Below are 57,671 nucleotides of genomic sequence, written 5' to 3' on the forward strand. Positions count from 1 at the left end.
ACGGGCTGTTTTTATCAAAGAGCGAAGTAATGAAAGCATATAGAGCTGACGTATCCAAGGAGTGGAAATGCCTCTAAAAGCGAAACTGATTCTTTTGAGTCTATTACCCTTGTTGTTGGTAATGGCTCTCACCAGTTGGATCTCTGTTTTCCAAGCTAAGACTTTGGGTGAAAAAGAGGTGGAGCTATTCCATGCAAGCCTGATTAAATCCAAAGAGTCTGCGTTGAAAGATCTGGTTGATCTGGCGTTTGATGCTATCTCTCACATCTACAACGATCCCGATATGAACCAAGACGAAGCTCAGCAAACCGTTAAGGCGATCATCAGCAAATTGAGTTATGGTTCAGATGGTTACTTCTTTGTTTATGACGAGTTTGGCACCAATCTGGTTCATCCTGTAATGCCTGAATTACAGGGAGAAAACCTTCTTCATCTTCAAGACGAAAACGGCAATTATCTGATTGAGTCGTTGCTGGCTCAGGCGAGAAGTGGCGGTGGCTTTCACCATTATCTGTGGCAGAAGCCGTCGACTAATGAGATTGTTCCTAAACTGAGCTACGCGTCATGGCTAAGTAAATGGAATTGGATGATAGGAACCGGGCTATATATTGAAGATGTCTCTCAAGAAGTGACCAATATGCAGTCTGCGGTCAATAACAATATCGAAACCACTTTCTTCACCATGGTGGTTATTGTAACCGTGACGGTGGCCGTGATTGTGGTGCTGACACTTGCGGTTAACCTGCATGAACATCGTATTGCAGACAAGAGCCTGAAAGAGCTTGCCCATAAGACAGTGATGTTCCAAGAAGACGAGAAAAAGCATTTGGCTCGTGAGCTGCATGACGGGATCAATCAATTACTTGTATCGAGTAAATGTCACCTAGAGCTGTTAGGGACTAAACTGGATGATGACACCCAGAAACGACATTTGGAGAAGTGCCAGAACTCATTAATGACGGCAATTAATGAAGTTAGGCATATTTCTCACAATCTGCGCCCAAGTGCTTTGGATGATTTAGGGCTTGAAGCGGCGCTGAATTCACTGTTGATTGATTTCAAATCACACTCTGAGATAGAGACAGAAGCGGTAATCAGTTTAAACGGTTTAAAGTTGAAATCAGAAGTGACAACAACACTTTATCGTGTTGCTCAGGAGTCACTAACGAATATAGAGAAACACGCAAGTGCTAATAGTGTGAGTGTTGCACTTCAGCCTTTGGGAAGCATGTTGCAGCTGATTATACGCGATGACGGTGTCGGTTTTGATGTCAGTGCAACACTACGCAAGTCGGGCATTGGACTGCGCAATATGCGTGAACGTGTTGAGTTTATCGGCGGTGAATTTGAATTGGAAAGTGAGCCGGGTTTCGGCACTGAAATCACCGTATTATTAAAATTAGATGGATTAGTTTATGGATAAACCAATTAAAGTGGTGATCGTCGATGATCATCAAGTGGTATTAGATGGATTTATCGCGCGCTTGCACTTGGAGCCTAAGATCGAAGTCATTGGGTCAGCTAGCAATGGTTTGGAAGCGGTTGAAGTGGTGAAAGACCTACAACCTGATGTGGTGCTTATGGACGTCAGCATGCCGATCATGAATGGAATTGATGCCACTCGCTTGATCAAAGAAGAGACGCCGGATATCAAAGTGCTGATGCTAACCATGCACGACAACCGCGAATACATCATGAAGGTGATGCAGTCTGGGGCGGTGGGCTACATGCTCAAAGAGATCTCAGCAGAGAAAATGGTGCAAGCGATTAAGACGGTTAATCAAGGCTCGACCTACTTCTGTGAGAAGGTCACTCAGACGCTGTTTACACAGCCGATAACGCCCACTCAAACGGCAAAGAATCCGTTGAGTCGGCGGGAAGAGGCGGTACTGAAACTCGTTGCGAAAGGGGAGAGCAGTAAAGCCATCGCCAAGACATTGGATATTAGCTACCGAACGGTAGAAACGCACAGGCAAAATATAAAGCACAAGTTGGATATTCACTCGACTGCTGAGCTGGCGAAATTCGCGGTCAATTCAGGCCTTGTTGAATGAACCTTCTCTTGTTTTTGCGCGTAAAAACTGCGTTTGAAAATATAAATGCTTCGACCTAAAAGTATTTTGGTTAAATTAGAAGGATGCAATTGGCTTATTTTTATTCATTTGATGGGATGGTTTATTATTATTTGAATAAAAAATCATCGAACCGCCTCCGGTTTACTGAAAACAATATTTTAACCTGCTAAACTTCAGACATCCAAGTATTTGAATTGCTGTGACAACGAACTTGCTCTACTTGGATTGAATGTTCTGGTTTGTTTTATTTAGTCACAATATGGTTAGGGATATTAGTAGTATTCCGTAGAGAGGGATAATGACTAAAGGTATAGATAAATATAGTATCGATAGTACCGACTACACGGTAGGTCAAGATAATGTACAAAAATGGGGTTTTGATGTTCACAACCCTGTTTTTGGTATTAGTGCGGGTCTTATTGCGCTGTTTTTAATTGCGATCTTGGTTACAGATACCGCGTCGGCTAAGGCGGCACTGGATGGTGTCAAATGGCAAATCATCAACTCGTTTGATTGGCTATTCATCTGGTCTGGTAACATTTTCGTGGTGTTCTGCCTAGCTTTGATCGTCTCACCTTTTGGTAAGATTCGTTTGGGTGGTAATGACGCAACGGCTGATTACTCGTTCATGTCGTGGTTGGCAATGTTGTTCGCCGCAGGCATGGGTATTGGCCTAATGTTTTGGAGTGTGGCAGAGCCAGCAGCTTATTTCACCGGCTGGTATGAGACACCTCTTGGCGTTGAACCTAACACTCCAGAAGCGGCGCGTTTGGCAATGGGTGCAACCATGTACCACTGGGGTCTACACCCTTGGGCTATCTACGGTGTGGTTGCATTGTCTTTGGCGTTCTTTACTTACAACAAAGGTCTTCCGCTATCAATTCGCTCTATTTTCTATCCGATTTTAGGCGACCGCGCGTGGGGCTGGGCAGGTCACCTAGTTGATATCTTAGCGGTACTGGCAACGCTGTTTGGTCTTGCGACATCTCTTGGTTTAGGTGCACAGCAAGCCGCTTCAGGTATCCAGCATGTATTTGGTATTGAAGCAGGGTTGTCACTGCAAGTCATCGTTATCAGCGTTGTAACTTTGCTTGCTGTGGTATCAGTACTGCGTGGTATTGATGGTGGTGTAAAAGTCATCAGTAACATCAACATGTTGGTGGCATTCTTACTACTGATCTTGGTTGGTTTGATTGGCTACGCTGTTACTTTGGGATCTATTCCAACTACCTTGATGGCGTATATTGAGAACATTATTCCATTGAGTAATCCGCATGGTCGTGAAGATGAAGCTTGGCTGCACGGTTGGACGGTATTCTATTGGGCTTGGTGGATCTCTTGGTCACCATTTGTAGGTATGTTCATTGCGCGCGTTTCTAAGGGACGTACTGTTCGTGAATTTATCACAGCCGTACTGATTGTTCCGACGACAGTAACCATCATTTGGATGTCAGTGTTCGGTGGTTTGGCGATTGACCAAATTATGAATGGCGTTGGCGAACTGGGTACTGAAGGGCTCACTGATATCTCTTTAGCGATGTTCCAAATGTTTGATGTGCTGCCGTTTGGTACGCTGCTGTCAATTGTCGCAGTGATTCTCGTACTGGTGTTTTTCATTACTTCGTCAGATTCAGGCTCATTAGTGATCGATAGCATCACCGCGGGTGGTAAAGTTGATACTCCAGTACCGCAGCGTGTATTCTGGGCTTTCCTTGAAGGCGCAATTGCGGTAGCACTGCTTTGGGTTGGTGGTACAGAAGCGGTACAAGCACTGCAAGCTGGTGCGATTTCGACGGCTCTACCGTTTACACTTATTTTGTTATTGATGTGTTTCAGCCTGCTAATGGGTATGCGTACAGAGAAACGTTAATAAGATTGTTAAGTCTTCAGGTAAAATAGACTTGAAGTAATCTAAATATGAGGCGAAAGAGTGATGCTCTTTCGCCTTTTTAATACACAAAATTTACAGGGTTTATAAGCGAAAAAGAGAGCAATTTGAGTGTTGTAAAATTGGCGAAGTGACAAGCTTTTGTCATTTTATAAAATTTTGAATTTAGTGACCGTTAGGTTGCATATTTATTTGTTAATAATGCTCGAATTTGGTTATTAATTTGGTTAGTATGCGCGGGTTTTCCAACCACTTGTGTACTAAGTATGAAACTAACATTAAAGCAAAAGTTGATAGGCGCAAGCTTATCAGCAGTGGTAGTTATGGCAACTGTGTTGACATGGCTCTCTGCAAACCAACTATTTGAACAAACTCGTAGCGGTATTTACACGCGAGCAGAAAGTGTCTCGGAAGCAGCTTCTGAAGGTATTAAAAATTGGATTGATATTCGTAGAGACATTGCATCTGCATTTAATGATTTTTCGCAAGAGAGCGATGTTGTTCCCTATCTAAAACAAGCTCGCATTGCGGGTGGCTTTGACGATATTTTCCTTGGTACACCAGAAGGTGGTATGTACCGCTCTCATCCAGAGCGTAACCGCGCAGGCTATGACCCACGCCAACGTCCTTGGTATCAAGAAGCAAACGCTGCAGGTAAGCAGATCATCACAACGGCGTACACGGATGCGATCACTAAAGCGCTTCTAGTAACAATCGCTGAACCTGTACGTAAGAATGGTCAATTCGTTGGTGTTGTTGGAGCCGACGTATTGATTGATCAACTGGTTAGCGATGTAATCAGCCTTGATGTAGGCGACAACGCATACGCAATGTTGATCGATGCAACAGACGGTACATTCTTAGCACACCCAAATTCAGCATTGAGCTTAAAGTCAGTGAGCGAACTGTCTAACGATATCTCGATGTCGACTATTGAGAACGCAGTTCGTACCGGTAGTATCGAGGTCATTAACGAAGGTGGTAAAGAGAAGCTGCTTTACTTCACTAAAGTGCCAGACACGAACTGGATCTTTGCGGTTCAAATGGATCGCGCAACAGAAGAAGCGAGCCACTCAACACTTCTTACTCAGTTAATCACGACTGCTGTCATCATCACTTTAGTGGTTATCGCACTAGTGTCTTGGCTAGTAGGCTTCTTGTTCCGTGACCTTAACCGCGTATCTCTTGCTCTTGAAGAAATTGCATCAGGTGAAGGCGATTTAACTCAACGTCTTGAACCTAAGAGCGATGATGAGATTGGTCAACTGGCTGAAAACTTTAACCGCTTTGTGGGCAATATGCATACTATGGTACTCAAGCTGAGTGAAGTATCGGCTTCTCTGGCGAACCAAGCTCGTCAAACCGCTTCTCAAGCGGAAGAACGTAGTGCTCGTATCCAGATGCAACAAGATGAGATCAACATGGTTGCGACTGCCGTAAATGAAATGGCTGCAGCTACTCAAGAGATCGCAGGCAACGCAGATCACACCGCACAGAACTCATCAGAAGCGGTAGGGGCATGTGAGCACGGTACGGGTCAAGTGACTCAAACTCAAAACTCGATTCAGAACCTTGCGCAAGAAGTTCAAGTAGCAACCAATGTTATTATTGAGCTAGAAGAACACGGTAACAGCATCAACGCGATTCTTTCGAACATTCAAGGTATTGCAGAGCAGACTAACCTTCTGGCATTGAACGCGGCGATTGAAGCGGCACGTGCTGGTGAACAAGGTCGTGGCTTTGCTGTCGTAGCTGATGAAGTGCGTGTTCTAAGCCAACGCACACACGGCTCTACGCAAGAAATCCAACAAACCATTGAACTGCTTCAAGGCACAACCGGTAAAGCGGTTAGTATCATGAACGATAGCCGTTCGCTCGCTGAAACCAGTGTAGATGATGCAAACTCTGCTGCCGCGAGCCTAACGCAGATTCACGCTGCGGTTGAACGTATCAGTGACATGGCGACACAAATTGCTTCTGCGGCAGAAGAGCAAGCATCGGTAACGTCTGAGATTACTCGCAATACTGAAGGTATTCGTGACGTGTCAAATGAACTGGCTGATGAAGCGCACCAAGCTGCAGAGCAAGCGGCTCAACTGTCTGAACTTTCTCATGAACTAGAGAACGAAATCAGCCGCTTCAAGCTGTAAACGAACCCAATAGAACAAAGCCCCAACCTAGATTTAGGTTGGGGCTTTTTAATATCTACTTTTGGAATCAATTTCTAAGTTGATTATTTAAACTCAAACTTACCTTTCATGATCGCCCAGTGGCCTGGGAAAGAACAGATAAACGAGTAGTCACCACCAGCTTGCATTTTCTCAGTGCTGAACGTAACAGAAGCTGATTCGCCCCCACCAATAATGCGCGTAAAGGCGTACACACGATCATCGCCCGGTTTTACGTAGTTGTTATCTAGACCAGCAGACATGCCATCAATACCGACGGCTTGAACCGATGCCGTATCAGTGATGACAACGTTGTGACCCATTGATTGTGCAGGTAAAGAACCAGTGTGGTTCAGTGTTAGCGTCACTTCTTTGCAGCTAGCAGGCACGCTTAGGGTATCTGTTGAAAACTTCATTTGATCACTGGCATCAATTGATATTTCACAATCAGAAGCCGCTTGAGCAGTAAAACTCGCACCGAGAAGAGCGACGGTGGTTGCGATTAATCGTAAAGACATACTTTGTTCTCCATTATTGTTTTTGGGGGAGGTCTTTCCTTAAGAACGATCGATACGTATTATCTTCGAAAGTTGATCATAGAAATGTGCTGCACCCAGAATTATAAGCAACTCGTTGCGTTTTGTTTGCTAGTAAATCATATTCGTAGAAAGTGAGGGGGTAGTGTTGAGCTGCCTTACGTAGTGGGCGAATTGTCGTTGCTAACTTTTTCATGTGTATGGCGGCTTCACAGTGTGAGAATAATACCAATCACAGTAAATAGGTGATCAAAAATAGCGCAGGAAAAAGGCTTGAGAACAAGGCAGCTTTTCTGCAACAGAGAGTTTCGATAAGTAGTTATTCTACAATCAAAAATTCTAACGTAGTTATCGAGCATTTTAACAAGCTAGGGTGAGCAATTATTTACTACGATTGGTATAACACTACAGAGTAGTTGAAGGTGAGACACTAAAAAGCCCGAGTACAATGTGCTCGGGCTTTGTCGTTGTATCTCGATAGTAGAGACTCTGTTTTTAGATGGCTTGTCGAAGTTGGAAGTAACGACCTTCAGCCGACAGTAGCTCACTATGAGAGCCTTGCTCGACAATCTCACCCTGCTCAATCAAGACGATAGAATCCATCTCCTCTAGTCCAATCAAACGGTGAGTAATGAAGATAACCGTCTTGCCTTCGAAGTGCTGCTCAAACAGCGCCATGATGCTTTTCTCTGTCTGCTTATCTAAGCCTTCGGTAGGCTCATCCAACAGTAGGATAGGGGCATCGTGAAGAATGGCACGTGCAATGCCGATACGACGCTTCTCGCCACCAGAAAGCTGACGACCTCCGTCTCCTAGCCATGCATCGAGTGCATTGTCTTCAAGCAGTTTCTCAAGACCAACGCTCGACAGAATGCTTTTCAGCTCTTCGTCGCTAGCTTGCGGCTTGGCAATAAGTAGGTTGTCACGCAGGCTACCATTGAGGATATCAACACGCTGGCTTACCACACTGATGGATTCACGTAGCTGGCTCTCATTCCATTGGGTGAGGTCGATACCCGCAATCGAAATCACGCCACGTTTTGGATCCCAATAGCGAGTCAGCAACTGAATCAAAGTCGACTTGCCTGAACCTGTTTGGCCGACAATCGCCACTTTGTTGTTCGCTGGAATCGATAGGTCGACCGAGTTCAATACCGTGCGCTCAGAGTCTGGATATTGGAATGACACCGCGTTGAATTGAATATCCAACGGTTGGTCAATATCAAGCTTGCTATCGTTGAATTGAACTTCTGGCTCAGACAAAATTACTTCATTCAAGCGACGCGCCGAAGTTAACGTTTGACCCAAGTGTTGGAACGCGCCTGCGATAGGCATTAGCAGTTCAAAGCTTGCCATTGTTGCGAACGCCATCAACGCGATCAGTGGGTCTGGTGCGTTGCCACCAACACCGTCTGCAGCAAGCCACAACATCAGCACTAAAGTTAAGCCGTTGAACAGCATCAATGCCGCTGACGCCATACCCGTTAGGTTGGCATTGACGAACTGATTCGCCATTAGCTTTTGTTGCGTGTTCAGAATCGCATTGCGATAGCGTTCTTCAGCGCCAAACAGGGTTAGTTCGCTATAGCCTTCAATCCAATCCAATGTGGTAACACGTAGCTCGGCTTTGTTCTGAGTTAGCTCGCCACCGTTGCGTTGACCCAGCTTGTAGAACAATACCGGCCAGATGATCAACATGATCAATAGGATAGAGCCTAAGATTAAGCCCAGAGAGCTATCAAACCACATCAAAAATGCGGTTAGGAAGAAGATGCCTAACACACCGACTGTCACCGGGCTGACCAGTCGTAGGTAAACATGGTCCATTGCATCGACATCAGCAACTAAGCGGTTAAGTAGGTCAGCATCACGCAGATTTGAAATACGACCTGGGATAAGCGGTGCCAGCTTTTTGAAGAAGAAGATACGTAGATCAGTTAACAGCTTGAAGGTCGCATTGTGGCTCACTACACGCTCACCCCAACGGCCAGCGGTACGGCTCATTGCAAGACCACGCACGCCGCCACCTGGCAACATGTAGTTAAAGGTTTCACGAGCGATCGTCAGGCCAGCAACCGCAGAAGCGGAAATGAACCAACCAGACAGGGTCAACAAACCGATAGACGCGGCTAAAGTTAAGAACGCTAGGAGCATGCCCAAAGACAGCCCAAACCAATGTTTCTTATATAGTTTCAGGTAAGGCAGTAAATCACGCATCTAAATTACCCTTATTATCTTGTTGAGCCAAATTCGCGCTTAGCATCTCTTGAAAAAGACCGCCAGACTGAGACAGCTCATTGAAACTGCCTTGCTCGACGAGCGTACCGTCGCGTAAAACTAAGATGTTATCTACCGATTGAAGTGGCGCCAGTTGGTGCGTCACGAGTAGGGCTGTGTTGTTTTGGATGCGGTTGTTGATGCCTTGCATGACCAGTTTTTCACTGCGCGTATCTAGGCTGGCAGTTGGTTCATCCAGCAACCAGAATTGACCATTTTGAATCATCGCACGAGCAAGCGCTAAACGCTGAGATTGACCGACAGACAAGCCTCCAGAGCGATCTGAGATCATGTAATCCAGTCCATGTTCTTGAACAAACTCATCCGCGAAAGATTGCTCTAGCGCTTGTTGAACAGTTTGATCACTGATGTCCTGTTTACCTAGCGTGACATTGTCACGGATGGTACCATGCAATAGTAGCGGGTTTTGACCAACCCAGCTGATCGCTTTACGCCAAGACGCAAGATCAAGCTCCCTTAACTCAACACCATTGATTTTCAAGCTTCCTTCATATGGCATGAAACCAAGAATGGCATTGATCAAACTCGTTTTACCCGCACCGCTTGGGCCTACAAGGGCCGTGGATTGCTGAGTATTAAGTGCAAAGCTGATAGGGCCAACTAACTGAACACCCTCTGGGCTCAACACTTTAAGGTCTTGAGCTTCAATGGATATTCCAGCGTCGCTGTTTAGCTGCGTATCACCTGATTTTACTTTGTTGATGTCTGTTTCTAGGAACTCAACAATGCTCTCTGCAGCACCTACCGCTTGTTGCTTGGCGTGATAGAAGGTACCCAGATCGCGCAGGGGTTGGTAAAACTCAGGCGCGAGAATCAAAATAAACAGACCAGCGAATAGAGTAACCCCAGCACCGTAGTGACCGAAGTTCAGCTCACCAATGTAAGTAAAACCGAAGTAAACCGCGGTCATTGCGATAGAAAGCGACGTGAAGAATTCTAGAACCGCAGAAGATAGGAAAGCGATCTTCAATACATCCATAGTGCGAGTGCGGAAGACTTCTGATGCACCGTGCAGCACTTCTGTTTCCGCTGATGTACGGTCAAACAGGCGAATTGTGGTCATTGATTGAAGACGGTCGTAGAAATGACCAGACAATCGCTGTAGCGCTTTAAAGTTCTTGCGGTTGGCATCGGCTGCCTTCATACCCACCAGTGCCATAAAGATAGGAACTAGCGGCGCAGTTATAAGGAAGATAAGACCCGCTGCCCAGTTCACTGGGAAAACCACCACCAAGATAACAAACGGAATCATCACCGAAAGAGACATCTGAGGCAGGTAACGCGAGAAGAAGTCTTGCATGTCTTCGACTTGCTCTAGCAATAGCGTTGCCCATGTGCCTGCAGGCTTGCCTTTGATGTAAGCAGGGCCAAGCTCTCGAAGCTTATCGAGTATCAGTTGACGGATATAAACACGAACTTGCTCACCACAACGGTAACCGGCGATCTCTCGCCCCCAAGTACAACCAGCTCGACCAACCACCGACAGAGCCAGACCTGCAAAATGGCCGACTAGCTCAGATTTATCGACATGTTCGATAATCAGTTGATGAAGAATAGAGGCGAGAAGGGCAGCTTGCGCCACCAAGAACACGCTTGAAAGTACGCCAAGGCCGATAGCAATCATGAGCCAGCGCTTTGCGAGGCCGCTTTGTTGCTTAAGCCATTTATTCAAGCTGCGTTGTTTTTTCTTATCCATTATGAAGGCTTAATGATAATTATTATTCGGTTGAGGGCGGCTAGTATACAAAAGAAAACCCCGTGGATATACCACGGGGTTCTAGGGAATTATAACAAAGTGTATTTAAACTCAGTATTTAGCGTGCCAATCGGCAAAATTGAAAACTGAGGTTTTACTTATCGGTCAGTCCGTCTAGGAAACGTTCCGCATCAAGTGCCGCCATACAGCCTGTACCCGCTGATGTGATCGCTTGACGGTAGTTGTGATCCATTACGTCGCCCGCAGCAAACACACCTTCGATACTGGTTTGAGTTGCGTTACCTTCTAAGCCAGATTGAACAACAATGTAATCGTCCTTCATTTCTAGTTGGCCTTTGAAGATGCCCGTATTTGGCTGGTGGCCAATAGCGATAAACGCGCCCATTACATCGATATCTTCTGTCTTATCAGACTGAGTATCTTTAATGCGAACGCCTGTTACGCCCATGTCGTCACCAAGAACTTCATCTAGCGTGCGGTCTGTGTGAAGTACGATGTTACCGTTCTCAACTTTGTCCATTAAACGCTTAACCAAGATCTTCTCAGCGCGGAATGTGTCACGGCGGTGGATTAGGTGAACTTCAGACGCGATGTTTGAAAGGTAAAGTGCTTCTTCAACGGCTGTGTTACCACCGCCCACGACGGCAACTTTCTGGTTACGATAGAAGAAACCATCACACGTAGCACAAGCGGACACGCCACGACCTTTGAATGCTTCTTCAGATTCAAGACCTAGGTATTTCGCTGAAGCACCCGTTGAGATGATCAATGCATCACAAGTGTACTCACCCGAATCACCTTTCAGTGTGAAAGGACGCTTCGATAGATCCACTTCGTTAATGTGGTCGAATAGGATTTCAGTTTCAAATCGCTCGGCGTGCTCTTTCATACGCTCCATAAGACCCGGCCCTGTTAGTCCTTCGGCATCACCAGGCCAGTTTTCAACTTCAGTGGTTGTTGTTAATTGACCACCTTGCTGCATACCGGTAACAAGAACTGGGTTTAGGTTAGCACGAGCTGCGTAAACAGCAGCAGTGTAGCCGGCAGGGCCAGAACCAAGAATCAATAAATTACAATGCTTTACGTCGCTCATGAGGACTCCGAGGTTGAATTCGTTTTTATTTATAATCGCTGATGATTGTATGGAAAATATGAGGGCAATTAAAGTTTTAACAAGGGCGCAAATGTAATTAATGGTTATAGGTTAGAACTTAACCGAGACAAACGTTCGCATAACAAGAAGAATTAATGTATGAGCAGCGGTGCCACTAAATCTAACCATACCACCTCAAACGCAAAACCCAACGAATGAAAAATTCCATTCGTTGGGTCTCGTTTTTAATACTTATATAGCAAGTTTAACATCTGCCTTTTTTCGCTTGTCCTGGAGGGCAAAACTTCTCATTAGAATGATCGCTTTCCTTAGTGCCCACCTTCACTTCCACATCATCTATCTCTCCTTCCACACGAGTTAATTGGCATCCACTAAGGAGAAAAACAACACATAAAATAGGAATAACGGGGTTCATCTGTTTCACCTTTTACGTCGTACACACTATCAATAATAACAAAGCTGAGAAAATTGACTCAATGACGGTATGTTAAAGTTAAGACAAGTTTGTACTGAATAAGAGCTGGAGGCTGAATTACTCTATTAAGTTCTAAGTTCTCAAGAATGCGGAAATCAGTCCAGTTAACGCGGGAGCAGTACAATACTTAAGCTTCAACAAGTGTTGAGCTTAGTTCTGCAAATGCGTCACGATGGTTCATTATGCCAATCCTCTAGAAAAGCCTTTAATTGTTTCTTTTTGATTAGAGGATGTCGTTCCAAATTAAATGCTGTATTTTTTATATAAGATAGTGAATAAAACTATCCAGTGAAGTGTGCTGAATTTTAAAGGTGCCCAACTTTTGAACTGGTTTTAATCACTGGTTTTTGAGCTTAAGTTGGATTTAAGTTTTAAATTTATCTATATGGCAGAATAAATGGTTGTTTAAAGTTGATTTAACCAGATCTTCACGTATTATTTATGTAAATAAAAAGTTAAATAATATAAGTAAAGTGGACATTCATTAAGGAGTCGATGATGTTACATGCTCACGAAAACACCCTACATATTACCCACCTCAGCAACCATGCCGTTGAAGAGTTGTCACCTTCGTTTGAAAAGCTACCAAGCACTGAACATGCAGATGGCAAGTTTCGTCTAAGAAGATACTCGGTAATTCGTTTTTGCGGTGGTAAGGTTGTGGAACAGGACAAGCACAACTTTGTTCAATCAGAAGATATTAATCACTTTCAAGGCGACGTAGTACGCGAATTTGAACCTGTTGAAGCCAACATTCTACAGAGTGAAGGCATGCAAGAGATGTGTGAGCTCTTCATCGAGACTAATGGTTTGAAAGACGGTCAAGAGATCGAAATTCATCAAATCCGCATCTCAGCAATTTACGAAGAGACGCAAGTAGCCCCTGAAGGCGTGCACCAAGATGGTTTTGACCACATCGCACTGATCGGTATGAACCGCCACAACATTGTTGGTGGTGAAATCATGCTTTACCAAGACTCCCACGAAGCGCCATTCTTTAGAAAAGTACTTGAAGATGGTGAAGTGGCGATGCTCGCAGACAGCAAGCTTTGGCACAATGCTCAACCGATTCGAACGATTGACCATGATGAAGTGGGTCATATGGATGTATTCGTACTAACAGCAAAGGATGAGCGTAATGTCCTTCACTCTTAATGAAGTTCGTCAGCAATTTAGCGCGTTAAGCCAATATCATAATGGCAAGCCTGTTACTTTTTTTGATGGGCCTGGTGGTTCGCAAGTCCCTGAAAATGTCCTAGCCTCAATGACTGAGTATCTTGGCCATTTTAATTCAAATCTAGGTGGACACTACTTTTCGAGCCAGAAAACAACAGGGTTAATGCAGCAGGCGAGAGAGTCGGTTCAAGCATTACTGAACGCAGAGTCTTCTGGCAACATCGTTTTTGGTGCCAACATGACTTCGCTGACGTTCCAATTGAGCCGAGCAATCAGTCGTGATTGGAACGAGGGCGATGAGATCATTGTTACCGCACTCGATCACTACTCTAACGTATCAAGCTGGCAGCAAGCGGCGGAAGATAAAGGCGTGGCAGTACATCAAGTGCGTGTAGACGAATCAGACTGTAGCCTAGACATGGCGCATTTTGAATCTTTACTGAGTGATAAGACTCGATTGGTTGCGGTGACTTTTGCTTCCAATACAACAGGCTCAATTGTTGACGTACAGAAAGTCGTGGAACTGGCGCACAGTAAAGGTGCGCAGGTTTATGTGGATGCCGTTCACTATGCACCTCACCACTTGATCGATGTACAGAAACTTAATTGTGATTTTCTAGCGTGTTCTGCATACAAGTTTTTCGGACCTCACGTTGGTATCGCGTATGTCGCTCCTCAGTGGTTACATACATTGAAGCCTTACAAAGTGGAACCTGCCACCAATGTTGGCCCAGGTCGTTTTGAAACAGGTACTCAGAGTTTTGAAGGGCTAGCAGGTGTGATTGCCGCGGTTGACTACCTTGCACAGTGTGGTGACCCAGCAGAGAGCCTAAGAACACGTTTGGAGCAGAGTTACAAACTGTACAATCGCCATGAGAGTCAATTAAGTGAGTATTTCTTGCAAAGGTTGAATGAACTAACTGGAGTCCGCCTCTACGGTAAAACGACTTATGATTCGAACTTGCGTACACCGACGTTCGCAATCACGTTCGATGATCACTCACCAGAGTCGATAGCTAAAGCGCTGGGCGAGCACAATATCTGTGTTTGGAATGGACACTTTTACGCACTTGGTTTAGTTAAGCAGCTAGGTATTGAAGAGACAGGCGTTGTTCGAATCGGCTGTATGCACTACAACACAATCGAAGAGATCGATTTACTGTTCAATGTGCTGGAAGGCATTCTTCGTAAAGACTAATCTGGATTCACAATCCAATGAAAAGAGCGCACTCGAAAATAGTGCGCTCTTTGTTTTTTTATCCTTTCGAATTGAGATTTTGAGCCATCGCTTTAGCCACTCGCTCAAAGGTTGCGAGCTCATCACTATTAATGCCTATCTTCATCTTCTCAAACATCTCGCTATCAACCTCAGTTAGCTGATCAACAATGGCTTTACCGTGCGCGGTGATAGCCAAATATTGACTGCGCTTGTCTTCAGGGTTGGGCTCTTTAACGATCAATTCTTGTTTAATTAAGGCACTGAGAAGGCGAGTCACTTGCGCCTTATCTCGGTCCAAAAAGTTCGCGATATCAACAGCAGTACACTGCGGCTTCTTGGTGATGATCTTTAATACACGCACGTGCATGGGTGCGATATCGAGGTCCAACGCCTCTATCTTTTCATGCACATTTCTTTTGACGGCATGCACCAATTTAAACAGGCTATCCAGTGACTTACCTTGCGACATAAAAACGCCTCAATCAACGAGTTGCTATTGAAAATGAATTATAGTTGATATTATCAACTTAATGTGGACCTAATTCAAGACTGAGGGCGAGAATAAAGGGTCAAACTGCGATCAATCAGCAGTCGCTGCAAAAACACCGAGTAAACAAAAACGCCCAGTGAAAGCTTTCACTGGGCGTTTTTATGTGGAATGTTACTAAGCTGAGACTTCTACTTCGTAAGAGCCGAATTTACGAATGTTGATCACGCCCGTATCAAGAATCAGATATTGGCCTTTAATACCTTGCAGTACGCCACTTACTTCTGGGTTTTTGTCGAAGTTGTGTGATGTGATCTTCACCGGGTGTTGTTCAACAGGGTAGCTCAGGGGTGTGATACTTTCATTCAGAACCTCAATGGCATCATCACCAAATGTAGCTTTGATTTCCTGAATTTTGTCTTCCACAAGAGGCAGCAACTCTTTCGCGCGTTCAACCAATTCGATGTTGTCGCCATCACCTTTCAAAAGTGTGCGCCAGTTGGTTTTATCTGCGATATGTTTTGCCAATTCAACTTCAATCAGTCCAGAAATCTGACGAGTCTTCACTTTCAAGATGGGTAGGCCTTGAGTAGCACCTTGGTCAATCCAACGTGTTGGGATCTGAGTATGACGAGTAATCCCTACCTTTAGACTTGAGGTATTTGATAGATACACGAAGTGATCAACCATACAGTTCTCTTCACCCCACTGCGGCTCGCGGCAGGTTCCTTGGTCGTAGTGACAAGTCTCTGGCTTCATGATGCACATGTCGCAGCTGGCTAGCTTCTTCATGCAAACAAAGCAGTGGCCTTGAGAGTAACTTTTCTTGGTTTTCTTACCGCAAGAGCAGCAGAAAATATTGCCTGTGTGGGTGAGGTTAATGGTTTTGCCGATCAGAGGGTTTAATTCTACAAACTCTTCGCCGACCGGTAGACGATACGTAACTGTACCATCAAGAGAAGCACTCATTTTTTTGAGTGTTCCTTTCGCTAATAAAGACATGACATTACTCGTGCGTTTTTGATTTTATTTCGCGATCTAGCCGTAGCCTTTGCCGCATTGATTATCCAGTCAGTATACCAAATAGAGATGCTCTAGGTACGTAATATTGATACGAGACAAGGTGTTTGAGCTTTTATTGAGCACCTTCTAAATTAGAGTATGCTCTAAATTTCTATTGCAGAAGCTCAAGCCAAAGCCGAGAAAATTCGAACTATTGTGGGGCAACACTTATGGATTCACGGAGATCCTTTGACCTGCAGTATTGGTGTTGCCCAAATGAAACAGGAGCGGATGACAGAAACTATTGCTAGGGCAGATGAGGCACTTTATCAAGCCAAGCATTCAGGCAGAAACCAAGTGGTGGTGAGTCAGTAACACTAGAGTTTTGACTGGCTATTTAGCGGGGGATGTAACGAAGGGAATCGAAAAAGAGGTGGCGCGTGAGGCCACCAAAGGGAAAGCATGCCTGCCTTATTTTCAGTCTGTGGCAGGCTATGATTATGGAACGGGTTGCTAGGGGGAATCACAACCCGTTAGTGTGGAGCAGGAGTGTGAATTACCAGAAGATCCAAGCGAACAGTGTTAGTGCCATAATACATACAATGTTAAGCACCATACCGATACGCATCATCTCTTTCTGTTTGATGTGACCAGAGCCGAACACGATTGCGTTTGGTGGTGTCGCAACAGGCAGCATGAAGGCACATGATGCGGCTACTGCGATTAGTGCAGACAAGATAACTGGTGACATACCTAGTGCTTCAGCAATCGTTGCGAATACTGGAACCAGTAGTGCTGCACTTGCTGTGTTACTTGCAAACTCCGTTAGGAATACCACAAAAGCCACAACCGCTAAGATAGTCAGAAGCACGCCAGCCTGCTCTAGGAAACCACTTAGAGAGTGAGCTAGGAAAACACTTGTGCCTGTCGCTTTAAGGATGTTACTCAGACAGATACCGCCGCCAAACAGGATCAATACGCCCCAGTCTGTTGTTTTCTCAATATCTTTCCATTCGACAGCGCGAGAGGCGCCAAGCAGCACGATAGCGCCAATAGCAACTAAGCTATCAAATTTCGAAAAGCCACCGATCATTGCGTTGATTGGTTTACCGAAAATCCACAGAGTGACAGTAAGCAAGAAGATGGATAGTGTGATTTTCTTGCTGTTGGTCCACTCCACTGGCTTATGGTCTAGCTCGAAAGTGTGGTTTAGTTTCGGCTTAGTCATCACATATAGGATCACCATTGCAGTTGGTAGAAGAATGAGAGAGATAGGAAGACCTAACGCCATCCACTCCGTAAAGCTTAATCCAACTTCTGCCGCTGCGATTGCGTTCGGTGGGCTACCTACTAGTGTTGCGATACCACCAATTGAAGCACAGTAAGCGATACCAAGTAGAACGAATACATAAGTATTGCGGTCTTCACTTTGGTCGACTTTGTTCATCACACCCAAAACTAGAGGTAACATCATTGCTGTGGTGGCGGTGTTTGAAATCCACATTGATAGGCCCGCACTTACACCGAACAGCATGAAAACTGCCACTGACATTTTACCTCTAGCAATCAGAAGTACTTTGTCCGCGATCGCTTTGTCGAGCTCTTGCTTATTCAATGCTGCAGCTAACGCAAACCCACCTAGAAAAAGAAAGATAATTGGGTTGGAGAAGTTTGCCAGTGCCGCAGGGGTATTAAAGACACCAAATAAAACCGCGAGCAATGGAACAAGCAGTGCTGTGACGCTGACGTGAATCGCCTCTGTAAGCCAAAGTATGGCAACAAAGATCAAGATACTCAGACCAGTGTTGACCTGCGATTCGAATGGCAGGGTATTAATCAAGGTCGCAAACAACAAGAAATTCCCGATTAGGATCATGCTGTTGCGGGTGAACAACCAGTGTTTCAGTGTAGTAACAAGTGCCGTCATAGGGCGCTCCTTTTGTTTCACCTCTGTTATTAGGCGCGCCTATTTTTTATGTGGCGCTTATTGTGTTCGAGGTGTTTGACTTGATGTAGGGTCAGACTTTGTTGACAGAATGTTACTCAAGTTAATAAAGGAGTGTTGATGTGTTTTGTTCTTGGTGTAGCAAAGTGTGAGGCGACAAATCGAAAATGTGTAGATTTCTACACATCGGTTTGTGGATTACTGTTTTCAGGGGTTGCGCTGGGTTGAATCGGCTCTTTAGGGCCTAAAAATTTCGGTGCGGTCCCTATGATGTAGAGGTCTAAAAATGCTTTGGTTCGTGCAAAAACTTCACGCAGTCGAATAGAGAAACCAGAGTGTTTAGTTGGCCCAGAAACAGCCAAGCACTGTGCATGAATATCGTAAGAGCTCGCGATGAATAGCGCGCGTTCACAGTGAAATTTTTGAGTGATGATCAGAAAGTTATCGGTATCAAAAATCTTTTTGGCACGGACAATCGAGTCAAGGGTACGAAAACCTGCGTAGTCGAGATTGATGCGATCTTCAGGTACTCCAGCTTTAAGCAGATCGCGCTTCATGGTCCAAGGCTCATTGTAAGAGCGGTGTGCATTGTCACCACTCAGAAGAAATTGATTGATGGTACCTTGGTTATACAGATCGATAGCGGCGTCGATTCGGTGCTTATAGTATTCGTTGAGAGTACGACCTAGGTACTTACTTGTCCCTAAAACAACCGCAACCTCTCGTTGAGGAACGTCTTCAATCTGAGTAATGATACGCCCTTTAGCTTGCCAAGAAACCCAGTAATCAATGGCAATTACTGTCGCTGCCCCAATCAACACAATGATAAACACGGAAAGTAGGGTGGTTTGGATCTTTTTGCTCGCCTTGTTTAAAAGTGCAATCAAATTTGAAGAACTGAATTTCACTCGAGGTAGGGTCCTTGCGCCTGAGCATCGTTAACGAATAGTCGATAGTACCAAAAATACCTTATAAAAATGAACGATTAAGTGATCTCTAGATAAAGAAAAAGCCCCTGCTGGGCAGAGGCTTTAGAGATGATCTTCAATCTGACTTAGAAAGCAGTACGCTTATAGCGACGGTACACTGGCTGCCAGAAGTGTTGGTCGATAGCTTGCTGTAGCGCTTCTTCTGTGATCTCTAGTGCAACACCTTGCTCGATCGCTTTCTTACCAACGGCAAAAGCAATCTTTTTCGATACCGTGTGGATCTCTTCCAATGGCGGTAGAAGAGCACCAGAACCATTGATTGCTAGTGGAGAGCAAGTCGCTAGCGCACGGCTTGATTCCATCAGCATTTCGTCTGTGATGCGAGAAGCATTAACCGCTAGAACACCAAGGCCGATACCTGGGAAGATGTAGCTGTTGTTACACTGTGCGATTGGGTAAACCGTGCCTTTGTGAGTCACTGGCTCAAACGGGCTACCTGTTGCAACAAGTGCTTGACCTTCTGTCCAGCGAATGATGTCGTTTGGCGTCGCTTCAACACGGCTTGTTGGGTTCGATAGAGGGAACACGATTGGGCGTTCACAGTGAAGGTTCATCTCTTGGATAACTTCTTTGCTGAACAGACCCGGTGCCCCAGATACACCTACAAGTACAGTAGGCTTCGCGTTACGGACAACATCTAATAGAGAGAAACCAGTACCTTCTGTTTCCCAACCTTCAGTGTTCTTTTTGGTTTGAACCAGACGTTGTTGGAAGTCGAGTAGGTTTGGCATGCCCTCTTGTAGAAGACCCCAACGGTCAACCATGTAAACTTGTGAGCGAGCTTGCGCATCGCTGATACCTTCAGACACCATCTGAGCGATAATCGCTTCTGCGATACCACAACCCGCTGAACCTGCACCAAGGAATGTCACACGTTGCTCAGATAGCTTGCTACCTGCCGCTTTACAAGCCGCCAATAGTGAGCCAACTGTTACAGCAGCAGTGCCTTGAATGTCATCGTTGAAGCAGCAGATGCGGTTTTTGTAGCGCTCAAGCAGTGGCATTGCGTTCTTCTGAGCGAAGTCCTCAAACTGAACCAAAGCATCTGGCCAACGGCGTTGAACTGCTTGAATGAACTCTTCAACGAATGCGTTGTAGTCTGCGCCTGTGATACGAGGGTGGCGCCAGCCCATGTACATTGGGTCTGCTAGACGTTGAGGGTTGTTGGTACCAACATCAAGAACGATAGGTAGCATGTAAGCTGGGCTGATGCCGCCACACGCTGTGTATAGAGAAAGCTTACCAATTGGAATACCCATACCACCGATACCTTGGTCTCCCAAACCAAGAATACGCTCACCGTCCGTTACCACGATTACTTTTACATTGTGGTTAGTCGCATTGTTCAGTAGGTCATCGATACGATCGCGGTTCGGGTAAGAGATAAACAGACCACGACCACGACGGTAAATGTTAGAGAAGTTTTCACATGCCGCACCTACAGTTGGTGTGTAGATGATTGGCATCATTTCAGAGATATGATTTTGAACTAAACGATAGAAGAGTGTTTCGTTAGTATCTTGGATGTTGCGCAGATAAATGTGCTTATCCATGTCGCTTTCGAAGTTGCAGTACTGCTTGTACGCACGACCAACTTGCTCTTGAATCGTTTCTGTATTTTCAGGCAGAAGGCCTTCTAGGTTAAAAGAAGCACGCTCTTCAGCGGTGAATGCACTGCCTTTGTTTAAAAGAGGAGTACTTAGTAGTGCAGGACCCGAATATGGGATGTATAGAGGGCGTTTGTCGTTGTTCATTGGAAGCCTAATATGGGAGAAAGAAAAACGGAAAAATGATAACGGTTTAGTTATTCAATTGTAAACTGTTTATCCCTGATATAACCAAACAAAATGATGATCTCACTGCTTTACCACACTTGTCGAATATCGCGTGAAGATTTAGGTATACTTAGCTCACGTTTTTTATCTATTAACACCTTTTATGTCTCTACTACCCATCGATTGTTATGAACATGCATTTCATCAAAGCCTTCCTTTAAGTCATCTCGTTGTAGAAGCTGAAACTGGCTCTGGTAAGTCGACGCGTTTACCTGTTTGGGCGGCAAAGCACGGTCGAGTATTGGTGATTGAACCAAGGCGTATTGCATGTACTTCACTGGCGGAGTATTTGGCGACTTCCTCCGGTAAACCATTGGGAGAAGACGTAGGATATGCGATCAAGTTAGACGCCAAATACAGCGAATCGACTCAGGTGACCTTTGTCACTCCCGGCGTCGCTCTGCGATGGTTAGTAGAAGATGGGCTAAAGACGTTTGATATCGTGGTCGTCGATGAGTTTCATGAACGTCGCTGGGACATTGACTTGCTGGTTGCGATCTTAAAAGCGCGTAGCCAACATCGATTAATTGTAACGTCTGCAACAATCGAAGGAGCCAAGCTTGCTCACTATCTTGATGCAGAGCGTATCACTTGTGAAGGTCGAAATTATCATGTCTCGATTGAACATCGCGCGCTGGACTCTCGTCACTTACCTGATAGTCGTAATATCGAACGTCGCGTTGCTGATGAAGTGAAGCAACAACTAGAAGCGTGCATGGGTGACATTCTTGTTTTTCTACCGGGCAAGAAAGAGATCCTACAAACGGCTCAAATGCTGAATGCCATCGAAGAGATTGAAGTCTGTCCGCTTTATGCGTCGGTCTCCGATAGCGAGCGCAATCGCGCATTGTCCGATATTCCGCTGGATTCACCACAGCGTAAGACCAAAGTTATTTTGGCGACCAACGTAGCTGAGACCTCGTTAACCATCCCGAATATTGCGCTGGTGGTAGACTCTGGTTTGGAGCGCCGAACGGTGCAGCGCAATGGTCGAACAACGCTGACTTTAAAAGCCATATCTCGTTCAAGCGCTAAGCAGCGAGCAGGTCGTGCAGGGCGTGTTATGGACGGCCAGTGTATACGTCTATTTGGTGAACATGCGGCTCTAGAACTTGTTACACCACCAGAGATGCAACGTGAAGAGTTGATTGAGCCGATGTTAGCGGCAGCTTGTTGTCAGGTGACGTTTGAAGATTTAGACCTATTAGATGAGTTACCAGAAAAGTCATTGTTGAAAGCGAAACAGGCTTTGCTTTTGATGGAGGCGATAGATGAAAAGGGAATGGCGACAGAGCATGGTCAACGCATGTATCCTTTGCCGATTGACGCCTTGCATGCCGACATTGTTACTCGGATAAATTCTAAAGCGCTTAAAGAGGCGATGATAGATCTTACTGCAGCGCTTTCCGTTCCCGCTCGACTTTATCAACTGCCGAACAATCCAGAACATTTGGATGCTCTGTTTAAAGAAGAGAAAGAGGGGTGCGACATTGCCTTACTAATCGGTCTCGTCCGAGGTAAACAGTTCCCTCATGTTACGGTTGATAAGCAAGCTCTGTTGGAGGCTCAAGGTTTAGCGGAACAGATGCGCGAACTGTTTGAACTTCCTCAATTGGAGGTTGCTTCTCGATTCAACAGAGTCGATTTACTCAAAGAGATTTTGCGTCTGCACCCTGAGCTGGCTTTTGTACGGCGAACAAAGCGGCGTGAGGCGTTCGCCAATGGGCAGCTCGAAGTGATGTTAGGTCGGGAAAATCGAGTGCCAGACGGCAGTGAAGCTTTGCTTGTGCTCGATACCTATAGTTTACCGGGAAGAGGGGCAAAGCAGACATTGACCTTAGCAACTACGGTTGCGCCGCTCCCGCTTTCGTTGCTTGTAGATCAAGAGCTGGGAGAGTGGAAGCAAGGTGACACGGTCGTTGAAGAGAAAGCAGACCGTTCTGGGCAGGTGTATACGGTTATGTCTCTGGTTTACGCGGGTCGTGTGATCGACACCAAGCAGATCGAGGCGCAAGGTCAACTCTCACTTAAGCCTGTCATCGATATGGTTGTAAGCGAGCAGTATTTGCGAGGATTCGCGAAGCAGAGAACTCAGGAGATCAAACATTGGCAGCTGTATGTGCGAATGGGGTTGAGTGAAAGTCACGAACACTCACAAGAAATTGAAAAGCTCAACTTTGTTGATTGGTTTGCTGCGCAGTTAGAAGAGTTGGGTGTAAGCCAAGTGGATGAATTAGAGATGTTCAACGCAGAAGATATCCCGTTTGCCGGTATTCCTTATTGGGAATATGAGGAGTTTGCAGAAAAATACCCTTTCCATTTATCATTGGCCGATCTTCATATCGATGTTGAATACCTTCCTCAAAGAAAGCTTGTGTATGTTCATTACTCGAGCGGTGGACGTAAAACACCACCTAAGCGTTGGGAGCTACCAGTTTGGTCTGGTTGGCGCATTCAATATAAGAAAGCAAGTCGTGTTGTGGATGTGAAATAAGAGGAATTACTTCAATTTGTAAAATATTAATCAAATAGGCGCATATATGAGTTTTCAGTTCGTCTTTTGTTACAAAATTGATTTTTATATGCCATTTTAACCAATCAAAAGGTCATAAAAGACCATTCTTCTATATCCTATTGCTATATAGAAAGAGTTGGTGGATATTAAAAGTATATTGTGTTGCCAATGTGTCGGGGGACATCATGGATAAACAAAAAGAGACCTGTGTAGAATTTGATTACACAAACTTTCTTGGCGCGTCATGCGATAAAAAATGGACTTTTCTAGAAGCACTCACCACATTTGCCCCTGTGTTCGGTACAGTATGGAAAGATAGTATTAAAGATCTATCGACTCCGGAAGATCGTTTATGGGAAAAGGCACTCAAATCACTCTCTACGAGGAAGAGTGACGAATCAAACATCGTAGTGTTACTTAAATTGGCAAAGTTGGAAGGTATCAACGAACTGAAAGTTGTAATGCCATATTCGTTGGAAGATGAACAGATCGAGTACATTGAATCACGGAGCCACTTGGTGATCACCGGAAATTCGGCTGAAGAGTTCACAATCAAGTTATAGATAGCAAGGCGTTATCTCAACGTGGAGTTCGATGACGAATTAAGTCTAATGCTGATAAAGGGCCGCTTATCTACTTCATTAATTCATTTATTTGATTAATAAAGTGGTAAGTGGCCCTTTGAGTAACAAACCTTATTGATAAAAATGAATGTTAGTCGATTAGGTCGTACTCAGCGCGTAGGATGTCGACGATCTCTTGTTTTGGATTCTCGCTCAGTTCAATCTTACTGCCTGTGATCTTTTCAGCAATATCAAGGTAGGTGCGAGACAGGGACATTAAGGCATCAAGCGGCAGTTCGTTATCACGTGCTAATGCTTCGCGTTCAGGCATACGCTCTTTGTTAAGTAGAATATCGGCATCTGGGAAGTGGTTTAACAAGAACTGGCGGAAGCCTTCTTTCGAGTTCTCTACGATGTTGCCTTTGTTGTACTCTTGAGTATCCCAAATACGTGATGAATCTGGCGTGCCAACTTCATCCATGTAAATAAGCTTTTCATTGCCCTGAGCATCATTGACGTAACCAAACTCAAACTTGGTATCAACGAAGGTCTGATCAACCTTGCTCAATGCTTCGCTAATCACGCTAAAGCCTTCTTTGAGTAGCTTCTCGTAGTGAGCAATATCGCTCTCTTTAGTGAAGTTAAACGCAGCGAAGTTCTGCTCGATGTTCTGACGAGTGATGTTGACATCATCTGCTTCTGGTACGCCAGGAATGCCTTTCAGAATACCCTTGGTCGATGGCGTGATCAGTAGCTCAGGAAGCTTCTTATCTTTCTCTAAACCTTCTGGCATTTCGATGCCACAGAATTCACGTTCGCCATTAGCGTATGCGCGCCACATTGAACCGGTAATGTATTGGCGACAAATCGCTTCAATCATAACAGGGCGTGCTTTTTGTACGATCCAAACGAATGGGTGAGGGATATCTAGAATGTGGCTATCAGCCAGTCCGTTGTCTTTAAACAGCTTAAACCAGTGATTAGAGATAGCGTTGAGCGCGGCACCTTTACCAGGAACACCTTTCAAGCCACCTTCGCCATGCCAAATACAGTCAAATGCAGAGATACGGTCACTAATTACCATAATGGCTAACGGCGCATCAGGCGCGACATCGTAGCCTTTCTCTTTGATTAGTCTTTGACTATCTTCTTCGGTTAACCAGTAAACTGAACGAACTTTGCCACTGTGGACAGGTTTATCAGTACGGATGGGTAGATCATCATTTACGGCTAGAACTTGATCAGCGAGGCTCATTTAGACATTCCTATCTTTTATCAAACGTCGTACAGAGAAGTGCATAACACACTCGATTAGGTGGGCATTATACCCAATCTAAATTCAGCTTCCAGAGAAAAAGCAAACGTTTGCCTTTTTCTTTGAAATCTCTTTTTTATCTGCACTTTCCTAGCACTGAATTAATTGCAAAAAAACCTGCTCAATGCTGTCAGTGGTTTCAACAGTAAAGAGCAGGGCGGACAGTGTTTGATTAGTGGACATGATGCGTTGTGTTGTGTTCAACAAAGAAGACTTCACATTGGTATTGGATCGCAAGCTCACGCAAATACTGTTGACCAAATGAATCGATTTGGTTGCTTGCGATAATGGCACTCGCGTTTCGAGAGCGAATCGCTTTCTCTACAGTCTCCATTTCGCTCATTTGGCGAGAAGGTTTCATGTGAATGATGCGCTCACAGCAAATGTTGAACTGAGAGAGTTCTTTTGCTGATGGGCGAGGGGTTTGAGCAGTAAACAGTAACCACTGTTCTTGATTGGACAGCAAAGCCATACGCGCTAGCAAGTTTGCTTGGTGGCGATATTGATTAGAGCTTTGCGGCAGGTGTGATGCTGAAGAAAATGCGCATTGAACTAGCGTGCTAGAGTGTTGTGCTTTTACGTGAGCTTGAATCATTTTGCTGTCCTTATATACATGCTGTATGTGTATACAGTAGTTTTTATGGTACATAAGATCAAGAAATTTTTTGAGGGAATATTGAGCAAAACCTCGAAATCTGACTCGATATTTATATTAAGTCATTGTTTTAGATTATGTTTTTAAATTCGACTGAAATATCAAAATTTCTCATGATTAAGAAGGTTTGAGATCCATAGCACCTTTTCTATACAGGTTTATACAGTGGTTTGATAAAAGTACTGTATGAACGTTGAAAGGTGTTGTTGAGAGAGAAGGTCTCTTAAGCAGGGAAAAGGGTTTAAGGACTAAAGCGAAAGGGAGGCAATGGTGTATCGAATAGGGATGATAGATGCGGTAAGTGAGCAGGATCAAAAAAGCGCCTTGATGGCGCTTTTTTACTTCCGTGTTGAGACTACTATCTTCTCGTTGCCTCGGAGAGTTTTGCTCTCATTTCCATTTCGCCAATATTGAACTGGCGAACGTCCATGGTTGCAATGTCATTGCACTTTTCGCATGAACTATGAGACTTACCATCAAGGTAGTCATGTTTTTTTACTAGGCTTGGCTTTTTACACCAATCACATACGCCTTCAATTGTGAACATATCCTCTCCTCACCTGTATCGTCAGGTGTATTTTCGGCGTGAATTATGACACAAGTAGTACTAATAAGTTAATTGTTTGTTACCTGTTTTTGAGAGGGAGATCGTTTGCGACACCAATAGAAATGGGTTTCCGTGCACTAAGTCATCCCTGAAAGATTTTATTTGTTACGTTTTGGTAACATTTTGTAAAATTGTTTTCAGGGCTGCATTCAACCTTTTCATCTCTTCATCACTTCCTTGGCCATCAGGGTGATAAATTTTAGAGAGTTGCTTGTAGCGAAGTTTGATCTGCTTTTGTTCAGGGATCGCCGAAACATTGTATCCGAACACAGCACAGGCAAGCTGAAGGTTGTGGTGACTCTTACTACCTTGTCGTTTCTTCAGCTCTTTGTAGAGTGTGGCGATTTGGTGCTTTTGTTGTTTAAGCTGAATATCTTTGAGCTTGATTTGCTCTCGACTGATGTCTTCAGTTTTTGTACTGTCACCTTGACGCAACTTAGCGATGAGAAAGCCTGTTAAGCCAAGCAGCAAGGTAATTACAATAGCGAAACCAATGGTCAGATTTTGAGAAGCTTGGCTTTGTTGGCTAGTCGACGACACATTTACGGGAGATGAATGAGTTGGTTGTGTCGTGGCCTGCTCACTATATTGCTCATCTAGTGCTTTAAATGATGAAACTTGTTGTGAGCGTCGCTGATTGAATTGTGCTTGGAGTACTCGTTCATAAGCTTGCTGAGCTTGAGGCAGTTGAGAGCTTGCCAGGCGATACCACAATCCGGCTTGGTCAAGTCCATCAAATGACTCGGGTTTTTGTTCATAGAGCTCGCCCAAGTTGAATGCCGCTTGATGATTGCCTTCAATAGCCAGTTGTGTATACCAGAGCGCAGCAGCGTTAATATCCTTCTGAGTTCCATGCCCGGTGAGCAGCATATCTGCAGTTTGCAGTTGAGCTTGCTGGTGACCTTGTTCTGCAGCTTGAGAAAACCAATAGAAAGCCTCTTCTTCGTTTTTGATGCTCGGCTCATTCAAGTAGATCTGTGCCAGACGAAACTCGTCTTCTGAGTTACCTTGATTAGCCTTCTCTTGAAGCTGAGTCAGTTCTTGCTTTGTTATCTCTGCAAATGATTGGGCGCTAAGAAGACAAAAAAGTAGGGGAATTAAAATGACCTTGTGCAACATAGATCCATCTTTCTTGGTGGTTCCTATAAAAAAGCCCAGCGATTGGCTGGGCTTAATCGAGATTATTTCAACGGTAGAATTTGTATTTCTACGCGACGGTTACATGCTCGACCTTGTGATGTGCCATTGTCACAGATTGGGTAGCGTTCACCGTTACCACGAGCAATAGCACGGCCTGCTGCGACATCTTGAGAGATCAAGAATGCACGCACAGATTCAGCACGACGCTCAGATAGGATTTGGTTGGTAGATTCGCTACCAGTACTATCTGTGTGACCATCGATCACTAGGCTTGTGTCAGGGTACTCAACCAGAATACGGGCCACACCGCGCAGTGTTTTGTGGATGCTTGGCTCAAGAGCGTAAGAACCCGATTCAAAACCGATGCCGTTTTCTAGGCGAAGTAGCAGTTGGTTTTCGCCAACACGCTCAACTTGAACACCAGAGTTAAGTAGCTCTTGGCGTAATGCCGCTTCTTGTTGGTCGAAGTAGTAACCAATACCCCCACCGACAGCCGCGCCACCTGCAGCACCAATGAGTGCACGTTTACGACGATCTTTAGAGTCATCCCCCGTTGCTGCGCCCGCTACGGCACCAGCGATAGCACCGATCAGAGCACCTTGTGTCGCAGAGTTTGTTTCAGATTCACCTGTCGTTGCGTTTTGACGCTGAGTCGCCTGACAGCCAGTTAGAGCGATAGTCAGCGCAAGTGCTAATGTGATTTTTTTCAACGTGTTGTCTCCATGTTGTACTTCAGTCATACAGTCGATGTGTATGACAAACATATTGTTCTGTATATCCGTCGAGGAAACTTCTATTAGCGGTTTAATTTTTAAGTATATAGCCAGTCTTAAGACTTTGTTATCCGCTTGGCCTCCTGTGCACCAGCGACAGGACGGTTTACAGATAACTTACGACCCTTCTTTAACCCTACCTCATAATCAGCAGTAAGGTTTTTCATTGCTTCTTTTAGTTGTTGCTTGAAGGTTTCGCGGTCGATGTTTTTAAATTCTTTATCAATGTAGTTATTGATTTTGTTGTTTGACTCATCATCAGGCGTGATAGTCGGCAGTTTTTCCAATGCGCCTTCAACCCAGCCAGAGACAAACGAGTTTACTCGGCGAGTCACTTCAGGTGAACTCGTGCCTGAACCCGCAAAACTATTACGGAACTGGCCTGTGTGCTCATTCATTTCACGGTAGATGATGTCAAAAGCGAAGGCTGCGAATATCGCACGGTCGGCTTCACCGATGAATTCGGCGCGCTTCAGGCCTTTGTGATTGAGAAGCACTGCTTCGACACCAAATTTGGTATTGATACCACGAATGACACGTAGAAGGGTTGAGCTAATGTTAGCGGGCAGAAGATGTGTTGATTGAGTTTTCCCCATCTTGATGAATTCAATATCGTCCTTCTCGAGGCCGTATTTGAGCATCAAGTTATGCGCCATTTTGATCGCGTTAGCGGCTTCGTTAACGTTGGCTGAGTTTCCAAGCTCTAAGCACTTGGCAATTTTTTTGAGGGCTCTTTTCTTATCCATCGATCGACTAATCATTACCACATTTTTTTAAAAGTCCGACATTTTACCCGTTTTAGTGAGCAACAGAAAGTAAAAGTCTTGTTAGCAATGTGAGTGCTTGATCTAAAAGTCATCTTAGAAATGAAAACACCATCAAATTATTGATGGTGTTTTGAGAAGGTGAAAGCGAGGTTTCGATTACTAGATGCCGAGTTCGTCAAGCAAGTCTGCTGCGGCGTCGTTGTCAGACAGTTTGTTGTCTGTCTTGCCATCATTCATTTTCTTTTGAGTTGCTTCTAATATGCTGTCTGGGCATTCATCTTCAGAAATTTCAAACTCTTCAAGTTGGATAAACTCGGTTTTGTCCATTGCCAGCTCTAGGTAGAAAATGTTGTTCTTTTCAGTAGAGAAAGTCACACGGCGCGCTTGTGGGCGGTCCAAGTTTGTATCTACTGATAGGTTAACTTGCTTGTTCAGTGCTAACATTTTTGGCTGGTTCTGGGTGATGTTAGTCTGCAGCTCTTTACGTACTTTGTTGGTAAAGTCGCCAACCAATTGGTTCATCAGCTCACCCAAAACATCACCCACTTCGTCAGAGGTGTGCAGTACAGCAAGCTCATCTTCAGGCATGCCCATGTTGCGCATGTAGTTGGTGTAGATCTCTAGTGCGGCCTTTGAAGTAAAATTAATAACAACAAGGCCAGAAAATCCGCCATCGAACAGAACAAAACAACCAAAATCTGGTTTAAGGCTGGTCTTACTGATCTTTTGAACCATCGCTGAGTATTGAACAGAGGAGGCAGTTGCAGAAGTCAGTACGCTTGATACCGATTGGCAAAGTTTTAGAAGAATGTCTTCTGTTGTGACTGTCTTATTTTTTCTCATTATATTGCGCTCATGGGTATCTTTAATAAAACACCATTCAGTATACTAGTGCTGAATGAATAGAAAAGTGACTATTATTGCATTCTTGCACTGAGATTCTTATTTGATCACCTTTTTATATGAACTTATTAGTAGTAAAGTGACGAAATTCAAAGAAAATTATTAAAATTCTAATTTAACCCATTGCTGATAGGATCAGCGAAGTAGGGGCAGGAAGCAAATGTTACCAAGACTTCAACTCAATGCTGATGTCGATCCAGTTGTTGTTCGCTTTTTAGAAGAGTTAAAAGCGGCCGGTTTTACTGGTGACATCGAATCTCATTATTCAAGCCGCTTAGCCGTCGCAACCGATAATAGTGTTTATCAACAGTTGCCACAGGCGGTGGTACTCCCTAAGACTACTCACGATGTTTCGTTGGTCGGAAAAATCAGTGCCAAATCCACGTATGAAAGAGTGACTTTTTCGCCACGTGGTGGTGGTACTGGTACGAATGGGCAATCCTTGACGAAAGGTGTGGTGGTCGACCTCTCTCGATACATGAATCAAGTCATTGAGATCAACGAGAAAGAGGGTTGGGTGCGTGTTCAAGCGGGTATCGTCAAAGATCAATTGAACGATGCGATTCGACCTTATGGCTATTTCTTTTCCCCCGATCTTTCGACCAGTAACCGCGCCACACTTGGCGGTATGATCAATACGGATGCTTCTGGTCAAGGCTCGCTGAAATACGGCAAAACGTCCGATCATGTGTTATCGTTACAAGCGGTGTTTGCTGACGGTTCTATTCTGGAGTCAGACCTTTCAAATGGGTTACCTAACGTTGGTGAGTACGCCCATAAAGCGTTAGAAGTGACGGAATCTGTTTGTCGTGAAAAACGTCAACAAATCCTAGAAAAATTCCCACCATTGAACCGCTTTCTTACGGGTTACGACCTAAAGAACGCGTTGAATGAAGAAAACGACCGTTTTGATATCACTCGCGTCTTGTGTGGTGCAGAGGGGTCATTGGCTTTTATTACTGAAGCCAAGCTAAATCTTACTCCTATTCCAAAAGCTCGAACGCTCGTCAACGTGAAGTACAACTCGTTTGACTCTGCATTGCGTAATGCGCCATTTATGGTGGAAGCGAATGCTTTGTCTGTCGAAACCGTTGACTCACGAGTATTGAATCTCGCTAAGCAAGATATTGTTTGGCATACAGTGAGTGATTTGCTGACTGATGTGCCGAATAAAGAGATGCTCGGTATCAATATGGTTGAGTTTGCTGGTCAGGATGAGGCTGAAGTTGAAGCTCAAGTGAGTGCACTGACTGAACGCTTGAACCAAATGCTAGAAGCGGAAGAAGCGGGTATTATCGGTTTTCAAGTGTGCAGTGACTTAGCGAGCATTGGTCGTATTTATAACATGCGTAAAAAAGCCGTAGGCTTGTTGGGGGCAGCAAAAGGACGAGCTAAGCCTGTTGCATTTGCTGAAGATACTTGTGTGCCGCCAGAGAACCTAGCAGACTTTATTGCTGAGTTCCGTGAACTGCTTGATGCTAAGTCTCTAAACTATGGCATGTTTGGCCACGTGGATGCGGGGGTTCTGCACGTGCGTCCAGCGCTGGATCTTTGCGATCCGAAACAAGAAGCGTTGATGCATGAAGTCTCCGATGAGGTCGTTAAGCTGGTGGCGAAATACGGCGGCTTGATGTGGGGTGAACATGGTAAGGGTTATCGCTCTGAATATGGTCCAGACTTCTTTGGTCAAGAGCTGTTCACGGAGCTTCGTCGAGTAAAAGCGGCGTTTGACCCGCACAACAAGATGAACCCAGGTAAGATCTGTACACCGCTTGATAGTGATGCAGAGCTGGTTAAAGTCACCGACACTAAACGCGGTTACTACGATCGTCAGATTGATGTACAAGTCCGTGACAGCTTCAAGCAAGCGATGGAGTGTAACGGCAACGGCCTATGTTTTAACTACGATACAAGCTCACCGATGTGCCCATCGATGAAGGTGACGGCTGATCGTCGTCATTCTCCAAAAGGCAGAGCGGGCTTAGTGCGTGAGTGGTTACGTCAATTGACCGAGCAGGGGGTTGATATCCTTGATTTGGAGCAACAAGCGCTAAACGACTCTACGCCTGTGAAAACCATGATCGAACGTGTTCGTAACTCGCTGAACAAGCGTCACGAATACGACTTCTCTCATGAAGTGCATGAAGCGATGAATGGCTGTCTTGCGTGTAAAGCGTGTGCGAGCCAGTGTCCGATTAAAGTTGATGTTCCAAGCTTCCGCTCTCGTTTCTTAAATATCTACTACTCTCGTTACCAACGTCCGGCGAAAGACTATTTGGTGGCGAACATTGAAACCATGTTGCCGCTGATGGCAAAAGCGCCAAAAGTTGTCAACGCGGCTCTGTCTCAGAAATGGGTGCAAAGCGCGACAGCAAAAACCGTAGGTTATGTTGATGCACCTTTGATGTCTGTGCCTACGCTGGATAAGCGACTATCTGAAAAGCAGCTCAAGGCGTTTGACTTACAGTACTTAGAAGGTCTGTCGAAGGAACAAAAACAACAGCACGTTCTGATCGTTCAAGACCCATTCACCAGTTACTACGACGCAGACGTGGTTGAAGACTTTGTCTCGTTACTTATCAAGCTTGGGAAAACTCCGGTTGTTCTACCATTCAAACCAAATGGTAAGGCTCAACATATAAAGGGTTTCTTGAGTAAATTTGCTAAGAACGCCAAATCGACCGCTGATTTCTTATCGCTCATTGCGGATATCGGTATACCACTTGTGGGTGTTGATCCGGCTCTGGTACTTTGTTACCGCGATGAATACTTAGAAGTTCTCGGTGATAAGCGTGGTGATTTTGATGTACTCACCGTGCATGAATGGATGCTGCCACGTCTTGAAGAGTTTGCTACTCGCGAGTCTAGCGAAGAGATGTGGTACCTGTTTGCTCACTGTACTGAAAAGACCAAAATGCCAAATGCAGAGAAAGAGTGGGGCGCAATATTCGCTCACTTTGGTGCCGGGTTAACGACGGTGCCCGTGGGTTGTTGTGGTATGGCCGGTACTTTTGGTCACGAAGTCGATAAGCTACAGATGTCGAAAGATATCTATGGATTGAGTTGGAAGCCACAAATTCAAGATCTCCCGAAAGATCGATGCCTTGCAACAGGGTATTCTTGCAGAAGTCAGGTTAAGCGCTTCGAGGGGGAGAAACTTGCTCACCCACTACAAGCACTTGAAAGATTGATATAAATGATGAAGCCCAGCAATGACTGGGCTTTTTAATATCTCAATATCGCATAGGGAAGGCTATGAAGTTCTTGGAATTAAAAGTACCACCGCTCGCGCTATTTGTTGTGTTTTTATTGTTGTCGTATTGGCTAGCCAATAGTCTGACGTCAGCCTCGTTCTCTCTTCCTTATCATCAGCTCATATTATTCGTGGGTATCTTGAGTAGCGGTGTGATTGGCCTTTCTGCTGTTTGGGAATTCAAAAAACACAAAACTACCGTCAACCCAATCAAAGTGGACAGTGCCTCATTGGTGGTTGATTCAGGTATCTTCGGATACAGCAGAAACCCAATGTATCTTGCGCTCTTCATCCTGCTCTTTTGTTTCGGATACTATCTTCAAAATCTATTTAGTCTTGTGCTTAGCTTGTTGTTCGTTATCTATATGAACCGCTTTCAAATCCTTCCTGAAGAGCAAGCATTGGAATCGCTATTTGGGGCTGAATACGTTGATTACAAACAGAAAGTTCGCCGCTGGATTTAAAAAGGTGATCTGTAAATGAGAATAAATCTCACACCTTAATGTACGTCACAAAAATACAAAACTCATGTTTCATATGTTTTATTTATAAATTAGCCTGCGCCAACTAATAGAAGTATTTAAGGCTAGGTAAAATATGAAACAGACTAAGTTGCTGTCCGCTGTTATTGGATTGGCATGTTTGTCTTCGACATCAGCGTTCGCTGACGTTTCTTCTCGAATCATTAATGGTGAGCAAGCGGCTACGGATAGCTGGCCATTTATGACGGCACTTGTTTTTAAAGATATTGATGCGTACAACGGACAATTTTGCGGTGCAAGTTATATAGGAAAGCGTTATGTCTTGACAGCTTCACACTGTGTTGACGCTATGAGTGGTAAAGATTTCGATGTAGTTATCGGGACATCGAACCTCGCTTCAACTGAGGCGGAGAGCCATCGATATTCTGTGAAAAATATCTACATGCATGCCGATTACAACCGCATTCGATTGAACAACGATATTGCTATATTGGAATTAACGGAAGAGCCTCAAGAGAAACAGGTTTCTTTAGTTGATCGCTTTACACGCACGAATCTACAAAATGGTCAAACCTTAACGGTAATGGGATGGGGAGACCAAGACGCCTCAGACCGCTACGCTTCAAATAGTAACTTGTTTCAGGTGAATGTACCTCTAGTCGACCAAGCTATATGCCAAGCTGCGGGTGATAATAACTCGAACTATGGTTTTATTGGCGATGATGCGTTCTGTGCGGGCTTTCCTGCTGGTGGGAAAGACTCTTGTCAAGGTGACAGTGGTGGCCCCATCATTTTAGAAACCAATGGGAGTTACGAACAGTTAGGTATTGTTAGTTGGGGAGATGGATGTGCCCAAGCTAATGCTTATGGTGTTTACACCAACATAAGCCATTTTGAATCATGGATCGCTGATAAAACAAAAGGCTTTAGTTATCGTGAAAATGAGTACCTTGGTATGCGTACTCCTGGAGAGCTTACTCATACCTTTGAGTTTGCAAACTACAGTGATCAGGTAATTACGGTTTCTAATGTCACTCCGTTGAAAGGTGCTGTCATCGTTAACAACGGTTGTAACAACATTGCGGTTGGTGAAACTTGTCAAATCCAAGTGACCAAAGAGATTAATTTAATCGGCAAGGACCCATTTGGTGTCCAGATAAATACCGATTTGGCAGGGTCTGAGGTGGTAACAAGTAATGTGAATGTGATAGGTGCTCGTGAGTTAAATCAAAGTGCTGCCTCTCTGATTAATATTCCAAACAGTGAAATATTGAGCACCGAAGCGTGGAGAGTGGAAGGCAGTGAGATCGTTTCACCATCACTAAGTCATGCTCAAATAGCTCGTGTTAGTATCCAGGGTATTCCAAGAGGTACAGTATCGTTAGACTTGAATGTGTCGACTGAGCAAAACTATGATTATATGCTGATTTTTGTTAATGGACAGTTAGAGTACTCTAAGTCAGGTACTGGATCAGATACTGCTCAACTTAGATTAGTCCGTGAAACTGGCAATAGCATAATGATTGCTTATGCAAAGGACGAAAATGGTATTGGTGGCCAAGATAAAATTAAGTTCAGCAACCTTAAATACACTAATGAGGTTGTGATCTCTAAATCAAGTGGTACTCAAGTCGCTAAGTCGGGCGGCGGCGGTGGTTCATTTGGCTGGCACTGGTTGTTAATGTTAGTGGGCGTTGGTTTACTAAGAAAACGCCACTAATTTCCCAGTGTTTTGATTTAAAGAGCTTCATAGTGTGAAGATCTTTTTGTTGAAACCTTACCTGTCGTCAATTAGGTTGCAGACATCAAAAAGCCCAGCTTATCACAAGCTGGGCTTTATAATTTTTGCTATTGCTTTGCGCTACAGAGAAGTTTGACTCATTAAGCGGCTGCAGCGAACTGTGCTAGAAACATATCTTTGCGCTCGTTGAAGCGGTTTACTAGGTCGTCAACTGACGCTTGGTCGTATGGCTTAAGGCCACTTGCTACCATGCGTTTAACGCCTTTACCAACCACTTCGCCATCTTCTTTAAAGTCGAAGTTAAGAGTTACAACACCGCGCTTGCCTTCAACGTCGAATGTTGCGCCAGAGAACGCAACTTCTGGGTGAGTTAGGTCTAAACGAGAAAACTCTACTTCCATGCTTTCATAGATAACCAGAGGACGTTGACAGTTGATCATCATCTGTTGCTCTTCCATAAGAGGAACCATGATGTGCGGGAAGTTCATACCCGAGAACTGAACGTAGTTAGTCACGACATGCTCGATGAAGGCTTGATCTTGGCTTGTTTCACCTTCACATGTCATGTGTAGGTACTCTTTGCCTTTCTCATCAACAACAGCACTTTCTTTATCGCATTTGTTTTCTACATCTAATGCAATGCCATCGCTTACCATGCCTGAAAAATCAAAACGCATCTTTTGGCTGATGCCTTGCTTTTGCAGTAGAACCGCAAATAGTAGGTCGCCAGGTACACAGAAGCGTTTGTTATCTTCATCGTGAATTGGGTTGAAATCACCAGCAACCTTTTTTGCGAAGTGACTAGCTTGTTCACGAGTGAATTGAAATTTGTTTTCTTCAGTAGAAACGTATGGTGTTAGAAACATAATACCGCTATTCATTATCAAAACTGGGGCGATTATAACGGACTAATTCGAATCTAATGGTCTATCCAGTTAGTGACTGTGTTCATATTCTACTGACCGACCGTGTAGGTTTTATGTGATCTTGATTGTTATATTGATGCTGCAAATGGCAGGGGTGACTAGGAAGGTAAAGGGGCAAATTATTAAAGCCTGCACTCGATACCCGGGGTAATGAAGTGCAGGCTTAGTCGGTTAAGCGGCTAATTTATTAGCTTAGAAAATTGCTACTTAGAAACTACATAGAATACCGTCAGGCATTAGATGGTTGTGTACTGAAAGCTTAAGCAGCAAGTTAGCTTGTTCAATGTCTGGCGCGAAATAGCGGTCTTTGTCGTAGAAGCTGACTTTCTCTCGTAGAATTTGTTTCGCTTCTTCCACTCTCGCTGAAGACTTGTTTGGCGCTCGGAAATCAAGCCCTTGCGCTGCTGACAAGTATTCAACGGCAAGGATGCCACGGGTATTTTCGGCCATGTCACGTAAGCGACGGCCTGCGAATGTTGCCATTGATACGTGATCTTCCTGGTTTGCAGAGGTTGGCAAACTATCAACCGAAGCAGGGTGCGCGAGTGTTTTGTTTTCACTTGCTAGTGCCGCAGAAGTTACCTGAGCGATCATAAAGCCTGAGTTCACACCACCGTTATCGACCAAGAATGGAGGTAGTTTGCTTAATGCGCTATCGATAAGCAGAGCCATGCGTCGCTCTGACAAGCTACCGATTTCTGCAATCGCGAGGGCTAAGTTATCAGCGGCCATTGCCACAGGTTCTGCGTGGAAGTTACCACCAGAAATAATGTCGCCATCGTCTGCAAACACTAATGGATTATCAGACACAGAGTTTGCTTCAATATTTAGGATATCCGCTGCATTTCTAATCTGTTGCAAACAAGCACCCATCACTTGAGGCTGACAACGTAGTGAATACGGATCTTGAACCTTTTCACAACAAGTATGAGACTCACCAATTTCACTGGTTTGATCGAGTAGGTGACGGTAAGCCAGTGCAGCGTCCATTTGACCACGGTGGCCACGTACGCGGTGGATACGAGGGTCGAAAGGTCGACGGCTTCCAAGCGCCGCTTCTACTGACATCGCACCACATACTGTTGCAGACGCAAATAGATCTTCTGCCGCAAACAGGCCTTCTAGTGCAAATGCTGTAGAAGCTTGAGTGCCGTTGAGTAGTGCTAGACCCTCTTTCGGTGCGAGGGTAATTGGCTCAAGCCCTGCAATTTGCATCGCTTCTAGGCCAGTAATGATCTTGCCGTTGTGACGCGCTTGACCTTCACCCAGTAGAACCGTACTCATATGAGCAAGGGGTGCCAAGTCGCCCGATGCACCTACAGAGCCTTTTTGTGGCACACAAGGATAGACTTGCGCGTTCACTAGGTCGATAAGTGCATTGATGACCTTAAGACGAATACCTGAATAGCCACGTGACAAGCTGTTGATCTTTAGCACCATCATTAGACGAACGGTTTCGTCAGACATGAACTTGCCGATACCAGCCGCATGCGAAAGCACGATACTTTTCTGTAGTACTTCTAAATCTTCAGGTGCGATTTTCGTGTTTGCGAGTAAGCCAAAACCAGTGTTGATGCCATACACGGTACGATCTTCGGCGATCACTTGTTCAACGACCTGAGTGCTTGCTTCGATATCCGGAATGGCTTCAGGGTCCAACGATAGGTTCACTGGGCTACGGCTGATTTTACGAAGCTCGGATAGGCCAAGTTGTCCTGGTTTCAGTAATAGGTTCAACATATCTTCTCTCACTCTTAAAGCTTACGTAGTTCAGCGTTTAACATAGGTAGGTCTAGCTTTTGGTCTTTCGCACACTGTTTAGCAATGTCGTAGCCTGCATCAGCGTGTCGCATTACACCAGTTGCTGGGTCGTTGTGCAGCACGCGAGCAATACGACGAGAAGCATCATCACTACCATCACAACAGATCACCATACCTGAGTGTTGCGAGAAGCCCATACCTACACCCCCACCGTGGTGTAGAGACACCCAAGTTGCGCCGCCCGCTGTGTTCAGTAGCGCGTTGAGTAGTGGCCAATCTGATACAGCGTCAGAGCCATCCATCATGCTTTCTGTTTCACGGTTAGGACTCGCTACTGAGCCTGAATCTAGGTGGTCACGACCAATAACGACGGGTGCTTTTAGTTCGCCATTTTTAACCATTTCGTTGAACGCCTGACCTAAACGTTCACGGTCTTTCAAACCAACCCAACAGATACGAGCAGGTAGACCTTGGAACTGAATGCGTTCACGAGCCATATCTAGCCAGTTGTGAAGATGTGGGTTGTCAGGAATCAGCTCTTTTACTTTCTGGTCAGTTTTGTAGATATCTTCTGGATCACCAGACAGTGCAGCCCAACGGAATGGACCAATACCTTCACAGAAAAGAGGACGGATATATTGAGGAACGAAACCTGGGAAATCGAATGCGTTCTCGACGCCTTCTTCCAGTGCCATTTGACGAATGTTATTACCATAGTCCACGGTTGCTGCACCGCGTTCTTGCAGATCTAGCATCGCTTGCACTTGGATTGCCATAGATTGCTTCGCAGCTTTGACTACTTTCGCTTCGTCGGCTAAGCGCTCTTCCGCTGCTTTCTCCATTGACCAACCTTGAGGTAGGTAGCCATTGAGTGGGTCGTGAGCAGAGGTTTGGTCTGTTACGGCATCTGGGGTGATGTTGCGTTCAACAAGTTCTGGGAATACGTCGGCTGCGTTACCAAGTAGACCAACAGAGACGGGTGTTTCAGATTCTGTAATGATCGCCATTGCTTCATCTAGGCTGGTGGCTTTTTTGTCTACATAGCCAGTGCGTAGACGGTAATCGATACGAGATTCGTCACACTCAACCGCGATCATAGAAAAACCTGCCATGGTTGCCGCTAGAGGTTGAGCGCCGCCCATGCCACCAAGACCGCCTGTTAGGATCCAGCGTCCTTTTGCATCACCATTGAAGTGTTGTTTAGCCATTGCAACGAAGGTTTCGTAAGTACCTTGAACGATGCCTTGTGAACCGATGTAGATCCAGCTACCTGCGGTCATTTGGCCGTACATCATCAAGCCTTGTTTATCGAGCTCGTTAAAGTGCTCCCAGTTTGCCCAGTGCGGTACTATGTTTGAGTTGGCAATTAATACACGTGGTGCGTCTTTATGAGTTGGGAAAACGCCCACTGGTTTGCCTGACTGTACCAATAGGGTTTGATCGTCTTCTAGGCGCTCTAGTACTTCAACAATAGTATCGAAGCATTTCCAGTCGCGAGCAGCGCGGCCAATACCACCATAAACAACCAGCGAGTGAGGGTGCTCAGCCACGTCTGGGTCTAGGTTATTCATTAACATGCGTAGTGGCGCTTCTGTCAGCCAAGATTTAGTACGCAGTGTCGTACCATGCGGAGCGCGAATCTCACGTGAGGTATCTAGGCGAGGGTCGCTATTGTGATGTTCCGTCATGTTGGATTTCCTTATGTTCACGTTATCTTTGTTTTTATTGAAGTTATGCGTTTGCCATAGCGTTGGCGATATCCCAACATAGGCGCGCAGCAAGTCGAGCCGTCTGTTGGTCTATGTCGTAATTTGGGTTGTACTCTGCAATGTCAGCGAGTAGCAATTTATCTGAGTGTTGAAGTACGAGTTCTAACAGCGGCGCGAGATTGTCATAGCTGACTCCGCGTGCTGCTGGTGCACTGACTCCGGGTGCAGTAGCTGCTGGGAAAACATCAAGATCGATGGTTAGGTATAAGTAGTCGCACTGTTTGATAAATTCAGACAGCTTTTCTAGGTTACCGACTAGGTTAGGGTAGGTGATCTGGTGGTCGTTCAAATACCACACATTGAGCGCGTCTGCTTTTTTAAACAGAGCTTGCGTATTGCTCGCAGCGCTCACGCCTAAACAAGCGTAATGAAACGGCCAGCCATTATTTTGGCACCATTGGTGGATCTGATTGAATGGCGTGCCAGAGCTTGGTTTTACATCGGCAATCTCGCTTTCATGTTCACGTAAATCGAAATGCGCGTCGAAGTTGACGATACCGATACGAGGTGGTTGGTCTTGTGATCTCTGATCAAGGTGGTTGGCTAACCCCTGAAATGATGACCAAGCAATCTCATGTCCACCACCCAATACGATAGTGCGTGTTTCTTTTAGGGCTTGAGTCACAACCTCCGCACACTGTGTTTGTGCGTGAGTCAGATCATCACCTTCACACGTTACATTTCCGAGATCGTAAACATTCGCTTTGTTATGCCAAGCCATATTTGCGAGTGCTTGGCGAATGAGGTTCGGTGATTGCTCAGCTCCGACGCGCCCTTTGTTTCGTGCGACGCCAGCGTCAGTTTCAAAGCCGATAAGGGCAACGCCTTGCTCAGAAGGGATATTCTGACAATCAACGATCTGCGTGATGTGGTGAACTCGTTTACCATCCACTCCATCTTCTAGGTCATCACGACCTGTCCACTTGTGATTGTGCTGGGTTAGATTAGAAGCTGTCATGACATAGCTCTCCTGCAACGATACGTTTAGATAGACGTGGTACACCTACCTGATAGCTAAGATCCGCTGGGTGCTCAATGTTCCAGATTGCGAAGTCTGCGTCGTAACCTTCTACAATTTTCCCGCGAGAACCGGCTTTGCCAATGGCTTGCGCTGCGTGGCAGGTAACGCCTCTCAAAGACTCTTCCGGAGTTAAACCAAAGAGAGTGCAGCCCATGTTCATCATCAACGTGAGATCAGCAAAGGGTGAAGTACCGGGATTTAAGTCGGTAGCAAGAGCCATTGGTACTTTGTATTCACGTAGATGTTCGATAGGTGGTAACTGGGTCTCTTTTAAAAAGTAGAAAGCGCCCGGTAGCAGGTTTGCGACGGTATTGTTTTCGTTTAGTGCTTGCACGCCAGCAAGGTCGAGATATTCAATATGATCGACAGAGGTCGCTCCATAGTTTGCGGCTAATGCACTGCCGCCCATATTAGAGAGTTGTTCAGTGTGACCTTTGATGGACAAGCCATGCTTTATGGCCGCTTGAAAGATGCGCTCGGTTTGCTCCAATGTAAAGCCAATCGACTCACAAAACACATCGACTGAATCTGCAAGCTTTTCCGCAGCGACTCGTGGGATGATAGTGTCACAGATAAGGTCGACATACTTATCGGCGTTGTCTTTAAACTCAGGTGGAACGGTATGTGCAGCCAAAAGTGTAGTTGTGATACGCACACGACGATGGTTTTCTAAAGCCTTAGCTGCTCTGAGCATCTTTAACTCGTCTTCGAGTGTCAATCCATAGCCGGACTTAACTTCAACCGTGGTAACGCCACTACTTAGCAGACCATCGAGGCGCGGTAGGGCTAGTTCAATGAGTTCTTCTTCAGTCGCGGCACGTGTTGCTCGAACTGTCGATAAGATTCCGCCACCTTGCGCTGCGATGTCAGTGTAGGCTGCACCTTTTAATCTCATCTCAAACTCATTAGCACGATTACCCGCGTAAATAAGGTGAGTGTGGCTGTCGATCAACCCTGGGGTTACCAACTTACCTGAACAGTCAACAACCTGATGATCTGACATTGATTCTTGTGTAGCAAATACCTTTAACTCTGATGGCACGATTTGAGCAATTTTGCCATCTACGATTAGCACGTCTTGAAGCGCAGATATTGCGTAGCCGCTCTCGCCAACTTCCATTGAGCAAATACTGGCATTTTTGAGAATCAAGTTTGTCACCATTTCCATCGTTAACCTTGGTTGTTTAAATGTATATACAAATAAATAGGCTAAAGCGCTTAACTAATCAAGTTGATGTTGCAAAATTGTGATCAATAAGCAGGATGATGTGCTTTAATCGAGTAGTATTTTGGAGCTTAATTTGTATTTGGAACCAGGGTGATAAAGTAGGGCAAAGCTAACTAAGCGTTCGGCACTCCAAGTACGGCGATTGAGCAGTAAGCAAGGCTCGTTAGTTGCCATTTCTAGGCTCTTCTGAACTCTAGCGTCTGGCACAATGGCTTCTACAGTGTGCTCTATGGCACTCAATGGGCAGCTGTTTGAGAGGTATTCGTTCGGAGTAGCGTGAGTGAAATCTTGGTCAAGGTAGTGAGGAACAATGTCCGAATTCACCCATCGGCATTCTAACTGGGTTGGTGTTTCGTTAGAAAAGTGGATGATTTCGCTATAAAAAATAGGTGCATTGATCATGACGCCCAGTTGCATAGCGGTCTTTTCATCCGCGTTGATTTGCAGGTGCTTCAGCACTTGGCTTCGATGATCTTGTCCACGTTCACGTATCTCTTGAGCGATGTTATTGATGTCGAGCAGAGGAGATTGCGCCTTTTCTGTCGGCTCGCAGACGAAAGTACCGAGACGAGGCTTACGCACCAACTTCCCTTCACTTACCAGATCTCTGATAGCCTTATTCACCGTCATTCGACTTACGTTAAACTGTTCGGTCAGCTCTAACTCTGTGGTAATTCTGTGACCGGGCGGCCAGTGCCCCTTAGAAATTTTGTCATCTATAAACTGCTTGATCTGCAAATATAACGGCGCGTTCGACATACTTAACCCTCAATTGAATATACAAATAGGGTACCTGATTTGCGAACGATTACAATATTTACGCCAAATGTGGGGTGTGATGACTCATGGATGGGGCAAATTACTTGCTAATATGATGCAACTGCAGCAAATTGGTCGTTTGACCCTCAAGTCATTTAAGTAAGTCATTAGTCATTCAAAAACGATAATTCTAAAAAGGGAAAGTATGTTTAAAAAACTAAAAGCCTCGTTGGGTATAGGTGCGGCTAAAGTTGACACAGTTTTGGATAATATCGAAGTGTTCCAAGGTGGGGAATTATCCGGAAACGTCCATATTCTCGGTGGTGATGTAGAGCAGCAGATCGATCTGATTAATTTGGTGCTGAATACCGAAGTCAAAGTGGAAACGGAAGACAGCACAAGTTACGAGACCTTTTCTTTAGGAAGAATTCAAGCAGTAGAGCCATTCACCATTCAACCTGGTGAAACTAAGAAAGTCCCATTTCGCTTAAAGTTGAATGATGAAACGCCAATCACAGCACTCAATGCGAAAATGAATCAGTGCCATGTATGGGTAGAAACGAACCTAGATATCGGTTTCGCAATTGATCCTAAAGATCGCGACTTTATCGTAGTTAAACCTCTGCCGACGGTTGAAAAGATCATCCAAGGTGTTGAGACTGCGGGGATGACAATGGTCAAAGCCGATGTTGAAAAGGGCTACTTAAAAGGCAACACCTTCTCGTCTGTGTCGGGTTGCTACCAAGAGATAGAATTTAGAAACGGCGGTTTCATCAACAACAAAGAGATTGAGCTTTCATTTATCGTGAATGGTAATACGGTTCACTGCCTAGCTGAAATCGATCGTTCATTGAGTTTCCGTGATGACCAGTACATCTCATTTAGCCTGCCAATCAATGCGTCTGATAGTGATATCAATTCTGCTGTTTCTCGTATCATGAGCTCATAAGTAAGTAGTTGAATACCAATCACAGTAAGTAAGTGATCAGAAATAGCGCAGGGAAAAGGCTTGAGAACAAGGCAGCATTTTTCGGTAAGTAGTTATTCTACAATCAAAAATTCTAACGCAGTTATCGAGCGTTTTAACAAGCTAGGGTGAGCAATTATTTACTATGATTGGTATCAGTAGTCACTAAGCAAGAGTAAGCCGTGTCGATGCGCGGCTTTTTGTCTCTGGTCCATTCAAGTGAATGGATTGGTACATTCTATTGAGCAACTTACTCACTGCTTCTGATTCGATGACGATAAGCTATTTGAAAGCCAACATCGGTCGAGTTATCCATATTGATGATGTTTTCAATAATCGATAGCTCAACCGCGCCAAACGGCAATTTGTAGCGGTAACCGAAGAGAACTTCGTTGGCAGACTCTGAAAACTCGGTAGGGCCATTCTCTGCACCTTCATAAAGTCGATATTCCAAATGAAGTTCATGATTGGTGAGCAGTTCCAAGCGATACCCAACCATAAATGAGAGCAGGGTACTTTTGTGCGGAAAGTCATTCTCTCGTTCGTAGTCGGATTGGTGCGTGATTGCGATAGAGGAGTAGATACTTTGATCCGTAAATGCATAGCTGTAATTTAACTGCGCACTCTGCTCAAAACTTTCCCCTTCAAAGATACCGTTATTAACGTTGTTTTTATAAAGAGCGATACCCAATGACAGGCCGTGAGATGGCGTATTGATGAATTGGTATTGGCCATATAGCGTAAAGGCGCTGGTCAGAGTGTCCCCAGAGAAGTTGGAAATGTTGACACCATGTTGCGGTGCATAAATGTCGAATTCGTGTTTGTCTTTTTGGTCGCGTCCTGCTTGGTCAATATTAAAGAAGTCGTGAAAATCGATAATCAAACTATCAAGGTGATTATTGCCGGCATATAGCCAGCGGTAATTGAGTTCAAATTGCCAATCACTGTTGACTTGCCAGCGTAGTCCGGTGTGGAGTTGGTTTTGATAATAGTCGAGATGATAGTCATAGGAGTTAGCCCAGATACTCGCTGCAGTAAAGCTGGTAAAAAGCTCAATATCACCATCACTAATAGGGAAACCTGAACGTAGGGTTGGCGTATGACGCGTTGAATGCAGAGGGGACTGGACATAACTCAATAGCGGTCCATATTCATCGCTAGCAAAGCTAGGCGCAGTATGAAAGAGAGTCACAAAGCTCAGCGTTTGAATCAAAACTCTGTTTTTCATTCCCACCCCCAAGGTTAACTAGCGATAGTAAGTTAAGCTTAGTGGTAAAAATGATATTTAACATTTTATTAACCTTCGTTTTTTGGTTTGAATTTTTGGCTTTTTGTGCTTACTGAAAGTGCATGGGAGAAAGCGATCATTGTTATTTAATATGAATTCGTTACAATGCCTGCTCGCTTTTTAAAGAGGCATCTGTATTTGTTTCTTGAAAAGTGAATTTTACTTATGCATATATCCCCAACCAACTCCGCTTGGTTGACCGACATATATTAAACATTTTCATGTGTTGCTTGGTGTGCAACACCACTGTAAAGGACAAATAATGCCAATTATTACTCTTCCTGACGGCAGTCAGCGTCAATTTGACAACCCTGTATCAACTTTAGATGTTGCCCTATCAATCGGTCCTGGTCTTGCTAAAGCAACCATTGCTGGTCGTGTAGATGGCGAGCGTGTTGATGCTTGCGACCTAATCGAGAACGATGCAAGCCTAGAAATCATCACCGCTAAAGATGAAGTTGATGGTCTTGAAATTGTACGTCACTCTTGTGCTCACCTTCTTGGTCACGCTGTTAAACAGCTATTCCCAGAAGCGAAAATGGCGATCGGTCCAACGATCGACAACGGCTTCTACTACGACATCGACCTAGAGCACTCTCTAACGCAAGAAGATCTTGAGAAGATTGAAAAGCGCATGAAAGAGCTGGCTAAGACCAAGTACCAGGTTGTTAAGAAGAAAGTTAGCTGGCAGGAAGCGCGTGATGCTTTCGAAGCTCGCGGCGAAACATACAAAATGGAAATCCTAGACGAGAACGTTTCTAAAGACGACCGTCCAGGCCTATACCACCATGAAGAATACATCGATATGTGTCGTGGTCCACACGTACCACATATGGGTTTCTGTCAGCACTTCACTCTACTTAACGTAGCGGGTGCTTACTGGCGTGGTAACAGTGACAACAAGATGCTGCAACGTATCTACGGTACTGCATTCCACGATAAAAAAGCGCTTAAAGCTCACCTAGTTCGTCTAGAAGAAGCAGCAAAGCGTGACCACCGTAAGATTGGTAAAGCATTGGATCTATTCCACATGCAGCAAGAAGCACCAGGCATGGTGTTCTGGCACCACAACGGTTGGACTATTTTCCGTGAACTAGAAGTGTTTGTACGTCAAAAACTGACTGAATACGATTACCAAGAAGTAAAAGGTCCTCTAATGATGGACCGTGTACTTTGGGAACGCTCTGGTCACTGGGACAAATACGCAGAAGCGATGTTCACAACGTCTTCAGAGAACCGTGAATACGCTATCAAACCAATGAACTGCCCAGGTCACGTACAGATCTTCAACCAAGGTCTGAAATCTTACCGTGATCTACCGCTACGTATGGCTGAGTTCGGCTCATGTCACCGTAACGAGCCATCTGGTGCGCTTCACGGCATCATGCGTGTTCGTGGCTTTACTCAAGATGATGCTCACGTATTCTGTACTGAAGACCAAGTTCAACAAGAAGTTAAAGCTTGTATTGAAATGGTTTACGACACTTACACAACTTTCGGTTTCGAAAACATTGTTGTTAAGCTGTCTACTCGTCCAGAGCAACGTGTAGGTTCTGACGAAATGTGGGACCGCGCTGAGGCTGACCTTAAGCTTGCACTAGAGTCAATGGAAATTGCATACGAGATTCAAGAAGGTGAGGGCGCGTTCTACGGTCCTAAGATTGAATTTACTTTGCATGATTGTTTGGACCGTGCATGGCAATGTGGTACAGTGCAGCTCGATTTTGCATTACCAGAGCGTCTAGGTGCAACTTACGTTGGTGAAGATAACGAGCGTCACACGCCAGTTATGATTCACCGCGCGATTTTAGGTTCTCTAGAGCGCTTCATCGGTATTCTAATTGAAGAATACGCTGGCTTCTTCCCAACGTGGTTGGCGCCAGAACAAGCAGTTGTAATGGGCATTACCGACAAACAGTCGGAATACGTACAAGAAATTACGAAAAAACTGCAAAAAAGTGGATTTAGAGTCAAAGCAGACTTGAGAAATGAGAAGATTGGCTTTAAAATTCGCGAACACACTTTGAAACGTGTACCGTTCATGCTTGTATGTGGTGACCAAGAAATGGAAGCCGGTGAAATTGCAGTACGTACACGTAAAGGTAAAGACCTAGGCAAGTTTAAAGTGGATGACTTTATTTCTTACATCCAAGCCGAGGTTTCAAGCCGTAAGCTCAATCTGGAGGAATAAGCTATTAAAGGCGGAAGACGTGGCCAACAACCGGCCAAACAAAACCAGCATCGTTTAAACGGTGAAATTCGTGGCGTTCGTGAAGTTCGTCTAACAGGCGCTGACGGTGAAGCCGTTGGTATCGTTTCTATCCAAGAAGCGCTTGATGCAGCTGTAGAAGCTGGTATGGATCTTGTAGAGATCAGCCCTAACGCCGAGCCGCCAGTTTGTCGTGTGATGGACTACGGTAAGTTCCTCTTCGAGAAGAGCAAAGCTGCGAAAGAGCAGAAGAAGAAGCAAAAGCAGATTCAGATTAAGGAAGTAAAATTCCGCCCTGGAACTGACATTGGAGACTATCAGGTAAAACTACGCAACCTGACGCGTTTCCTAGAAGACGGCAACAAAGTGAAGGTAACAATTCGCTTCCGTGGCCGCGAAATGGCTCACCAAGACATCGGTGTCGACGTTTTGAATCGTCTGAAAGAAGATACAGTAGATTTAGCTGTTGTAGAATCTTTCCCGACTCGAATCGAAGGCCGCCAAATGATCATGGTATTGGCCCCTAAAAAGAAGTAATTAACGGCTTTGCAAGTAATTGAACCCTGCAGCCTCTGGTTGCGGGGTTTTATTCGCCCTAATTACTATTGTTATTAACAACTCAACAATGCGGAGTTATTCATCATGCCTAAGATGAAAACCAACAAAGGTGCTGCTAAGCGTTTCCAGAAAACTGCTGGTGGTATTAAGTTTAAGCACGCTGGTAAACGTCACATCCTGACTAAGCGTACTACTAAGAACAAGCGTCAGCTACGTCCAAATGCAATCCTTCCTAAGTGTGAAGTGGCTGCAGTTGCTCGTATGATGCCATACGCTTAATTCTTTTTAGTTTAATAATCGTTTAGTTTAGGAGAAGCATAATGCCTCGCGTAAAACGTGGTGTACAAGCTCGTGCACGTCATAAGAAAGTTCTAAAACAAGCTAAAGGTTACTACGGTGCACGTTCTCGTGTTTACCGCGTAGCTTTCCAAGCAGTTACTAAAGCTGGTCAATACGCTTACCGTGACCGTCGCAACAAGAAACGTCAATTCCGTCAACTATGGATTGCACGTATCAACGCTGCATCTCGTCAGAATGGTCTATCTTACAGCCGTTTCATCAACGGTCTTAAGAAAGCATCTATCGAGATCGACCGTAAGATCCTTGCTGACATCGCGGTATTCGACAAAGCTGCATTCGCAGTTCTAGTTGAAAAAGCAAAAGCTGCTCTTTAATTAGAGTTTGCATTTAGGATTAAGAGAAGGAGAGCTTAGGCTCTCCTTTTTTATTGCCTGTGATTTGGCTCTTTAGGGGTTCCCAACTCCTTCCTTCGTCAGTCTTGGGAATGACGAGATAAATTTTCGCATCCAATTTTCATTCGCTTCGTTAGATATTCTGGTATATAAACAAGTATCTAAACCTTTAATTACAAGTGATTGAAATCCATGACCGCACCAACCACTATGACGTTCTTTGAGCGTTTTGAAGCTGACATCCTTTCTGGCAAAAAGACTATCACCATCCGTGACGAATCTGAGCGTGATTACCAACCGGGTAGCGTTGTAGAAGTATCAACATTGGAGCAAGGACGTGTATTCTGTAACCTTAAAATCATCAGCGTAGAACCGATTCTGTTCGATGAACTGGGTGAATTCCACGCTCAACAAGAGAACATGACATTGCAAGTACTCAAAGACGTTATTCAAGAGATCTACCCAGGTATTTCTCAACTGTACGTTGTCTCCTACGAGCTGGTTTAATCGTTAACAACATATCTTTAGTCCTTGAAACTGAAGTTCGTGTTACGTTTACACTTCGAAGCTCGCAAGGCGCGAGTACAGTTTACTCCTAAGGTCTTGCTCGGCACAGATTGTCAGCAGATCATCTATAAAGTGTTTCAAAGCACGAGCTTCAATACGGCGAATACCTTGCTGTTGTTCTGTAGTCAGGTATCCGTAGATGGTTGCAGCACCAAAGTCACCGAAGATCATCTCAGCTTGTTTATTAACCAAGGTGTTGTGTGCGTATAGGTCGCCGTGACAAACCTTGTTGTCGTGCAAGTGGTTAAATACGTCAATCATCTGAGTCACGACCTTGTCGATTTGCGAGATCGGAAGCTCGAAACCTTCTGGGAAAGTATCACGCGTACAAGTTTCGAGTGTCGGTGGCAGTCCTAGGTTGTAATAGCTTTCAGGAATGAGCTCCATCACCAATGCCAAGTCGTTGCCATCATCTACCTGTGCAATCGACTTAACAAGATTATCGTGATGGCCTGCTTGGAGACACGCCTCTAACTCATCATGCGGATAACCATCACTGGTCACTTCACCTTTAAATACTTTAACTGCTACTTCGTTTGGAAAATCAAACTTGTCATCAATCCAGTGTGCATGAGAGATAACGCCGCTCGCACCTTGTCCTAACACTTGATTCAGACGGTAGCTTGAAGTTGTTACCTGCGGCACGCTATCGAGAGATTTAGGGTGTTTACAGAATGGATTCCCCGCAAATGCTAGCCACGCCAATTTAGGAAGCTTAATCAGCAGTTCCGGAAACTCGGCCAATTGGTTAGCCGATAGACGAACCAGTTCGAGGTTGTTGAGATTTTCCATACTGTCTGGCAACGCTTTAATTTGGTTGCCTGCTAGCGCCAGCTTTTGCAGTCTTGGGCGGTGTCCTAGGCTTTCTGGCAATACCTCAATCGCGTTGTCAGTCAGAATCAGCCAACGTAACTTGATAGGCAATGCGTGTTCACTAACCGTCTTAATCTGGTTCGTTTTAAAGCCAACCATTTCTAGGTTTGGTAGTTCTCCCAACACCTCAGGAAGATGAGTGAACTTGTTGTTAGAGGCAAAGATAATGCGTAGCTTGGTCAGTTTTGCCAATTCTTGTGGAAGTTCAGATAGTGAATTGCCTGAAAGGTCGAGCACTTCGAGAGTGTCTGCAAGCTCTATGATTTCCATTGGGAACGTTTGAAGGCCTTCAGCCAATTTTAAATGTGTTGAGCCCAATAATTGTCCGGATTGTAATTGTTCTAGAGTTTGCAAACCTAAGCCTTCTGATTGTGTTTCGTTTAGGCGGGTAGTGTACGTGTCTTAACTAGTGATTGCGAGGGCTGCGCTGTATTGGATCCACCTAAATGACTTGATAAAACATTTGTCGTATCTAAAGGGTAATATGAATCTAATCAGGCTGTTTACCACCAATAGCGCGCCAACACATATCAAAACTCTGTTGAACGTAATTCTGTTGTTCTTCAATCGAAAGCTGCTTTTGGTCTAGCAGCCAGTTAACCGATATTAAGAAGTGGCTATGAATGAAGTGACGAACGAGTTCAATATCTAACGTCAATAATTCACCGGACTCTTGACCTGATCTAATATTCTCGTCCAGTGTTGTAAACAATTCAGTGACGATGCTTTGCCTTTTTTCAGTTGTCGGATGGAAGTGAATATTGGAAAAAAACTTCATGGCGTCTGGGTGAACAGAAGCCCAATCAATACCACACAACCAAAGTTGGTTCATTCTCGAATACAGTGGAGCTGAAGATGAACCTATCCCTTGAAAAATCGTATTGAACAGAGTTTGCTTTAGCTCTCTAAAAAGCTCGTCAACCAGTAGTGATTTGTTTTCAAAGTGGTGAAATAGAGTCGCCTTTGCCACACCCGCTGTTTTAGCAATTTGCGCGGTTGATGTCCCTTCAACGCCTTGTTCTGCAAAGAGTTGAAGGGCGGAGTCTAAGATTTGCTGTCTTTTTGTAGTCATCGGTTAATCACTTTAAAAATCAATTTCTTAAACGCTTTTGTATAAGGAGGGTGCAACAATTTTGTGTAGTTGATTTTGCCTCGGCTCAGAACCGTTTTGGCGTGACTAAAGGTTTTAAACCCTTCGATACCGTGATAGTGACCCATACCTGACGGACCAACTCCACCAAATGGTGCATCGTCAACGGCAACGTGAACCAGAGAGTCGTTAATACATACGCCACCAGAATGAGTTCTGTTGAGGATTGCGTTCTGCGTTTCGCTTTCGTGGCTCATGATATATAGCGCCAATGGGCGAGGGCGATCATTGATGTACTCAATTGCTTCGTCTAGAGAATCATAAGGGACAATAGGCAGAATAGGACCAAACAGCTCATCTTGCAGTGCTATCATGTCGTCATTTACATCTGTCAATAGGTGAGGTGTCATGCGGTGATTCACATCGTCTTGAGCTTGATCGCTCACCGTATGAACGGTAGCACCTTTTTGCTTGGCATCGTCAATCACGCTTTTCAGTCGAGCGTATTGACGTTGATTAATGATCGATGTCAGATCGTTACTCTCAAGCCCTGCCGGATAAAGCTTTCTAAAGTAGCCCTTGTAAGCTTCAACAAACTCATTCACTTTTGTTTTAGGGAGTAAGATGTAGTCCGGTGCGACACAAATTTGACCAGCGTTGAGGCTTTTCGAAAATAGGATTCTCTGTACTGCGTCCATCACGTCTATATCGGGGGTTATGATGGTGGGTGACTTGCCGCCGAGTTCTAGAGTAACCGGTGTGAGGTTAGCTGAAGCTGCCTTCATTACATGCTTACCTACAGCGGTGGAGCCTGTAAACATAATGTGGTCGAAAGGGAGAGCGCTGAAGTTCGCTGCGACTTCTGCTTCACCTTCAATGATCGCGATTTGATCTTCACTAAATCCTTCGCTCAGCATCTTTTTCAAAACACGGTTTGTTGCGGGTGTGAACTCTGACATTTTCATCATCGCTACGTTGCCTGCAGCCAATGCCGTTGCTAGCGGACCAATCGATAGGGTAATAGGAAAGTTCCAAGGAACAATGATGCCAACAACGCCTAGAGGTTGATAATGGACACTGACTTTCGCTGGCTGAAGCATTAACCCAGCCCCTCGACGCGAAGGTTTCATCCATTTCTTAAGATTCTTTCGATTGTAATCAATTAAGTGCAGCGAAGGTGTGATATCGGCAATGAGAGAATCGTATCTTGCTCTTTGACCATAATCTTTTGATAGTGCATCGATGATTTGATCTTGGTAACGCACCAGCAGCTCTTTTAGACGAGCTAGATTATTTTGGCGTGTTTGTAAGTCAGTATTCGAGTTAGCTCGAAAGTAATTTTTCTGCTGGGCGAATACCTTCGTCATGTCAGCGTTTGATACCGCTTCATCACTGGTCATTGGATTGTGGTTCATTATTTTTGCTCCCCATTCTACCGACTGACCGATCGGTCAGTTGTTCAAATTTATACCAGTCATGTTTGTTTTACAAGCTATCGCAAGAAAAAGTTTAAAAGATGAACAGCAGTGAGCACCAAAAATAAGTGCAGAATTGGGGATTTCTTATGGTTCACAAAAAAAATCTGAAGAAATGTTCATGCCGTATTGCTCACAGATCTGGCGATAAGCCCTGATGTACCGATATCTCACGCAGTCGTAAAGCGACCATTGTCGACACGACAAATATCTATGATTGGACTCACTAGCCAGAATATCAGTTAATGCGCCCAACGAATCGTGACGTATCGATTTAGCTTGGGTAATGCCACTTGTTTAAACAGGGTGTTACTTGGTGATGGCCCTATACAGTAAGGTCTCTTGAAATGGAACAATCAGTTAATTTAGATCGCATCCGTGCAGAATATAACGTAAAGCACTGGAGCCAAGGTTTCTACGGTATTGATGATAATGGGGAAGTGTATGTCTCTCCAAGTAAAACGGATCATCAAATTCCTTTGAGGAATATTGTTAAGCAACTTGAACAGAAGAATGTCGGCTTACCAGCTTTGGTGCGATTCCCACAGATAGTTCATCAACGAGTACACAATATTTGTAATGCGTTTAACCAAGCTATCGATGATTATCAATACGACAATCGCTACCTTTTGGTATACCCAATTAAGGTAAACCAACAAAAGGAAGTCGTAGATGAAATTTTAGCAAGCCAAGCACAACTAGAGCAAAAACAGCTAGGGCTAGAAGCGGGTAGCAAACCTGAGTTATTGGCGGTATTAGCACTGGCTCAAAAAGCGAGCTCGGTGATCGTTTGTAATGGTTACAAAGACCGTGAATATGTTCGCTTGGCTTTGATCGGCGAGAAGCTAGGCCACAAAGTTTTCATCGTACTTGAAAAGTTGTCTGAGCTTGATCTTGTTTTGCAAGAAGCGAAAGCGCTAGGCGTAAAACCACGCTTAGGTTTGCGTATTCGTCTCGCTTCTCAAGGAGCCGGTAAGTGGCAAGCAAGTGGCGGCGAGAAGTCAAAGTTCGGCTTGTCTGCGTCGCAAGTGTTGACAGTGATTGAGCGTCTGAAAAAGGAAGATCAGCTAGAAGCATTAGAGCTCGTTCACTTCCACTTGGGCTCGCAGATGGCAAACATTCGCGATGTACGAAATGGTGTGAGTGAAGCTGCTCGTTTCTACTGTGAATTGCGCGATATCGGTGCTCAGTTAGATTACATCGATGTCGGTGGTGGTTTGGCGGTCGATTACGACGGCACTCGCAGCCAATCGGCGAACTCAATGAACTATGGTTTAGCTGAGTACGCACGTAACATCGTGATGACTGTCGGTGACATTTGTAAACAATACCAACAGCCGATGCCAGTGATTATTTCTGAGTCCGGGCGCTCATTGACAGCACACCACGCAGTTTTGATCACTAACGTTATTGGTACAGAAAGTTACTCACCAGAAGTGATTGCTGAACCAGACGAAGATGCGCCACTACTTTTGAAAAATATGTGGCGTAACTTCCAGTCACTGCGTGACGGTAGCGATGACCGTGCATTGATTGAGATCTACAACGATACGCAGAGTGATATTGCCGAGGCACACAATCAGTTCGCAACGGGTATGCTGGACCTACAAAGTCGCGCATGGGCAGAGCAAATTTCATTGCGTATCAATTACGAGTTGAATCAGTTGATGAGCACAAAGAACCGCTACCATCGTCCAATTTTGGATGAACTGAGCGATCGATTGGCCGACAAGTTCTTCGTCAACTTCTCGCTGTTTCAATCTCTACCAGACGCATGGGGTATTGATCAGGTGTTCCCTGTCTTGCCACTAAGCGGATTGGACAGAGTGAATGAACGACGAGCCGTGGTTCTGGACATTACTTGTGATTCAGACGGCACCATTGATCAGTACGTAGATGGGCAAGGTATTGAAACAACGTTACCAGTGCCTGCATGGAACCCAGATGAGCCTTATTTGATGGGCTTCTTCTTGGTCGGTGCGTACCAAGAGATCTTAGGTGACATGCACAATTTGTTTGGTGATACACACAGTGTTGTTGTCAATGTTGATGATGAAGGTAAAGCGAACCTAGATTACATCAATGAAGGTGATACCGTTGCTGACATGATGCGCTACGTGCATATCGACGTGGATTTTATTCGCCAAACCTATGAAGAGATGGTTAGCGCTAAAGTTCCAAGAGAAGAGCAGCAGAGTGTGCTTGCTGAGTTAGAACAAGGCTTAACAGGTTACACGTATTTAGAGGATTTTTAATGGACGATCTGTTTACTAAAAAAGATTATTCACTGTACTCCAATGCAATGACGTTTATGCGCCGTCCTTTGGTGCAAAATCCGGTCGATGCTGAAGCTGATGTGGTGGTGCTTGGTGCACCATTAGACATGGCAACGTCGGGACGTCCAGGAGCTCGTTTAGGTCCAGATGCGATTCGTCGTGCATCGGTTAACTTGGCGTGGGAAGGTAAGAAATTCCCTTGGGACTTTAATCTCTTCGACCATACTAAGGTCATTGACTCTGGAGATTTGGTCTTTGACACCGGTGATGCTGAAGATTTAACGGTACGTCTAGAAGCGGCGGCAACGGCAATCCTTGATAGTGGTAAAACGCTGTTGGGTCTTGGTGGTGATCATTTCGTCACATTGCCACTTTTACGTGCTTACGCAAAAAAGTATGGTGAAATGGCGCTCATCCACTTTGATGCACACACGGATACTTACAGTCATGGCAGTCGTTACGACCATGGAACCATGTTCTTTCATGCTCCAAACGAGGGGCTAATTTCTAAAGAGCACTCTGTTCAAATTGGCATTCGTACCGACTATACAAAAGAAAAACACGGTTTCGACGTTATTAATGCAATGGAAGCCAATGATCTGAGCGTGGCTGATATCGTATCTCGTATCAAGCAGACTGTTGGCGACAAGCCAGTTTACTTGACGTTTGATATCGACTGCCTAGATCCGGCATTTGCTCCGGGTACAGGAACACCGGTTTGCGGTGGATTAAACTCCGACAAGATTTTGAAGATTATTCGTGGTCTTCAAGGAGTCAACATGGTCGGAATGGATGTTGTAGAAGTCTCACCCGCATATGACCAGAGTGATATTACGGCATTGGCGGGAGCGACCATAGCGCTAGAACTTCTGTACCTTTGGACTGCAAACCGTCTAGCTAACTGATTTTTCGATATCTCTTATTTTAAGAAGTCACTGTTTTAGCGAACAGTGGCTTTTTTGCTTTGGGTAGATCTGGCTGAAAACAAGTGGTTTGAATCGAGATAACTTCGTAGAAATGGCGCTTTACGTATGAAAAAACTTAGGTACTGGGGCTAAGTCGACGGTAAACAATGAGCAAAAATGGAGCTACTTGGGGACTATTTCTTATTACTCAAAATAAGTCCTTATTTGCTCACGCTTATTTCAAAAAATCTTGTTCATAAAGCGAATGTAGTTCGATATGCAATCAATTACCTCTGAAAATGGAATTTTTCTAAGGAAATACTAGCCTTAAAAGTAAATGAGTTCGAAAAGAATAGAGTAAAAACAATATCGAACCATCTCTTAAATATGAGAAAACTTGATAACAAAGTAGTGGTTGAAATTGAATTTGAGTTTCGGATCACTAAGCGCTTACAACAATATATATACGATGATTAGAACCATTAGTTTCTGTATCTAGGAGGACACATGGATGTCGAAGTTTTGCGTAATGCAGCAGTAGTTAAGCAGGTGAGTGGTGATGTGGTCATCATGGATGCAGATGGGACAGCGCGCAAAGTTAACGTAGGCGATACGATTCGTGAGAACGAGATAGTATTGACACCGAAAGGCGCGAAGTTGGTATTAGTTGACACTTCTGGAGACTTACAGGTCGACGAAAACTGCGTCGGTTGTATTGATGAAGTGTTTGCATGGCGAGATATACCACTACAAGGTGATATCGAAATAGATTTGAGTCAACTTGGCGATAATAGTTTTGGTGCCGATGATATTGCTGCGATTCAAGAAGCAATACTTGCTGGAGAAGATCCGACTCAAATTTTAGAGGCGACGGCTGCTGGTGGTGCTGGAGGTTCAGCTAATGCCGGCTTCGTCACAATCGATTATAACTACACCGAAACTCGACCTTCGACATTTTTTGAAACTTCTGCTTTGACAGAAGAACAAGTTGACGAAGATAACGACGATTTTAGAAGCGATGTTACAGCTTCTACCGGAGGTCAAAGCGTTTCTCAAAGCTTGACTGAAGGCTCAATATCTCAGGGAACCTATCCTCAAACCATTTCCACGAATCAACTTGTTCAAAGCGGTAGTCTTGATCTCGATCCTAACTCTTTTGTACCCGTTGCGGCTTCTCTCTCTTCTCTACTTAGCGAATTAAATAGTGACATAACATCGGGTGGTGTTGCGGTACAGTTTGTTTATGATGCCAACGAAAATGCCATCGTAGGCACTCAGAATGGTACGGAAGTTCTGCGCGTTGATATTGATGCCGTTAGCTCGGGTTCGAATGTCAACTTGACGCTTACCTCGACAATATCGGCTCCTATCGATCATGTTTCTTCAGTAGGTGACGGGCAAGTCTCATACATTGACAACCAGATTACCCTAACCTTTGACATTGAAGGTGCTGACATCGGTGGTAATGCTATTGCGACACCTATCTCAGCCAGTATTGCAATTTTGGATGGCGCAGATCCAATTCCCCAGACTGTAACAGTTACCAACCAAGAAACGAACACGACATTAGTTGAGGGGAGCTTCGTTTCCATAGAAAGTGATCGCTTGGCCTCGGTAGTATTTGATTCATCGTCGTTGGCACAATTCGATGGCATTTTGAGTGATAATC

The 57,671-nt window shown here is 44.8% G+C and carries 46 protein-coding genes and 1 pseudogene (1 of these 47 running past the window's edge); 21 read left to right on the forward strand and 26 right to left on the reverse strand.

What is annotated here, in order from left to right; all coding sequences use genetic code 11:
- Positions 1-67: 67 nt before the first annotated feature.
- The 4 genes from vsple_RS05970 (at position 68) to vsple_RS05985 (ending at position 6,113) form a co-directional block, all read left to right on the forward strand.
- The gene (locus vsple_RS05970; RefSeq protein ID WP_261882960.1) at positions 68-1,423 is read left to right on the forward strand and encodes a cache domain-containing protein; all 1,356 of its coding nucleotides are present in this window, start codon (positions 68-70) and stop codon (positions 1,421-1,423) included.
- Positions 1,416-2,054, forward strand: coding sequence for a response regulator (locus tag vsple_RS05975; protein ID WP_032549257.1), 639 nt, complete (start codon positions 1,416-1,418; stop codon positions 2,052-2,054). The genes vsple_RS05970 and vsple_RS05975 overlap by 8 nt, the downstream gene beginning before the upstream one ends.
- Positions 2,055-2,373: 319 nt before the next feature.
- A complete protein-coding gene (locus vsple_RS05980; protein ID WP_255230897.1) occupies positions 2,374-3,945 on the forward strand; it encodes a BCCT family transporter in 1,572 nt (523 codons plus the stop codon).
- 284 nt (positions 3,946-4,229) lie between these two features.
- A complete protein-coding gene (locus tag vsple_RS05985; RefSeq protein ID WP_261882961.1) occupies positions 4,230-6,113 on the forward strand; it encodes a methyl-accepting chemotaxis protein in 1,884 nt (627 codons plus the stop codon).
- An 83-nt stretch (positions 6,114-6,196) separates the two neighbouring features.
- Here the strand turns inward: vsple_RS05985 and azu are convergent, their stop codons facing one another.
- The 4 genes from azu to trxB all read right to left on the reverse strand — a co-directional run bounded on the left by azu (position 6,197) and on the right by trxB (position 11,775).
- Positions 6,197-6,649, reverse strand: coding sequence for an azurin (azu, locus tag vsple_RS05990; RefSeq protein ID WP_261882962.1), 453 nt, complete (start codon positions 6,647-6,649; stop codon positions 6,197-6,199).
- Between the two features lie 513 nt (positions 6,650-7,162).
- Positions 7,163-8,884: a heme ABC transporter ATP-binding protein/permease CydC gene (gene cydC / locus vsple_RS05995; protein ID WP_261882963.1), complete on the reverse strand. Its 1,722-nt coding sequence runs from the start codon at positions 8,882-8,884 to the stop codon at positions 7,163-7,165.
- Positions 8,877-10,661: a heme ABC transporter permease/ATP-binding protein CydD gene (gene cydD, locus vsple_RS06000; protein WP_261882964.1), complete on the reverse strand. Its 1,785-nt coding sequence runs from the start codon at positions 10,659-10,661 to the stop codon at positions 8,877-8,879. The genes cydC and cydD overlap by 8 nt, the downstream gene beginning before the upstream one ends.
- A gap of 154 nt (positions 10,662-10,815) precedes the next feature.
- Positions 10,816-11,775, reverse strand: a complete 960-nt coding sequence (trxB, locus tag vsple_RS06005; RefSeq protein ID WP_255230891.1) for a thioredoxin-disulfide reductase — start codon at positions 11,773-11,775, stop codon at positions 10,816-10,818.
- Positions 11,776-12,769: 994 nt separating this feature from the next.
- Here trxB and vsple_RS06010 point away from each other — a divergent pair.
- The gene (locus vsple_RS06010; RefSeq protein ID WP_255231749.1) at positions 12,770-13,426 is read left to right on the forward strand and encodes a 2OG-Fe dioxygenase family protein; all 657 of its coding nucleotides are present in this window, start codon (positions 12,770-12,772) and stop codon (positions 13,424-13,426) included.
- Positions 13,410-14,645: a cysteine desulfurase-like protein gene (locus vsple_RS06015; RefSeq protein WP_261882965.1), complete on the forward strand. Its 1,236-nt coding sequence runs from the start codon at positions 13,410-13,412 to the stop codon at positions 14,643-14,645. The genes vsple_RS06010 and vsple_RS06015 overlap by 17 nt, the downstream gene beginning before the upstream one ends.
- Before the next feature lie 58 nt (positions 14,646-14,703).
- Here the strand turns inward: vsple_RS06015 and vsple_RS06020 are convergent, their stop codons facing one another.
- On the reverse strand, positions 14,704-15,135 hold the full coding sequence (locus tag vsple_RS06020; protein WP_261882966.1) for a MarR family winged helix-turn-helix transcriptional regulator: 432 nt from the start codon (positions 15,133-15,135) through the stop codon (positions 14,704-14,706).
- A 195-nt stretch (positions 15,136-15,330) separates the two neighbouring features.
- On the reverse strand, positions 15,331-16,155 hold the full coding sequence (locus tag vsple_RS06025) for a DUF2797 domain-containing protein (RefSeq protein WP_255230887.1): 825 nt from the start codon (positions 16,153-16,155) through the stop codon (positions 15,331-15,333).
- A gap of 180 nt (positions 16,156-16,335) precedes the next feature.
- On the opposite strand from vsple_RS06025, the pseudogene vsple_RS06030 reads away from it, so the two are divergent.
- A pseudogene (locus tag vsple_RS06030) lies at positions 16,336-16,530 on the forward strand (diguanylate cyclase domain-containing protein); the annotation flags it as partial.
- Between the two features lie 181 nt (positions 16,531-16,711).
- Here the strand turns inward: vsple_RS06030 and vsple_RS06035 are convergent.
- From vsple_RS06035 to vsple_RS06045, 3 genes are all read right to left on the reverse strand, one after another.
- Positions 16,712-18,082 (reverse strand): SLC13 family permease, encoded by a 1,371-nt coding sequence (locus vsple_RS06035; RefSeq protein ID WP_261882967.1) that lies wholly within the window; start codon positions 18,080-18,082, stop codon positions 16,712-16,714.
- Between the two features lie 197 nt (positions 18,083-18,279).
- On the reverse strand, positions 18,280-19,008 hold the full coding sequence (locus vsple_RS06040; RefSeq protein WP_261882968.1) for a SanA/YdcF family protein: 729 nt from the start codon (positions 19,006-19,008) through the stop codon (positions 18,280-18,282).
- Between the two features lie 146 nt (positions 19,009-19,154).
- A complete protein-coding gene (locus tag vsple_RS06045; protein WP_255230883.1) occupies positions 19,155-20,843 on the reverse strand; it encodes an NAD-dependent malic enzyme in 1,689 nt (562 codons plus the stop codon).
- A gap of 184 nt (positions 20,844-21,027) precedes the next feature.
- Between vsple_RS06045 and vsple_RS06050 the strand changes: the two genes are divergently transcribed.
- Complete coding sequence (locus vsple_RS06050; RefSeq protein ID WP_261882969.1) at positions 21,028-23,418, forward strand: helicase-related protein; 2,391 nt, start codon at positions 21,028-21,030, stop codon at positions 23,416-23,418.
- Between the two features lie 206 nt (positions 23,419-23,624).
- A complete protein-coding gene (locus vsple_RS06055; RefSeq protein WP_255230881.1) occupies positions 23,625-24,002 on the forward strand; it encodes a transporter in 378 nt (125 codons plus the stop codon).
- Positions 24,003-24,153: 151 nt separating this feature from the next.
- On the opposite strand, the gene vsple_RS06060 is transcribed toward vsple_RS06055, so the two are convergent.
- The 7 genes from vsple_RS06060 to vsple_RS06090 form a co-directional block, all read right to left on the reverse strand.
- Positions 24,154-25,257, reverse strand: a complete 1,104-nt coding sequence (locus tag vsple_RS06060) for a phosphoribosylaminoimidazolesuccinocarboxamide synthase (RefSeq protein WP_261882970.1) — start codon at positions 25,255-25,257, stop codon at positions 24,154-24,156.
- A gap of 232 nt (positions 25,258-25,489) precedes the next feature.
- Positions 25,490-25,912 carry a SulA-like leucine-rich domain-containing protein gene (locus vsple_RS06065; protein ID WP_261882971.1) on the reverse strand — a complete coding sequence of 141 codons (423 nt, stop codon included), beginning with the start codon at positions 25,910-25,912 and terminating at the stop codon, positions 25,490-25,492.
- A 418-nt stretch (positions 25,913-26,330) separates the two neighbouring features.
- Complete coding sequence (locus tag vsple_RS06070; RefSeq protein WP_255230878.1) at positions 26,331-26,519, reverse strand: hypothetical protein; 189 nt, start codon at positions 26,517-26,519, stop codon at positions 26,331-26,333.
- Between the two features lie 165 nt (positions 26,520-26,684).
- On the reverse strand, positions 26,685-27,698 hold the full coding sequence (locus vsple_RS06075; RefSeq protein ID WP_255230877.1) for a J domain-containing protein: 1,014 nt from the start codon (positions 27,696-27,698) through the stop codon (positions 26,685-26,687).
- A 62-nt stretch (positions 27,699-27,760) separates the two neighbouring features.
- Positions 27,761-28,429 (reverse strand): YiaD family glycine zipper/OmpA-like lipoprotein, encoded by a 669-nt coding sequence (locus tag vsple_RS06080; protein WP_032549227.1) that lies wholly within the window; start codon positions 28,427-28,429, stop codon positions 27,761-27,763.
- Between the two features lie 119 nt (positions 28,430-28,548).
- The gene (locus tag vsple_RS06085; protein ID WP_261882972.1) at positions 28,549-29,238 is read right to left on the reverse strand and encodes a DUF2786 domain-containing protein; all 690 of its coding nucleotides are present in this window, start codon (positions 29,236-29,238) and stop codon (positions 28,549-28,551) included.
- 180 nt (positions 29,239-29,418) lie between these two features.
- Positions 29,419-30,102 (reverse strand): DUF3334 family protein, encoded by a 684-nt coding sequence (locus vsple_RS06090; RefSeq protein ID WP_255230875.1) that lies wholly within the window; start codon positions 30,100-30,102, stop codon positions 29,419-29,421.
- A gap of 220 nt (positions 30,103-30,322) precedes the next feature.
- Here vsple_RS06090 and ydiJ point away from each other — a divergent pair, with 220 nt between their 5' ends.
- The 3 genes from ydiJ to vsple_RS06105 all read left to right on the forward strand — a co-directional run bounded on the left by ydiJ (position 30,323) and on the right by vsple_RS06105 (position 35,617).
- The gene (gene ydiJ / locus vsple_RS06095; RefSeq protein WP_261882973.1) at positions 30,323-33,358 is read left to right on the forward strand and encodes a D-2-hydroxyglutarate dehydrogenase YdiJ; all 3,036 of its coding nucleotides are present in this window, start codon (positions 30,323-30,325) and stop codon (positions 33,356-33,358) included.
- A gap of 59 nt (positions 33,359-33,417) precedes the next feature.
- Positions 33,418-33,879 carry a methyltransferase family protein gene (locus vsple_RS06100; RefSeq protein ID WP_261882974.1) on the forward strand — a complete coding sequence of 154 codons (462 nt, stop codon included), beginning with the start codon at positions 33,418-33,420 and terminating at the stop codon, positions 33,877-33,879.
- Between the two features lie 133 nt (positions 33,880-34,012).
- Complete coding sequence (locus vsple_RS06105) at positions 34,013-35,617, forward strand: S1 family peptidase (RefSeq protein ID WP_261882975.1); 1,605 nt, start codon at positions 34,013-34,015, stop codon at positions 35,615-35,617.
- A gap of 161 nt (positions 35,618-35,778) precedes the next feature.
- Here vsple_RS06105 and vsple_RS06110 read toward each other — a convergent pair whose 3' ends face one another.
- From vsple_RS06110 to hutC, 6 genes are all read right to left on the reverse strand, one after another.
- Entirely contained in the window at positions 35,779-36,504 is a 726-nt protein-coding gene (locus tag vsple_RS06110; RefSeq protein ID WP_255230871.1) for a DUF3581 domain-containing protein, read from the reverse strand.
- Positions 36,505-36,771: 267 nt separating this feature from the next.
- A complete protein-coding gene (gene hutH / locus vsple_RS06115; RefSeq protein WP_261882976.1) occupies positions 36,772-38,304 on the reverse strand; it encodes a histidine ammonia-lyase in 1,533 nt (510 codons plus the stop codon).
- Between the two features lie 14 nt (positions 38,305-38,318).
- Positions 38,319-40,013, reverse strand: coding sequence for a urocanate hydratase (hutU, locus tag vsple_RS06120; RefSeq protein ID WP_032549217.1), 1,695 nt, complete (start codon positions 40,011-40,013; stop codon positions 38,319-38,321).
- Positions 40,014-40,056: 43 nt separating this feature from the next.
- The gene (gene hutG / locus vsple_RS06125) at positions 40,057-41,052 is read right to left on the reverse strand and encodes a formimidoylglutamase (RefSeq protein WP_261882977.1); all 996 of its coding nucleotides are present in this window, start codon (positions 41,050-41,052) and stop codon (positions 40,057-40,059) included.
- Positions 41,039-42,283 (reverse strand): imidazolonepropionase, encoded by a 1,245-nt coding sequence (gene hutI / locus vsple_RS06130; protein ID WP_420833789.1) that lies wholly within the window; start codon positions 42,281-42,283, stop codon positions 41,039-41,041. The genes hutG and hutI overlap by 14 nt, the downstream gene beginning before the upstream one ends.
- 105 nt (positions 42,284-42,388) lie before the next feature.
- Complete coding sequence (hutC, locus tag vsple_RS06135; RefSeq protein ID WP_261882978.1) at positions 42,389-43,102, reverse strand: histidine utilization repressor; 714 nt, start codon at positions 43,100-43,102, stop codon at positions 42,389-42,391.
- Positions 43,103-43,307: 205 nt separating this feature from the next.
- Between hutC and vsple_RS06140 the strand changes: the two genes are divergently transcribed.
- Entirely contained in the window at positions 43,308-44,051 is a 744-nt protein-coding gene (locus vsple_RS06140; RefSeq protein WP_261882979.1) for a sporulation protein, read from the forward strand.
- A 268-nt stretch (positions 44,052-44,319) separates the two neighbouring features.
- Here the strand turns inward: vsple_RS06140 and vsple_RS06145 are convergent, their stop codons facing one another.
- The gene (locus vsple_RS06145) at positions 44,320-45,297 is read right to left on the reverse strand and encodes a DUF3187 family protein (RefSeq protein WP_261882980.1); all 978 of its coding nucleotides are present in this window, start codon (positions 45,295-45,297) and stop codon (positions 44,320-44,322) included.
- 322 nt (positions 45,298-45,619) lie between these two features.
- Here vsple_RS06145 and thrS point away from each other — a divergent pair, with 322 nt between their 5' ends.
- The 5 genes from thrS (at position 45,620) to yqfB (ending at position 49,323) form a co-directional block, all read left to right on the forward strand.
- Complete coding sequence (thrS, locus tag vsple_RS06150) at positions 45,620-47,548, forward strand: threonine--tRNA ligase (RefSeq protein ID WP_032549211.1); 1,929 nt, start codon at positions 45,620-45,622, stop codon at positions 47,546-47,548.
- Positions 47,549-47,614: 66 nt separating this feature from the next.
- Positions 47,615-48,103: a translation initiation factor IF-3 gene (infC, locus tag vsple_RS06155; protein WP_301339526.1), complete on the forward strand. Its 489-nt coding sequence runs from the start codon at positions 47,615-47,617 to the stop codon at positions 48,101-48,103.
- A gap of 105 nt (positions 48,104-48,208) precedes the next feature.
- Entirely contained in the window at positions 48,209-48,403 is a 195-nt protein-coding gene (gene rpmI, locus vsple_RS06160) for a 50S ribosomal protein L35 (protein ID WP_032549209.1), read from the forward strand.
- A gap of 41 nt (positions 48,404-48,444) precedes the next feature.
- The gene (gene rplT / locus vsple_RS06165) at positions 48,445-48,798 is read left to right on the forward strand and encodes a 50S ribosomal protein L20 (protein WP_004401084.1); all 354 of its coding nucleotides are present in this window, start codon (positions 48,445-48,447) and stop codon (positions 48,796-48,798) included.
- Positions 48,799-49,008: 210 nt separating this feature from the next.
- Positions 49,009-49,323: a N(4)-acetylcytidine aminohydrolase gene (yqfB, locus tag vsple_RS06170; RefSeq protein WP_152468587.1), complete on the forward strand. Its 315-nt coding sequence runs from the start codon at positions 49,009-49,011 to the stop codon at positions 49,321-49,323.
- A gap of 48 nt (positions 49,324-49,371) precedes the next feature.
- Here the strand turns inward: yqfB and vsple_RS06175 are convergent, their stop codons facing one another.
- The 3 genes from vsple_RS06175 to vsple_RS06185 form a co-directional block, all read right to left on the reverse strand.
- A complete protein-coding gene (locus vsple_RS06175) occupies positions 49,372-50,610 on the reverse strand; it encodes a leucine-rich repeat-containing protein kinase family protein (RefSeq protein WP_261882981.1) in 1,239 nt (412 codons plus the stop codon).
- A 136-nt stretch (positions 50,611-50,746) separates the two neighbouring features.
- A complete protein-coding gene (locus vsple_RS06180; RefSeq protein WP_261882982.1) occupies positions 50,747-51,328 on the reverse strand; it encodes a TetR/AcrR family transcriptional regulator in 582 nt (193 codons plus the stop codon).
- Positions 51,325-52,761 (reverse strand): coniferyl aldehyde dehydrogenase, encoded by a 1,437-nt coding sequence (locus vsple_RS06185; protein WP_261882983.1) that lies wholly within the window; start codon positions 52,759-52,761, stop codon positions 51,325-51,327. Before vsple_RS06185 ends, vsple_RS06180 begins: the two co-directional genes overlap by 4 nt.
- Positions 52,762-53,168: 407 nt before the next feature.
- Here vsple_RS06185 and speA point away from each other — a divergent pair, with 407 nt between their 5' ends.
- From speA to vsple_RS06200, 3 genes are all read left to right on the forward strand, one after another.
- Positions 53,169-55,076 carry an arginine decarboxylase gene (speA, locus tag vsple_RS06190; protein ID WP_261882984.1) on the forward strand — a complete coding sequence of 636 codons (1,908 nt, stop codon included), beginning with the start codon at positions 53,169-53,171 and terminating at the stop codon, positions 55,074-55,076.
- Positions 55,076-56,002 (forward strand): agmatinase, encoded by a 927-nt coding sequence (gene speB, locus vsple_RS06195; protein WP_261882985.1) that lies wholly within the window; start codon positions 55,076-55,078, stop codon positions 56,000-56,002. Before speA ends, speB begins: the two co-directional genes overlap by 1 nt.
- A gap of 507 nt (positions 56,003-56,509) precedes the next feature.
- Positions 56,510-57,671 carry the beginning of a retention module-containing protein gene (locus vsple_RS06200; RefSeq protein WP_261882986.1) on the forward strand. The gene runs 28,427 nt beyond the window's last position, so the window shows 1,162 of its 29,589 coding nt (coding positions 1-1,162); the start codon lies at positions 56,510-56,512; its stop codon lies off the right edge, out of view.

The organism is Vibrio pelagius, assembly GCF_024347575.1.
Taxonomy (GTDB): Bacteria; Pseudomonadota; Gammaproteobacteria; order Enterobacterales; family Vibrionaceae; genus Vibrio; species Vibrio pelagius.

Coding starts and splice junctions, on each gene's coding strand:
- hutG (WP_261882977.1), bottom strand. CDS start 41,052: ATGACAGCTTCTAATCTAACCCAGCACAATCACAAGTGGACAGGTCGT.
- speB (WP_261882985.1), top strand. CDS start 55,076: ATGGACGATCTGTTTACTAAAAAAGATTATTCACTGTACTCCAATGCA.
- rplT (WP_004401084.1), top strand. CDS start 48,445: ATGCCTCGCGTAAAACGTGGTGTACAAGCTCGTGCACGTCATAAGAAA.
- vsple_RS05985 (WP_261882961.1), top strand. CDS start 4,230: ATGAAACTAACATTAAAGCAAAAGTTGATAGGCGCAAGCTTATCAGCA.
- vsple_RS06085 (WP_261882972.1), bottom strand. CDS start 29,238: ATGGATAAGAAAAGAGCCCTCAAAAAAATTGCCAAGTGCTTAGAGCTT.
- vsple_RS06035 (WP_261882967.1), bottom strand. CDS start 18,082: ATGACGGCACTTGTTACTACACTGAAACACTGGTTGTTCACCCGCAAC.
- hutI (WP_420833789.1), bottom strand. CDS start 42,283: ATGGAAATGGTGACAAACTTGATTCTCAAAAATGCCAGTATTTGCTCA.
- vsple_RS06055 (WP_255230881.1), top strand. CDS start 23,625: ATGGATAAACAAAAAGAGACCTGTGTAGAATTTGATTACACAAACTTT.
- thrS (WP_032549211.1), top strand. CDS start 45,620: ATGCCAATTATTACTCTTCCTGACGGCAGTCAGCGTCAATTTGACAAC.
- vsple_RS06090 (WP_255230875.1), bottom strand. CDS start 30,102: ATGAGAAAAAATAAGACAGTCACAACAGAAGACATTCTTCTAAAACTT.
- vsple_RS06065 (WP_261882971.1), bottom strand. CDS start 25,912: ATGATTCAAGCTCACGTAAAAGCACAACACTCTAGCACGCTAGTTCAA.
- vsple_RS06070 (WP_255230878.1), bottom strand. CDS start 26,519: ATGTTCACAATTGAAGGCGTATGTGATTGGTGTAAAAAGCCAAGCCTA.
- vsple_RS06140 (WP_261882979.1), top strand. CDS start 43,308: ATGTTTAAAAAACTAAAAGCCTCGTTGGGTATAGGTGCGGCTAAAGTT.
- vsple_RS06050 (WP_261882969.1), top strand. CDS start 21,028: ATGTCTCTACTACCCATCGATTGTTATGAACATGCATTTCATCAAAGC.
- vsple_RS06025 (WP_255230887.1), bottom strand. CDS start 16,155: ATGTCTTTATTAGCGAAAGGAACACTCAAAAAAATGAGTGCTTCTCTT.
- hutU (WP_032549217.1), bottom strand. CDS start 40,013: ATGACGGAACATCACAATAGCGACCCTCGCCTAGATACCTCACGTGAG.
- vsple_RS06045 (WP_255230883.1), bottom strand. CDS start 20,843: ATGAACAACGACAAACGCCCTCTATACATCCCATATTCGGGTCCTGCA.
- vsple_RS05970 (WP_261882960.1), top strand. CDS start 68: ATGCCTCTAAAAGCGAAACTGATTCTTTTGAGTCTATTACCCTTGTTG.
- vsple_RS05975 (WP_032549257.1), top strand. CDS start 1,416: ATGGATAAACCAATTAAAGTGGTGATCGTCGATGATCATCAAGTGGTA.
- vsple_RS06020 (WP_261882966.1), bottom strand. CDS start 15,135: ATGTCGCAAGGTAAGTCACTGGATAGCCTGTTTAAATTGGTGCATGCC.
- vsple_RS06010 (WP_255231749.1), top strand. CDS start 12,770: ATGTTACATGCTCACGAAAACACCCTACATATTACCCACCTCAGCAAC.
- hutC (WP_261882978.1), bottom strand. CDS start 43,102: ATGTCGAACGCGCCGTTATATTTGCAGATCAAGCAGTTTATAGATGAC.
- rpmI (WP_032549209.1), top strand. CDS start 48,209: ATGCCTAAGATGAAAACCAACAAAGGTGCTGCTAAGCGTTTCCAGAAA.
- hutH (WP_261882976.1), bottom strand. CDS start 38,304: ATGTTGAACCTATTACTGAAACCAGGACAACTTGGCCTATCCGAGCTT.
- vsple_RS06105 (WP_261882975.1), top strand. CDS start 34,013: ATGAAACAGACTAAGTTGCTGTCCGCTGTTATTGGATTGGCATGTTTG.
- vsple_RS05980 (WP_255230897.1), top strand. CDS start 2,374: ATGACTAAAGGTATAGATAAATATAGTATCGATAGTACCGACTACACG.
- vsple_RS06100 (WP_261882974.1), top strand. CDS start 33,418: ATGAAGTTCTTGGAATTAAAAGTACCACCGCTCGCGCTATTTGTTGTG.
- vsple_RS06145 (WP_261882980.1), bottom strand. CDS start 45,297: ATGAAAAACAGAGTTTTGATTCAAACGCTGAGCTTTGTGACTCTCTTT.
- vsple_RS06015 (WP_261882965.1), top strand. CDS start 13,410: ATGTCCTTCACTCTTAATGAAGTTCGTCAGCAATTTAGCGCGTTAAGC.
- azu (WP_261882962.1), bottom strand. CDS start 6,649: ATGTCTTTACGATTAATCGCAACCACCGTCGCTCTTCTCGGTGCGAGT.
- vsple_RS06180 (WP_261882982.1), bottom strand. CDS start 51,328: ATGACTACAAAAAGACAGCAAATCTTAGACTCCGCCCTTCAACTCTTT.
- cydC (WP_261882963.1), bottom strand. CDS start 8,884: ATGCGTGATTTACTGCCTTACCTGAAACTATATAAGAAACATTGGTTT.
- speA (WP_261882984.1), top strand. CDS start 53,169: ATGGAACAATCAGTTAATTTAGATCGCATCCGTGCAGAATATAACGTA.
- vsple_RS06075 (WP_255230877.1), bottom strand. CDS start 27,698: ATGTTGCACAAGGTCATTTTAATTCCCCTACTTTTTTGTCTTCTTAGC.
- vsple_RS06060 (WP_261882970.1), bottom strand. CDS start 25,257: ATGAGCCTCGCTGATCAAGTTCTAGCCGTAAATGATGATCTACCCATC.
- yqfB (WP_152468587.1), top strand. CDS start 49,009: ATGACCGCACCAACCACTATGACGTTCTTTGAGCGTTTTGAAGCTGAC.
- ydiJ (WP_261882973.1), top strand. CDS start 30,323: ATGTTACCAAGACTTCAACTCAATGCTGATGTCGATCCAGTTGTTGTT.
- vsple_RS06110 (WP_255230871.1), bottom strand. CDS start 36,504: ATGTTTCTAACACCATACGTTTCTACTGAAGAAAACAAATTTCAATTC.
- vsple_RS06185 (WP_261882983.1), bottom strand. CDS start 52,761: ATGAACCACAATCCAATGACCAGTGATGAAGCGGTATCAAACGCTGAC.
- trxB (WP_255230891.1), bottom strand. CDS start 11,775: ATGAGCGACGTAAAGCATTGTAATTTATTGATTCTTGGTTCTGGCCCT.
- cydD (WP_261882964.1), bottom strand. CDS start 10,661: ATGGATAAGAAAAAACAACGCAGCTTGAATAAATGGCTTAAGCAACAA.